Source organism: Jejubacter calystegiae, from assembly GCF_005671395.1.
Taxonomy (GTDB): Bacteria; Pseudomonadota; Gammaproteobacteria; order Enterobacterales; family Enterobacteriaceae; genus Jejubacter; species Jejubacter calystegiae.
Window position 1 is genome coordinate 625,358 of record NZ_CP040428.1, and the last position, 57,671, is coordinate 683,028.

49 protein-coding genes (2 of these 49 running past the window's edge) are annotated in these 57,671 nt (G+C 56.5%); 21 read left to right on the forward strand and 28 right to left on the reverse strand.

Going from position 1 to position 57,671, the window contains the following annotated elements; all coding sequences use genetic code 11:
* Both npr and yrbL read left to right on the forward strand, forming a co-directional pair.
* Nucleotides 1–129 carry the end of a PTS phosphocarrier protein NPr gene (gene npr, locus FEM41_RS02885; protein ID WP_138094269.1) on the forward strand. The gene continues 144 nt to the left of window position 1, outside the view, so only the last 129 of its 273 coding nucleotides appear in the window; the start codon falls outside the window, past its left edge; the stop codon is at nucleotides 127–129.
* Between the two features lie 216 nt (nucleotides 130–345).
* A complete protein-coding gene (gene yrbL / locus FEM41_RS02890; RefSeq protein WP_138094271.1) occupies nucleotides 346–990 on the forward strand; it encodes a PhoP regulatory network protein YrbL in 645 nt (214 codons plus the stop codon).
* A 14-nt stretch (nucleotides 991–1,004) separates the two neighbouring features.
* Here the strand turns inward: yrbL and mtgA are convergent, their stop codons facing one another.
* From mtgA to mnmL, 4 genes are all read right to left on the reverse strand, one after another.
* Complete coding sequence (gene mtgA, locus FEM41_RS02895) at nucleotides 1,005–1,730, reverse strand: monofunctional biosynthetic peptidoglycan transglycosylase (protein WP_138094273.1); 726 nt, start codon at nucleotides 1,728–1,730, stop codon at nucleotides 1,005–1,007.
* Entirely contained in the window at nucleotides 1,721–2,374 is a 654-nt protein-coding gene (elbB, locus tag FEM41_RS02900; protein WP_138094275.1) for an isoprenoid biosynthesis glyoxalase ElbB, read from the reverse strand. Before elbB ends, mtgA begins: the two co-directional genes overlap by 10 nt.
* A 230-nt stretch (nucleotides 2,375–2,604) precedes the next feature.
* Nucleotides 2,605–4,956 (reverse strand): aerobic respiration two-component sensor histidine kinase ArcB, encoded by a 2,352-nt coding sequence (arcB, locus tag FEM41_RS02905; RefSeq protein ID WP_138094277.1) that lies wholly within the window; start codon nucleotides 4,954–4,956, stop codon nucleotides 2,605–2,607.
* 77 nt (nucleotides 4,957–5,033) lie between these two features.
* On the reverse strand, nucleotides 5,034–5,960 hold the full coding sequence (gene mnmL, locus FEM41_RS02910) for a tRNA modification radical SAM protein MnmL/YtqA (protein ID WP_138094279.1): 927 nt from the start codon (nucleotides 5,958–5,960) through the stop codon (nucleotides 5,034–5,036).
* A 683-nt stretch (nucleotides 5,961–6,643) separates the two neighbouring features.
* Here mnmL and gltB point away from each other — a divergent pair.
* Both gltB and FEM41_RS02920 read left to right on the forward strand, forming a co-directional pair.
* Nucleotides 6,644–11,101 (forward strand): glutamate synthase large subunit, encoded by a 4,458-nt coding sequence (gene gltB / locus FEM41_RS02915; RefSeq protein WP_138094281.1) that lies wholly within the window; start codon nucleotides 6,644–6,646, stop codon nucleotides 11,099–11,101.
* A gap of 9 nt (nucleotides 11,102–11,110) precedes the next feature.
* Nucleotides 11,111–12,529, forward strand: a complete 1,419-nt coding sequence (locus FEM41_RS02920; protein ID WP_138094283.1) for a glutamate synthase small subunit — start codon at nucleotides 11,111–11,113, stop codon at nucleotides 12,527–12,529.
* Between the two features lie 51 nt (nucleotides 12,530–12,580).
* Here the strand turns inward: FEM41_RS02920 and FEM41_RS02925 are convergent, their stop codons facing one another.
* The 10 genes from FEM41_RS02925 to zapE all read right to left on the reverse strand — a co-directional run bounded on the left by FEM41_RS02925 (nucleotide 12,581) and on the right by zapE (nucleotide 22,840).
* Entirely contained in the window at nucleotides 12,581–13,996 is a 1,416-nt protein-coding gene (locus tag FEM41_RS02925; protein ID WP_138094285.1) for a sodium:solute symporter family protein, read from the reverse strand.
* A gap of 267 nt (nucleotides 13,997–14,263) precedes the next feature.
* Nucleotides 14,264–15,601 (reverse strand): aryl-sulfate sulfotransferase, encoded by a 1,338-nt coding sequence (locus tag FEM41_RS02930; RefSeq protein WP_241666565.1) that lies wholly within the window; start codon nucleotides 15,599–15,601, stop codon nucleotides 14,264–14,266.
* Between the two features lie 97 nt (nucleotides 15,602–15,698).
* Nucleotides 15,699–17,192: an MFS transporter gene (locus tag FEM41_RS02935; RefSeq protein WP_138094287.1), complete on the reverse strand. Its 1,494-nt coding sequence runs from the start codon at nucleotides 17,190–17,192 to the stop codon at nucleotides 15,699–15,701.
* Between the two features lie 75 nt (nucleotides 17,193–17,267).
* Entirely contained in the window at nucleotides 17,268–18,167 is a 900-nt protein-coding gene (gene nanA / locus FEM41_RS02940) for an N-acetylneuraminate lyase (protein ID WP_138094289.1), read from the reverse strand.
* A 146-nt stretch (nucleotides 18,168–18,313) separates the two neighbouring features.
* Complete coding sequence (locus tag FEM41_RS02945; protein ID WP_138094291.1) at nucleotides 18,314–19,063, reverse strand: transcriptional regulator NanR; 750 nt, start codon at nucleotides 19,061–19,063, stop codon at nucleotides 18,314–18,316.
* A gap of 93 nt (nucleotides 19,064–19,156) precedes the next feature.
* Entirely contained in the window at nucleotides 19,157–19,648 is a 492-nt protein-coding gene (gene sspB / locus FEM41_RS02950; RefSeq protein ID WP_138094293.1) for a ClpXP protease specificity-enhancing factor, read from the reverse strand.
* 5 nt (nucleotides 19,649–19,653) lie between these two features.
* The gene (gene sspA / locus FEM41_RS02955; protein ID WP_138094295.1) at nucleotides 19,654–20,292 is read right to left on the reverse strand and encodes a stringent starvation protein SspA; all 639 of its coding nucleotides are present in this window, start codon (nucleotides 20,290–20,292) and stop codon (nucleotides 19,654–19,656) included.
* 279 nt (nucleotides 20,293–20,571) lie between these two features.
* A complete protein-coding gene (gene rpsI, locus FEM41_RS02960; RefSeq protein WP_138094297.1) occupies nucleotides 20,572–20,964 on the reverse strand; it encodes a 30S ribosomal protein S9 in 393 nt (130 codons plus the stop codon).
* Nucleotides 20,965–20,979: 15 nt separating this feature from the next.
* Nucleotides 20,980–21,408, reverse strand: coding sequence for a 50S ribosomal protein L13 (gene rplM, locus FEM41_RS02965; RefSeq protein ID WP_138094300.1), 429 nt, complete (start codon nucleotides 21,406–21,408; stop codon nucleotides 20,980–20,982).
* A gap of 298 nt (nucleotides 21,409–21,706) precedes the next feature.
* Nucleotides 21,707–22,840 carry a cell division protein ZapE gene (gene zapE, locus FEM41_RS02970; RefSeq protein ID WP_138094302.1) on the reverse strand — a complete coding sequence of 378 codons (1,134 nt, stop codon included), beginning with the start codon at nucleotides 22,838–22,840 and terminating at the stop codon, nucleotides 21,707–21,709.
* 181 nt (nucleotides 22,841–23,021) lie between these two features.
* Between zapE and zapG the strand changes: the two genes are divergently transcribed.
* From zapG to degS, 3 genes are all read left to right on the forward strand, one after another.
* Nucleotides 23,022–23,417 carry a Z-ring associated protein ZapG gene (zapG, locus tag FEM41_RS02975; RefSeq protein WP_138094304.1) on the forward strand — a complete coding sequence of 132 codons (396 nt, stop codon included), beginning with the start codon at nucleotides 23,022–23,024 and terminating at the stop codon, nucleotides 23,415–23,417.
* Nucleotides 23,418–23,556: 139 nt separating this feature from the next.
* Nucleotides 23,557–24,921: a serine endoprotease DegQ gene (degQ, locus tag FEM41_RS02980; RefSeq protein ID WP_138094306.1), complete on the forward strand. Its 1,365-nt coding sequence runs from the start codon at nucleotides 23,557–23,559 to the stop codon at nucleotides 24,919–24,921.
* Nucleotides 24,922–25,008: 87 nt separating this feature from the next.
* Entirely contained in the window at nucleotides 25,009–26,067 is a 1,059-nt protein-coding gene (gene degS / locus FEM41_RS02985; RefSeq protein WP_138094308.1) for an outer membrane-stress sensor serine endopeptidase DegS, read from the forward strand.
* A gap of 66 nt (nucleotides 26,068–26,133) precedes the next feature.
* On the opposite strand, the gene mdh is transcribed toward degS, so the two are convergent.
* Complete coding sequence (gene mdh / locus FEM41_RS02990; protein WP_138094310.1) at nucleotides 26,134–27,072, reverse strand: malate dehydrogenase; 939 nt, start codon at nucleotides 27,070–27,072, stop codon at nucleotides 26,134–26,136.
* A 430-nt stretch (nucleotides 27,073–27,502) separates the two neighbouring features.
* On the opposite strand from mdh, the gene argR reads away from it, so the two are divergent.
* Both argR and yhcN read left to right on the forward strand, forming a co-directional pair.
* The gene (gene argR, locus FEM41_RS02995) at nucleotides 27,503–27,973 is read left to right on the forward strand and encodes a transcriptional regulator ArgR (RefSeq protein ID WP_138094312.1); all 471 of its coding nucleotides are present in this window, start codon (nucleotides 27,503–27,505) and stop codon (nucleotides 27,971–27,973) included.
* 350 nt (nucleotides 27,974–28,323) lie between these two features.
* Nucleotides 28,324–28,587 carry a peroxide/acid stress response protein YhcN gene (yhcN, locus tag FEM41_RS03000; protein WP_138094314.1) on the forward strand — a complete coding sequence of 88 codons (264 nt, stop codon included), beginning with the start codon at nucleotides 28,324–28,326 and terminating at the stop codon, nucleotides 28,585–28,587.
* A gap of 300 nt (nucleotides 28,588–28,887) precedes the next feature.
* On the opposite strand, the gene FEM41_RS03005 is transcribed toward yhcN, so the two are convergent.
* The 5 genes from FEM41_RS03005 to aaeX form a co-directional block, all read right to left on the reverse strand.
* Complete coding sequence (locus FEM41_RS03005) at nucleotides 28,888–29,169, reverse strand: barstar family protein (RefSeq protein WP_138094316.1); 282 nt, start codon at nucleotides 29,167–29,169, stop codon at nucleotides 28,888–28,890.
* A gap of 51 nt (nucleotides 29,170–29,220) precedes the next feature.
* Entirely contained in the window at nucleotides 29,221–30,678 is a 1,458-nt protein-coding gene (locus tag FEM41_RS03010; protein WP_138094318.1) for an NAD-dependent succinate-semialdehyde dehydrogenase, read from the reverse strand.
* Between the two features lie 89 nt (nucleotides 30,679–30,767).
* Nucleotides 30,768–32,735, reverse strand: coding sequence for a p-hydroxybenzoic acid efflux pump subunit AaeB (aaeB, locus tag FEM41_RS03015; protein ID WP_138094320.1), 1,968 nt, complete (start codon nucleotides 32,733–32,735; stop codon nucleotides 30,768–30,770).
* Between the two features lie 5 nt (nucleotides 32,736–32,740).
* The gene (gene aaeA, locus FEM41_RS03020; protein ID WP_138094322.1) at nucleotides 32,741–33,673 is read right to left on the reverse strand and encodes a p-hydroxybenzoic acid efflux pump subunit AaeA; all 933 of its coding nucleotides are present in this window, start codon (nucleotides 33,671–33,673) and stop codon (nucleotides 32,741–32,743) included.
* A gap of 7 nt (nucleotides 33,674–33,680) precedes the next feature.
* The gene (aaeX, locus tag FEM41_RS03025; RefSeq protein WP_138094324.1) at nucleotides 33,681–33,884 is read right to left on the reverse strand and encodes a p-hydroxybenzoic acid efflux pump operon protein AaeX; all 204 of its coding nucleotides are present in this window, start codon (nucleotides 33,882–33,884) and stop codon (nucleotides 33,681–33,683) included.
* Between the two features lie 179 nt (nucleotides 33,885–34,063).
* On the opposite strand from aaeX, the gene aaeR reads away from it, so the two are divergent.
* Nucleotides 34,064–35,002: an HTH-type transcriptional activator AaeR gene (aaeR, locus tag FEM41_RS03030; protein WP_138094325.1), complete on the forward strand. Its 939-nt coding sequence runs from the start codon at nucleotides 34,064–34,066 to the stop codon at nucleotides 35,000–35,002.
* A gap of 33 nt (nucleotides 35,003–35,035) precedes the next feature.
* On the opposite strand, the gene tldD is transcribed toward aaeR, so the two are convergent.
* From tldD to csrD, 8 genes are all read right to left on the reverse strand, one after another.
* A complete protein-coding gene (gene tldD, locus FEM41_RS03035) occupies nucleotides 35,036–36,481 on the reverse strand; it encodes a metalloprotease TldD (RefSeq protein ID WP_138094328.1) in 1,446 nt (481 codons plus the stop codon).
* A gap of 87 nt (nucleotides 36,482–36,568) precedes the next feature.
* The gene (gene yhdP, locus FEM41_RS03040; protein ID WP_138094330.1) at nucleotides 36,569–40,345 is read right to left on the reverse strand and encodes an AsmA2 domain-containing protein YhdP; all 3,777 of its coding nucleotides are present in this window, start codon (nucleotides 40,343–40,345) and stop codon (nucleotides 36,569–36,571) included.
* A 52-nt stretch (nucleotides 40,346–40,397) separates the two neighbouring features.
* Entirely contained in the window at nucleotides 40,398–41,867 is a 1,470-nt protein-coding gene (rng, locus tag FEM41_RS03045; protein WP_138094332.1) for a ribonuclease G, read from the reverse strand.
* On the reverse strand, nucleotides 41,857–42,450 hold the full coding sequence (locus FEM41_RS03050) for a Maf family protein (RefSeq protein WP_138094334.1): 594 nt from the start codon (nucleotides 42,448–42,450) through the stop codon (nucleotides 41,857–41,859). Before FEM41_RS03050 ends, rng begins: the two co-directional genes overlap by 11 nt.
* Before the next feature lie 9 nt (nucleotides 42,451–42,459).
* Nucleotides 42,460–42,948 carry a rod shape-determining protein MreD gene (gene mreD, locus FEM41_RS03055; protein WP_138094336.1) on the reverse strand — a complete coding sequence of 163 codons (489 nt, stop codon included), beginning with the start codon at nucleotides 42,946–42,948 and terminating at the stop codon, nucleotides 42,460–42,462.
* Nucleotides 42,948–44,039: a rod shape-determining protein MreC gene (gene mreC / locus FEM41_RS03060; protein WP_138094338.1), complete on the reverse strand. Its 1,092-nt coding sequence runs from the start codon at nucleotides 44,037–44,039 to the stop codon at nucleotides 42,948–42,950. The genes mreD and mreC overlap by 1 nt, the downstream gene beginning before the upstream one ends.
* Nucleotides 44,040–44,097: 58 nt before the next feature.
* Nucleotides 44,098–45,141, reverse strand: coding sequence for a rod shape-determining protein MreB (gene mreB, locus FEM41_RS03065; RefSeq protein ID WP_000913396.1), 1,044 nt, complete (start codon nucleotides 45,139–45,141; stop codon nucleotides 44,098–44,100).
* A 309-nt stretch (nucleotides 45,142–45,450) separates the two neighbouring features.
* A complete protein-coding gene (gene csrD / locus FEM41_RS03070; RefSeq protein ID WP_138094340.1) occupies nucleotides 45,451–47,391 on the reverse strand; it encodes an RNase E specificity factor CsrD in 1,941 nt (646 codons plus the stop codon).
* Between the two features lie 222 nt (nucleotides 47,392–47,613).
* On the opposite strand from csrD, the gene acuI reads away from it, so the two are divergent.
* The 11 genes from acuI to dusB all read left to right on the forward strand — a co-directional run.
* On the forward strand, nucleotides 47,614–48,588 hold the full coding sequence (gene acuI, locus FEM41_RS03075) for an acrylyl-CoA reductase (NADPH) (RefSeq protein WP_138094342.1): 975 nt from the start codon (nucleotides 47,614–47,616) through the stop codon (nucleotides 48,586–48,588).
* A gap of 80 nt (nucleotides 48,589–48,668) precedes the next feature.
* Entirely contained in the window at nucleotides 48,669–49,670 is a 1,002-nt protein-coding gene (gene msrP, locus FEM41_RS03080) for a protein-methionine-sulfoxide reductase catalytic subunit MsrP (protein WP_138094344.1), read from the forward strand.
* Nucleotides 49,671–50,270 (forward strand): protein-methionine-sulfoxide reductase heme-binding subunit MsrQ, encoded by a 600-nt coding sequence (msrQ, locus tag FEM41_RS03085; RefSeq protein ID WP_138094346.1) that lies wholly within the window; start codon nucleotides 49,671–49,673, stop codon nucleotides 50,268–50,270.
* A gap of 235 nt (nucleotides 50,271–50,505) precedes the next feature.
* The gene (gene aroQ, locus FEM41_RS03090) at nucleotides 50,506–50,958 is read left to right on the forward strand and encodes a type II 3-dehydroquinate dehydratase (protein WP_138094349.1); all 453 of its coding nucleotides are present in this window, start codon (nucleotides 50,506–50,508) and stop codon (nucleotides 50,956–50,958) included.
* Between the two features lie 22 nt (nucleotides 50,959–50,980).
* Nucleotides 50,981–51,448, forward strand: coding sequence for an acetyl-CoA carboxylase biotin carboxyl carrier protein (gene accB, locus FEM41_RS03095; protein WP_138094351.1), 468 nt, complete (start codon nucleotides 50,981–50,983; stop codon nucleotides 51,446–51,448).
* Between the two features lie 10 nt (nucleotides 51,449–51,458).
* The gene (gene accC / locus FEM41_RS03100) at nucleotides 51,459–52,802 is read left to right on the forward strand and encodes an acetyl-CoA carboxylase biotin carboxylase subunit (protein ID WP_138094353.1); all 1,344 of its coding nucleotides are present in this window, start codon (nucleotides 51,459–51,461) and stop codon (nucleotides 52,800–52,802) included.
* A 111-nt stretch (nucleotides 52,803–52,913) separates the two neighbouring features.
* Nucleotides 52,914–53,156, forward strand: a complete 243-nt coding sequence (locus FEM41_RS03105; protein WP_138094355.1) for a YhdT family protein — start codon at nucleotides 52,914–52,916, stop codon at nucleotides 53,154–53,156.
* Complete coding sequence (panF, locus tag FEM41_RS03110) at nucleotides 53,146–54,585, forward strand: sodium/pantothenate symporter (RefSeq protein WP_138094357.1); 1,440 nt, start codon at nucleotides 53,146–53,148, stop codon at nucleotides 54,583–54,585. The genes FEM41_RS03105 and panF overlap by 11 nt, the downstream gene beginning before the upstream one ends.
* 26 nt (nucleotides 54,586–54,611) lie before the next feature.
* Nucleotides 54,612–55,493 carry a 50S ribosomal protein L11 methyltransferase gene (gene prmA, locus FEM41_RS03115; protein ID WP_138094359.1) on the forward strand — a complete coding sequence of 294 codons (882 nt, stop codon included), beginning with the start codon at nucleotides 54,612–54,614 and terminating at the stop codon, nucleotides 55,491–55,493.
* A 147-nt stretch (nucleotides 55,494–55,640) separates the two neighbouring features.
* Entirely contained in the window at nucleotides 55,641–56,381 is a 741-nt protein-coding gene (locus FEM41_RS03120; protein WP_138094361.1) for a carbonic anhydrase, read from the forward strand.
* A 353-nt stretch (nucleotides 56,382–56,734) separates the two neighbouring features.
* Nucleotides 56,735–57,671, forward strand: partial view of a tRNA dihydrouridine synthase DusB gene (dusB, locus tag FEM41_RS03125; RefSeq protein WP_138094363.1) — the 5' portion only. The gene runs 29 nt beyond the window's last position; 937 of the gene's 966 nt are visible here — the first part of the coding sequence; its start codon is at nucleotides 56,735–56,737; the stop codon falls past the right edge of the window.

Consider the following 57,671-nt stretch of genomic DNA (forward strand, 5'->3'; position numbering starts at 1 on the left):
GTTATCGCCCTGTTGATGCTGGACTCCGCTCAGGGAGGCCACATCGAAATCGAAGCCAGCGGCCCCCAGGAGCAGGAGGCGTTAAGTGCCGTCATCGCGCTGTTTAACGCCGGCTTTGACGAAGAGTAACCCCTTCCCCGACTTTCACATCTCTTGCGAATAAACCTGATTCAGATCAAGCCAACCTGATGTTGGCTTTGCTGTTTGTGCCCCTGCTTCTATCATCAGATTAATCCTAACTTCGGCTTAAGGTTTTATTAAGAAAACCACTGCCGTTGAGTCTTTATTTAAGTTCAACGTTCATACTATCAACCGTGTTACTAAATTCGAAACGGGAAGGTTTCCATGGCTGACAGCGTAGTTCGACTCTCTGATGTAGCCCCTTTAGGGACGGGCCGTCATCGTAAATGCTATCTGCATCCTGGCAACTCTGACCGCTGCATCAAGATTGTCTACAACCAGGAGAACGGCGGCGATAAAGAGTTGCTGCGCGAGCTGGGATATTATGCTCATTTGGGGCGTCGTCTGAAAGACTGGTCAGGTCTGCCAGCCTATCACGGTACCATTGAAACCGATCTCGGCACCGGCTACATCTACGACATCATCAAAGATTACGACGGTCATACCTCTGTCTCTCTGGACGAATTTGCCCGCCAGTGCAGGGAGAACGGCGATCTGAGACTGCTGCGCCAGACGCTGCTCCAGTTGAAGCGCTGGCTCGCCGAGCACCGCATCGTCACCATGAACCTGAAGCCGCAGAACATTCTGTGCCGCCGCCTGAGCCCCACAGAGGTCATACCGGTGGTGGTGGATAATATCGGGGAAGCCTCCTTACTGCCGCTGGCAACATGGTCACGCTGGTTCTGCCACCGCAAACAGGAACGCCAGTGGCAGCGCTTTATGGCCCACCCGCTGTTTGAGGGGCTCGATCAGGCGCCACTGCCCCAGCGGGTTCCTCCCCGCTTTACGCCCAGCCACGGCGCAGGTTAATCATCTCCGGCTGCTTAATGCAGCCGGTGTTGTTTCAGGAATCCTTCCCCGCCTAACTGACGCATCTGTCGCATAATCCACTGCTGACGAGACAGAACATAGCCGGTTGGCGCATCAGCGCGATAGCGAATCGGATTCGGCAGAACCGCGGCCAGCAGCGCCGCCTCTGAAAACGTCAAACGGCTGGCGGGCTTGTTGAAAAAGTGACGCGAAGCCGCCTCAACGCCGAAAATTCCCGGGCCGAACTCCGCAATATTCAGGTAGACCGTCAAAATCCGACGCTTGGTCCAGGCCAGCTCAATCCCGGCCGTCAGGCCAGCCTCCAGCCCCTTACGCACCCAGCTACGACCATCCCACAGAAACAGGTTCTTGGCTGCCTGCTGCGAAAGGGTTGAAGCGCCGCGCGGCCGTCCCCCGCTCTCTTCCAGCGCCTTCTGAATCGATCCCACATCGAATCCCCAGTGTTCAGGGAATGTCTGATCTTCTGCCGCAATCACTGACAGCGCCATCCAGGGGGAGATTTCATCCATCCCCACCCAGTCGGAGTGAGCAACGTAGCTGAAATCGCCGGAAAACCAGGCGCTAAGCTGACGTTCCGCCATCACAGCGGAAAAGGGAACCGGAAGCACGCCAAACAGCGCAATACCGCCCGCCCAGAATGCAACCACCACCGCGATCGCCCCCAACAGCCAGCGTTTTAATCGGGCAAGCGGCCCGCCGCGTCGCTTCTTTACTGGCACAGGAGCAGAACCCTAGCGACCAGTTTCTCAATACCGTCTGCGGCCTCATCAATACGGCTGGCCAGCATATAAGCCGGTGTGGTCACCACCTTCTGTTCTTCATCGACCACAATATCTTCTACCGGACAGGGCACGTGCTCGCCCCCCATAGCCTCAATCGCTTCGGCGGTATCGGCATCGGTACCAATAGTCAGGCGCAGCGGCGCCGGAATAATTTTCGGTAACAGCGCCGGAGCGATGCAAATAAAACCCAGCGGTTTCCCGGCCTGGTGACAGTCGCGAGCAATACGTAGCAGTTCAGGATCGAGGGTACAATTGCTTCCTTCACTGGCAAAATTACTGAGATTTTTTGCGGCGCCGAAGCCACCAGGGACAATCAGCGCATCCAGATCCTGGGCCCGGGCTTCGTTCAAAGGGCGGATTTCGCCGCGAACGATGCGCGCCGCTTCAATCAGGACATTGCGGCTTTCCGCCATCGGCTCGCCGGTCAGATGATTGATAACGTCTGCTTGAGTTTTATCGGGGGCAAAACAAACCGCCTGTGCGCCCGCACGGGCTATCGCCAACAGCGTTATCACCGCCTCGTGGATCTCCGAGCCGTCATAAACGCCGCAGCCACAAAGAATTACGCCAATTTTTTTCATATCATTAGTCCTTTTTCTTAATCGGAAAATGGCAATAAAATTTTTTGATTAGGACGCTATACTTCACATATTTTACTGATTCAGGTAACAAAACCATTAAGATTTGCTATCTTATTGCCTGTGCAGCACTACTCTCCCGGCATCGCTATCCATGAATCAAACTAATAGCCAGCGGCGCCCCGTTTTCCCTGGTGTTGGCGCAGACTTCGCGCACCCCGGCCTGGCCGGGGTCATTTTTTTCTGGTCTCAGCTACCCAGAAGCGTAGAGCCTCAACGTCCTGGCGCCACTCCTGCTTAAGCTCTTCAACCCAGTCGCCGACGTTATCCCACCAGGCGGGGAGCTCCGGCGACTGGATCTGCTGGCCCAGTTGCTGCAGGTGGCGCAGCCCTACCGAACCGGCGGCGCCTTTAATTTTATGCCCCTCTTCGACAATCCCCTTCTGGTCGCGGGCCGTCAGGTTAGATTCCAGAACGCTCAGGTAACCGGGCATCATCTTTTCAAACATATCCAGCCCGTCCAGAATTACCTTCTCTCCCACCAGCTCCAGGTACTGCTCCAGCATCGGCAGGTCAAACAGAGTCTGATGCTTATCTTTATCACTCACGCCGCTTTGCGCCTCCTTCCCGTTTTCGCCCTGAGGTACGCAGCCATCCCAGAATTTCTTAATCATGGCGGTCAGCGCCGGTACCGCCAGCGGTTTGCTAAGTACATCGTCCATCCCGGCATCCTGATACTCTTTTTTATCCTTCAGCACGTTAGCCGTCAGCGCCACCAGAGGCGGTAGCTGGTCAGCACGATAGCGTCGATGCAGCTCTCTGGAGATATCCAGCCCGCTCATATCCGGCAGTTGAATATCCAGCAGTACCAGATCGAACTCATCGGGCTGGAACAGGGTCAACGCTTCGTTACCGGTCATGGCAACCTCAACGCTGTTGCCCATTTTTTCCAGTACCGAGCGGGCAACAATCACGTTCAGCTCAATATCCTCCACCAGCAGCACATGCAACGCGGGCAGCGGCATATCGTCCTGCTCCAGCGCGTCTTCCACCTCTTCCGCTACCTGAGGCGCCTGAATGGTCAGCACAAAGGTCGAGCCCTGGCCCGGCTGGCTGCTGACGGTAATATCGCCGCCCATGCTTTTCGCCAGCCGTCGCGAGACCGCCAGGCCGATACCGGTGCCGGTGGCGGGTTTTCCGCCCTGGCTGTCCTTCACCTGGTAGTACATGGCGAAGATTTTATCCTGCTCTTCCTGAGGAATACCGATACCGGAATCCTCAACTTCAAAGCGCAGCATATCGCCCTCGTCGTAGAGAATCCGTACCGTTACCCGTCCCTCACGGGTAAATTTCACCGCATTGCTGATAAGATTCCACAGGATCTGACGCAGACGAGTGCCATCGGTAATCACCTGATGAGGCAGCGGCAGCGTCGGCTCCATTACGAAGCGCAACCCCTTCTGCTGGGCCTGCAGCGCCGAAAGGTTCTCCAGCTCGCCCAGGAAGCTGGTGAAATCCACCGGCTGGTTATCAAGCTGTACCTTGCGACGCTCGATCTTATCCATATCGATAATATCGTTGAAGATATTGCCCAGCGTCACGGCAGAGACATGGATAGTCTTCAGGTATTTCTCCTGCTCCGGAGTCAGTTCGGTGTCCAGCAGTATGCGGCTTAAGCCGACAATGCCATTCAGCGGGGTACGCAATTCGTGGCTGATGGTGGAGATAAAGGTGGTCTTGTCACGGCTGGCGCGTTCCAGCGCTTCCTGATAGCGCTTACGCTCGGTGATATCGCGGCCAAACCCCATCAGGCCATGGCGCTTACCGACCCGATCGTAATAGGGCACCTTACGGATCTCGAAGCAGGCCTTGCGCCCGTCCGGGTAGTCCAGCCACTGCTCATAGGTCAGGGAGACATTGTGACGAAATACCTTCTCATCGGTTTCGATAACTTTGGCTGCGGCTTCGTCGTTGTACACCTCGTGAGGTTTCTGGCCGATAAGCTGCTTCTCGCTTTTGCCAGTCAGCAGCTCCATGGCCCGGTTGCAGCCGGAAAACTCTTTATCTTCATTGCGATAGAACACCAGATCCGGGGAGGCATCAAGGAAAGAACGCAGGAAAGAGGATTGCTGCTCAAGGCGAATCTGGGTCTCTTCGCGCTCCTTCATTTCGACCTTTAGCTTTTCCAGCATGGTATGACGTTCGGCTTCCGCCTTTTCGCGCTCGGCAATCTCCTGATTCAGCTGGGTGATATTGTCCTTAAGCTGGACGTTAAGCATCAGATCGCGCTCGCGCATCTCCTCCAGCTTTTCCACCAACCGACTGAGCCGCTGTCGCGACTCTTCCAGTTGCTCAACCACCACCGACAGGAAATAGACTGCCCAGGGGGTGATCAGCAGACCGAAAAAGATCGAACGGATAACGTCAATGCTCTCTACCTGGCCGCGCAGCAGCATGGTAACCGCCATTTGCACTACCATCGCCAGCACCACCAGCGCCAGGGCCAACAGCAGGGAGAAGCGGACCAGGCCCAGCTTCATCATCAGGTCGACATAATACTGCGCCAGTTTCCGGATTTGCTTCATCAGGGATTCCTTAGCTGCGTTTGAATCTCAATCATACCGGAAAAATAGCGCAATATTGACAGCAGGTTAACGTCCCGTTACTCCGGAGAGTGCCAGGGACGCCCCAGCGCCGATCCCTGTGGGCCGTGGGCCCGTAGCCAGCGATCGACCTCCAGCATGCCGGACCAGCGATTTTCACACCATAGCGGCGCCAGCAGCGTGGGGCGGCGAGCGCTGGCCGAAACCCGATGCCAGACAATCTCCGGTGGGGTATGGCGAATCATCTCCCCGGCGATGGCGCCATATTCTGTGAGTTCGGGAGGCGTTAATCGACCGGCCCGCCAGGCCTTCGCCATAATACTGCCTTCAACGATATGTAACGGATGCAGTTTAATCCCGTCGACGCCGGTCTCCGCCACCTTTTCGAGCGTTTGCAGACAGGCCTGTTGGCCCTCGCCGGGTAGCCCGACAATCAGATGGCAGCACACCTTCAGACCGCGCGCCCTGGCGCGTCGGGTCGTCTCCTGATAACAGGCAAAATCATGGCCGCGATTGATACGGTGCAAGGTTTTGTCGTGAGCGCTCTGTAGCCCCAGCTCCAACCAGACCTCATAGCCCTGTTCCCGGTAGTCGCTCAGCAAATCCAACACGCTTTCCGGCACGCAATCTGGTCGCGTGCCAACACACAGCCCCACCACCTCCGCCCGGGCGACCGCCTGCTGGTACATTTTTCTTAACACCTCCACTTCCGCAAAGGTGCTGGTGTAAGCCTGGAAATAGGCAAGCCAGCGCCGAGCCCGATCCAGCTTGCCAGACTGCGTGTCCAGTTGCTCGCGGATAGATAGGTACTGCTGACTCTCATCGGCAAACGAGGCGACATTACAAAACGTGCAGCCCCCGCGCCCCAGGGTGCCATCCCGGTTAGGACAGTTGAAGCCACCATGCAGCGCCAGCTTATGAACCTTTTCGCCGTAGCGGCGGCGAAGATCGCCGCCAAACATATTGACTAATTCCTGTAACTGCATAATCTGTCTGACCGGCCCGTGAAAAAGGGGGCCAGCCTGCCATTATCCTTACCCTCTGGCGATGACCTGGATCAAGCGTCTGTGGGGGGGATTTCTTCATATGCATATCCATTCACTATTACTGCAACTTTACCCGTAACCCAGCCAATAACTTATCCTTATATTTTTCCCTGTCTGGTTAAATTATTTATTCGGCTCCTAAAACAGTCATATAGATTGCATTTTCAATGGAAACTGGTGAAAAAATCTGGAATTAAGTCTGACGGCAGCATTCATCGATATTGATGGGCTGATAATTTAGTGAGAGGGATCACAGAAAGCCCAGCGCGGGTATTGGCCAGATTGTAGATTGAAATACAATAAAATCCTTTAAATACATAAACATAACAACAACCGACACGCTTTTTTGATAAATAAGTTTGCCATTTGACCTGTGTTCGCTTTCCCGATAAGTTGGAATTTCGCTGGAAGCTTTCTCGATGGGGGTCTCCCCATCATATTTATGCAGTAATTGAGATTCCCTCTTAAGCAAGTCCTCAACACTTGTGCCGCCGCTGCGAAGGTCTGAAGGAGGGCGAATTCGGGTCAGGCGTGAATCACGCGCAACTCGTCGCCACAGCCCCTTCTGCGCCCAAAAGCAAACGGTATCGGGAATCTCGCAGAGCCTGGGGAGGTTCACTGATATGTTGTACGATAAATCCTTAGAGAAGGATAACTGTGGTTTTGGCCTGATCGCCCACATAGAAGGCGAACCCAGCCACAAAGTAGTGCGTACCGCTATCCACGCACTGGCCCGCATGCAGCACCGCGGCGCCATTCTTGCCGATGGTAAAACCGGCGATGGCTGCGGCCTGCTGTTACAGAAACCCGACCGTTTTTTCCGCCTGGTGGCCGAAGAGCGGGGCTGGCGTCTTGCCAAAAATTACGCGGTTGGCATGATTTTCTTAAGCAAGGACGACGCCATCGCGCGCGCCTGCCGCGAGATCGTTGAAGAGGAGCTGCGCCAGGAAACCCTGTCTATCGTCGGCTGGCGCGACGTGCCAACCAACGACGATGTACTCGGTGAAATCGCCCTCTCCTCCCTGCCCCGCATTGAGCAAATTTTTGTTAACGCCCCGGCGGGCTGGCGCCCACGCGATATGGAGCGCCGTCTGTTCATCGCCCGCCGCCGCATTGAAAAACGCATTCAGGATCAGGATTTCTACGTCTGTAGCCTGTCCAATCTGGTGAACATCTATAAAGGTCTGTGTATGCCGGCGGATCTGCCGCGCTTCTACCTGGACCTGGCCGATCTGCGCCTGGAATCCTCCATCTGCCTGTTTCACCAGCGCTTCTCCACTAATACCGTGCCGCGCTGGCCGCTGGCTCAGCCTTTCCGCTATCTGGCGCACAACGGTGAAATCAATACTATTACCGGTAACCGCCAGTGGGCCCGGGCTCGCACCTATAAGTTTAAGACCCCGCTGATTCCCGATCTGCAGGATGCCGCGCCTTTCGTTAACGAAACCGGATCCGACTCCAGCTCGCTGGATAACATGCTGGAGCTGCTGTTAAGCGGCGGTATGGATATTGTCCGCGCCATGCGTCTGCTGGTACCGCCGGCCTGGCAGAACAACCCGGATATGGATCCCGAATTGCGCGCCTTCTTCGACTTTAACTCCATGCATATGGAGCCCTGGGACGGCCCGGCGGGTATCGTTCTGTCCGACGGTCGCTTCGCGGCCTGTAGTCTGGACCGCAACGGCCTGCGCCCGGCGCGCTACGTCATCACCAAAGATAAGCTAATCACCTGCGCCTCGGAAGTGGGGATCTGGGACTATCAGCCCGATGAAGTGGTGGAAAAAGGGCGCGTCGGCCCCGGCGAACTGATGGTGATCGACACCCGCAGCGGGCAGATCCTGCACTCGGCGCAAACCGATGATGAGCTTAAGGGACGTCACCCTTACAAAGCCTGGATGGACCAGTACGTTCAGCGCCTGGTGCCCTTCGAAGAGCTGTCTGACGACCAGGTCGGCGTGCGTGAAATGGACGACACTCTGCTGTCGAGCTATCAGAAGCAGTTTAACTACAGCGGCGAAGAGCTGGACTCGGTGATCCGCGTTCTGGGCGAAAATGGCCAGGAGGCGACCGGCTCCATGGGGGACGATACTCCCTTCGCCGTGCTCTCCAGCCAGCCGCGTATTATTTATGACTACTTCCGTCAGCAGTTCGCTCAGGTGACCAACCCGCCTATCGATCCTCTGCGCGAAGCCCATGTGATGTCACTGGCCACCAATATCGGTCGTGAGATGAACGTCTTCTGCGAAGCGGAAGGCCAGGCGCACCGCCTGAGCTTTAAGTCGCCGATCCTGCTGTGGTCTGACTTCCGTCAGCTCACCACCTTCGACGAAGAGTACTATCGCGCCGATACCCTGGATATCACTTACGATGCCAGCCAGACCTGCCTGGAAACCACTATTCAGGCGCTGTGTGACGAAGCCGAACGCATGGTGCATAACGGTACCGTGCTACTGGTGCTCTCTGACCGCAATATCGCCAAAGATCGTCTGCCGGTTCCGGCGCCGATGGCGGTGGGAGCCATTCAGCGTCGCCTGATCGAGAAAAACCTGCGCTGCGACGCCAACATCATCGTCGAGACGGCCAGCGCCCGCGATCCGCACCACTTCGCGGTATTGCTCGGCTTTGGCGCCACGGCTATCTACCCGTATCTGGCCTATGAAACCCTGGCCCGGATGGTAGACAGCGGCACCATCAGCAAGTCCTGGCGCGAAGTGATGCTTAACTACCGGAACGGCATCAATAAAGGTCTGTACAAGATCATGTCCAAGATGGGGATTTCCACCATCGCTTCCTACCGCTGCGCCCAGTTGTTCGAAGCCGTGGGGCTGCACCAGGATCTGTGCGATCTCTGTTTCCCCGGCGTGGTTACCCGCATCGGCGGTGCCAGCTTTAGCGACTTCCAGCAGGATCTGCTGAACCTGTCGAAGCGCGCCTGGCTGGCCCGTAAGCCGCTGAGCCAGGGCGGGCTGCTGAAATACGTACACGGCGGCGAATACCATGCCTATAACCCGGATGTGGTCCGTACCCTGCAACAAGCGGTACAGAGCGGCGACTACCGGGACTATCAGGCCTACGCGAAGCTGGTTAACGAACGTCCTGTCGCGGCGCTGCGCGATCTGCTGGCGCTGAACCCGCAGGGCGAAGCCATCTCAGTAGACGCGGTCGAGCCCGCCAGCGAGCTGTTTAAACGCTTCGACACCGCGGCGATGTCCATCGGCGCCCTCAGCCCGGAAGCCCACGAGTCACTGGCCGAAGCGATGAATAGCATCGGCGGCTTCTCTAACTCTGGCGAAGGCGGCGAAGATCCGGCGCGCTATGGCACCAACAAAGTATCACGCATCAAGCAGGTTGCTTCGGGACGCTTTGGCGTAACCCCGGCCTACCTGAGCAGCGCCGACGTGATTCAGATTAAAGTGGCCCAGGGCGCCAAGCCGGGCGAAGGCGGACAGTTGCCCGGCGATAAGGTTACCCCTTATATTGCCAAACTGCGCTATTCAGTCCCCGGCGTGACCCTGATTTCACCGCCGCCGCACCATGATATCTACTCCATCGAGGATCTGGCGCAGTTGATCTTTGACCTTAAGCAGGTCAATCCGCAGGCGATGATCTCGGTGAAGCTGGTCTCCGAACCTGGCGTAGGCACCATCGCCACCGGCGTGGCCAAAGCCTATGCTGACCTCATCACCATTGCCGGTTACGACGGCGGTACCGGCGCCAGCCCTCTGACCTCGGTAAAATATGCCGGTTGTCCGTGGGAGCTGGGACTGGTCGAAACGCAGCAGGCGCTGGTGGCCAACGGCCTGCGTCACAAGATCCGCCTTCAGGTCGATGGCGGTCTGAAAACCGGGCTCGACATCATTAAAGCCGCTATCCTGGGTGCGGAAAGTTTCGGCTTCGGTACCGGACCTATGGTGGCGCTGGGCTGTAAATATCTGCGTATCTGCCACCTGAATAACTGCGCGACCGGTGTAGCAACCCAGGACGAAAAGCTGCGTAAGAACCATTACCACGGCCTGCCGTTCAAGGTGACCAACTACTTTGACTTCATCGCCCGGGAAACCCGCGAGCTGATGGCGTGGCTTGGCGTGAAGCGTCTGGTGGATCTGATTGGCCGCACCGATCTGCTGAAAGAGCTGGATGGCTTCACTGCGAAACAGCAGAAGCTGGATCTCTCTAAGCTGCTGGAGACCGCCGAGCCCCAGGCAGGCAAAGCGCTCCACTGCACCGAGAACAACCCGTCGTTCGATAACGGCGAGCTGAACGCCCAGTTGCTGAAGCAGGCGCAGCCCTTTGTCGATGAGAAACAGAGTAAAACCTTCTGGTTCGACATTCGTAACACCGATCGTTCAGTAGGCGCCGCGCTCTCGGGCTATATCGCCAGCCAGCACGGCGACCAGGGTCTGGCAGGCGATCCGATCCGCGCCCACTTTAGCGGTACCGCAGGCCAGAGCTTCGGGGTCTGGAACGCGGGCGGCGTTGAGCTGTTCCTGACCGGGGATGCCAACGACTACGTCGGTAAAGGCATGGCTGGCGGACTGATCGCGGTACGTCCGCCGGTCGGCTCCTCGTTCCACAGCCATGAAGCCAGCATCATCGGTAATACTTGTCTGTACGGCGCCACCGGCGGACGGCTGTTTGCCGCTGGCCGCGCGGGTGAGCGTTTTGCAGTACGTAACTCCGGGGCGCTCACCGTGGTGGAAGGTATCGGCGATAACGGCTGTGAATACATGACCGGCGGCGTGGTCTGCATCCTCGGCAAAACCGGGGTCAACTTCGGCGCAGGCATGACCGGCGGCTTTGCCTATGTACTGGATGACGACGGTGAATTCCGTAAGCGCGTCAACCCGGAACTGGTGGAGGTGCTGCAGGTGGACGAACTGCCGATTCACGAAGAGCACCTGCGTGGGCTGATTACCGAGCACGTGCAGCACACCGGCTCGTCACGCGCAGAGGCGATCCTGGCCGGCTGGTCGGAATTTGCCTCGAAATTCGCGCTGGTGAAGCCGAAGTCCAGCGATGTTAAAGCATTATTGGGTCACCGTAGCCGAACCGCCGCCGAGTTGCGGGTACAGGCGCAGTAAGGGGTTGTTATGAGTCAGAACGTATACCAGTTTATCGATTTACAGCGCGTTGACCCGCCAAAGAAGCCGCTCAAGATCCGTAAGATCGAATTTGTTGAGATCTACGAGCCCTTTCTGGAAAATCAGGCCAGCGCCCAGGCGGACCGTTGCCTCGACTGCGGGAACCCCTATTGCGAATGGAAGTGTCCGGTCCATAACTACATCCCCAACTGGCTGAAGCTGGCCAACGAGGGGCGTATTGTGGAAGCGGCGGAGCTCTCGCACCAGACCAACACGCTGCCGGAAGTCTGTGGCCGCGTCTGCCCTCAGGACAGGCTTTGTGAAGGCGCCTGTACGCTGAATGACGAGTTCGGTGCCGTGACCATCGGCAATATCGAGCGTTATATCAACGATAAAGCCTTTGAGATGGGCTGGCGCCCGGACCTTACCGGCGTAAAGCAGACCGGCAAGCGAGTGGCGATTATCGGTGCCGGACCGGCCGGGCTGGCCTGTGCCGATGTCCTGACCCGCAACGGCGTGAAGGCGGTGGTCTTTGACCGCCATCCGGAAATCGGCGGTCTGCTGACCTTCGGCATTCCGGCCTTCAAGCTGGAAAAAGAGGTGATGACCCGCCGCCGCGAAATCTTCTCCGGTATGGGCATTGAGTTTAAGCTCAACACCGAAGTAGGCAAAGATGTAGAGCTGGACAGCCTGCTGGCCGACTATGACGCGGTCTTCCTCGGCGTGGGCACCTATCAGTCGATGCGCGGCGGTCTGGAAAATGAAGATGCGCCAGGCGTTTACGAGGCCCTGCCGTTCCTGATTGCCAACACCCGCCAGCTGATGGGCTTCTCTGAAGATCCGCAGCAGCCCTACACCAGCATGGAAGGCAAGCGCGTGGTGGTACTGGGCGGCGGCGATACGGCGATGGACTGCGTGCGTACCTCGGTGCGCCAGGGGGCGACCCACGTCACCTGCGCCTACCGTCGTGACGAAGAGAACATGCCAGGCTCGAAGCGCGAAGTGAAAAACGCCCGTGAAGAGGGGGTGGAGTTTCAGTTCAACCTTCAGCCGCTGGGCGTTGAGATCAACGACAATGGCCGGGTGTGTGGCGTGAAAATGGCACGTACCGAAATGGGCGAGCCCGATGATAAAGGGCGCCGTCGCGCCGAGATCGTTGCTGGTTCAGAGCACGTGCTTCCCGCCGATGCCGTAGTGATGGCCTTTGGTTTCCGTCCACACTCTATGCACTGGCTGGAGAAGCACAGCGTCGAGCTGGACGGCCAGGGCCGCGTCATTGCGCCGGAAGGCAGCGATAACGCATTCCAGACCAGCAATCCGAAAATCTTCGCTGGCGGCGATATCGTTCGCGGTTCCGATCTGGTGGTCACCGCTATTGCCGAAGGCCGTAAAGCGGCAGACGGCATTCTTAACTTCCTTGAAGTCTGATAGGAACAGAACAAGCCGCGGGTTACCGCGGCTTGTATATCCAACGCCGTATTACGGGTTATCCTCCGGCGGATAGGCCGAAGGCGCTGGCGCAACGCCCAGTTGTTTTTCCACCCAGGCGACCAGCAAAAAAGTCACCACGCTCACCAGGGCTCCGGCGACGATCGCCATCACATCCCACGGTTCGCCCGCCAACTGCCAACCCAGCCCTGCAAGACTGCCCAACAGAATTGACCAGAATCCGGCATGAGGCGTCGCCTTTTCCCACAGTAAACCAAATACCCAAGCCGCAAAGGGACCACTCGCCCGTAGCGTAAAGGCGAACATGAGCAGAGAAATAATTTCGCCGCTCCACAGCGAAAGCAGAATGGCGCAGCCACCAACAATCAGAACCACAATCCGACTCAGCGCCAGGTTATTCACCGGTCGCCCGGAAAACAAATATTTCTCATGCAGATCGTGGGTGTAGATGCTGGCGGCCCCAAGTAAATCACCGGAGGCGCTCGACAACGTAGCGGAGATTACCGCAGAAAGTAGCAAACCAGAAATCAGCGGTGGCAACAAAGAAACGGAGAGCGTCGCCAGGGCATTATTCGCTTCGATATCAGGGAAAACAGCCAACGCGATCAGGCCCAGCACGGCAGGAATAAAAGCGTACAGCGCCATAAACAGGCTACAGAGCAGAGAACCCACCACGGCGACTTTCTCATTACGGGCGGAATAATAGCGTTGTACCGCCTCCTGACCGGTGGAAAAGGTCATAAAATACATGAGGACCAGGCCAAAAATCGTCTTCCAGCCCAGCAGAGTAAAATCGAATTTTTCCTCGGGGACATGATTAACGACATACTGCCAGCCGCCATCCAGTGAGGAAAGAGCGACCGGTACCGCCACCGCAAACCCGAAAATAATCAGGAAAAACTGAACAAAATCGGTCAGCGTTACGCTCCACATTCCTCCCAGCCAGGTATAGAACACCACGATAACGCCTGAGCTAATCACCGCGTAGTGGGTATCGATCCCGGTCAGAACATGAACAATGGTAGCTGTAGCGGTAATTTGCGCCGCGGCCAGCGCCACCAAAGACAGCAGAGAAACCACACTGGTGATGAGATAGCTGGCCGAACCGTAGCGGCGACCAATAATTTCTGGCACCGTCGTCGCCATAGTCCGGCGCATAAAGGGGGCGATAAAAGAGACCAGAAAGATCCCCAATCCCGTAGCTACCACGTACCAGCCAGCGGACAGCCCCCAGGCGCCGTAAGCCTTAGCGGCGACGCCGACCGAACTGCCGCCGCCTATTTCCGTTGCCGCCAGCGTACCAGCCAGCATAATCGGCCCGAGTCGTCGACCAGCCAGATGATAATCCTGCGCATTGGTAATTCGGGTCCGGGCATAAAAACCAATGCCGACCATTACCAACATATAAACAATAATGATGATGTAGATAACGGCTTCTCGCTCCATCTGCGCCCTCCTGGAAAAAGTGGTGAGACAGCGCTAACAGGCAAAAAACATACCAGCCATATAAAAGGAGAGACTACCGACAAATACAGGGGGAAAGATCACTCATTGTGATAGACATATAACGAAACGATAAAGATTCACTGAATCGATGACACCCAGCGCGAAGAGGCAGAAATAATCAGGTTAAGGGGGACTGCGCCCCCTCTCATTATGGGAAATCGTAAGACGATGGCAGCAAACAGGTCGCGGATTTCCCCGCAGCCTGTTTCATTCCCTGACGCCTTCCTGATTTTCTGCACAGCCCGGCGCTGCCGGATGCCGCCGGCAATCCACTTTTACCGGCGTTTCCGAGCGTGGCGTCCCCGCTGGCGCCCAGCGATAATCTACCATCCGCGCCCGATACACGGAGTTGGTCACATAATTATCCTTCGGCATCTGCTTACCGAAGTACGGACTGACATATTCCCAGACAATCCTGCCGCGCGGCGTAACCTGGAAAAAGCGCCCGTTCTGGCCTTCGTTAATCAGGGTATTGCCGTTAGGCAGACGCTGGGCGTTACTGATAAAGGCGCTGTAGAAGCTCCATATCGCCCTGCCTGACTGCTGGGCCGAATATTCCCAGACGATCTGCCGGGTTTTCGGATTGACTTCGATCACCCGCGAGGCGGAGAAAACCCCCTGACGCGGCGGCGGAAAACCCGCCTGGCCCTGGTTATCGAAAATCAACAGATTACCGGCGCCGGGCAGCCCTTTGCCGATCATATGCACATCATGGGCTCCCACCATCTGATCCAGGGGGCGCGGCAGGGGATCGCCAAGCTTCAGCGGGGGATAATCCGGCCCGATACGCCACACGACCTGCTTCGTCTTCTTATCAATAATGACCGCGACATTGCCGTTGCGCGAATTGACCAGAATGTTGTCAGGCGCAAAGCGGCGATCGCCGGCATCAAACCAACGGTTTTCCCCCAGCGGCGCCGCAGTATTGAAATGCAGAAAGTCGGGATCGCGACTCTGTTTGATCAACGTTATCTGCAGCGGTGAAAAGCCCAGTTGATCCAGATGATCGCCCACCCACCAACGCCAGACCGTTTTGCCCTCTGGCGTCACCTCTTCGATATTGTTATCAATTACCGGATAGTCGAACCCCGGCAGCCGACGCTTTGCCGCCCCCATAATCAGGGTGTTGCCATTATCCAGCCGACGGATATCGTGATGCTGATGCAATGGCTTACGCTGGCTGCCGTGGCGCCAGACTTCCCTGCCATTCCAGTCCATCTCGCCTACTACCGCGTTCAGCATGCCGTTGCCCGGCGTCGCCGCTTTTTCCGGCTTATCCTGACGCTCAAGCTGAACCAGGAGATGTCCTTTAGCGCCGTCGATCGGCCATGGGGGGAAACTCTCGTTATTCCAGCGTTTGACCTCGTTGCCGTTCATATCAATCAGATGGGTTTTGCGATCGCCGCCGGGAAACAGAATATAGCCGTTCCATGCCCGCAACGGGTCGTAATAAGTCGTTCCGGTTGGGAAACTGCCCGGCCCGGCGCTGACCGCCGCGCTAAACAGCAGCGCGCAGGCGCATCCCATTAGCCACGATTTTGTCACGCCACCTCCCGCTTTGCGTTATGATCCTCCATGCTAATACAGTAAAACGGCACATGCTTTCCGGTGGCGTCATTTTCAGCGTTATCCAGGTATTCCCTCAGCGTCTGGCAGGAATATTCACGCGCTTACGCTGACGCTTTCCCGGCTGCGCTCCGCTCAGAGGCAGTCCATCAATAGCGTCATGGGTACGCAGGGCATCGGGGCGCAGCCAGCGCTGTACCCGGGAAGGCATATCCAGACCAATCAGCAGAATCACCACAAAGGTCAGACTAAACGAGAGCGAGCCCAGCGCGGTGCCCAGATCCAACTGCCGGGCGATGGTAGCGCCCAGCACTGGCGCCAGCGCACCACCCAGCGCCCCGACGTTATAGGTAAATCCCAGGCCTGCAGCACGCTGATCGGTATCGAAGTAGCCGCCGATAAGCTTAGGCAGGATCCCGGAGATCCCCTGCCCCAGCATCTGTTGAAAAAAGAGCAGTAGCCCCAGAACCCAGACGCTGGTTCCCCCCACCGCAAAGACCGGAATAATCAGAAGTTGCGATGCCAGCAGGCTATAGACATAGGCCCGCCGTGTACCCAGCCAGTCCCCCAGAAAGCCGCCAACGCAACAGCCGACCGCCGCGCCAAAGCCGCTAAAGAACAGGACCTGCGCAACAGTGCCCGGATCATAGGCCAGCTCGGTTTTAAGCCAGGTCGGCAACAGTGCCTGGATAGGCCAGGAGTAGAGAAAGGCAAACAGGACCACCACCATCAACATCACGCCGGTTGGCCAGCGTCGACCCGCGCTCTGTACCATAAAGCTGATAAAGATCGCAGCACATAACAGACCGAGCACCGCCACTATCGCCGCATTCTGTAACTCCCCGGCGAAACAGAACCAAAGAGCAACGCCCGCCGTCAGCGTCATCACCACATTGGCCAGCCGGTGCTCGCCGCGATACAGGATATCAACCATGGTGCGCACCGGGGCTTTGCCCGCATGCCGCTCTTTCCAGTCTTCCGCCTCCGGGATGTTCTTGCGCAGCCACAGGGCAAAGATAATGGGCAGAATGCCGATGAAGAACAACGCCCGCCATCCCCAGACCGGCACCACCAGGCTGTATACCAGCGCCGCCACCACCGCGCCGACCGAAAATCCGGAGATCAAAAAGCCGCTGGCTTTATTGCGTAAATGGCGGGGCCAGCTTTCAATCACATAAGTGGCGCTGGAACCATATTCCCCTGCCATCCCCATACCTATCACCAGACGGGCGATAAACAGGGTGGTATAGCCCGGCGCCAGACCACAGGCCAGAGTACCGACCGAAAACAGTACGATACTGGTGATCATCGCCAGCCGTCGCCCGTAGCGATCGCCCATGGCGCCAAGCAGCAAACCGCCAAACCAGCGGGAGATAAACGCGGCGGAGATCAGGCTGGCGGCCTGGACGGTCGTCAGGCCAAAATCCGCCTGAATCTCCGTTAATACCAGCGCAATCAGAACAAAATCGAATCCATCAAGCAGATACCCCAGCCAGGCGGCGGAAAAGGCGCGCCACTGCGTCCGGTTGAGATGGCGATACCACGGGATCGTTGGAGCGGTTGTACTCATCGGTGTCTCCCGCAACGGGCTCTGCCCGTTTGCTGACAATGATCGGATGCCGGTAGCTACCGGCAATACCGGGGCTTAGCGTGACCCGTTCTCTTCCTGCAGCTGTCGCGCCAGCGTTTTCAGGGCCGGCAGGAACCGCTCATCTACCGGGGAAAAAGGCTTGCGGCACAGCGGTACCGCCACCACATCCATATAGTGCAACAGGGTCTTCAGGCCGCGAAAGACGCCGGTCTGAATCAGCAGACCGATAACCTCGTTACACTGGCTTTGCAGGCGACGGGCCTGATCGACCTCACCCTGCGCCAGCGCACGGGCAATGGCTTTGTAGCGCCAGCCCATCACGTTGTAGGTACTGCCGATCCCACCGTTAGCCCCGGCCAACAGGCCGCTGGCGAAGATCTCGTCATAACCGTTATAAAGCACCAGTTCAGGATGAGCTCGGCGGATCTGCTCCATCTGATAGAGGTCGCCGGAAGTCTGCTTCAACGCCGCTACGCCCGGTAAGGTGACCAACTGGCTAATCTGATCCAGCGTGAGCTGAACGCCGCTGAGCGCCGGAATGTTATAGACCACCATTGGCAGCCCCCGGGCGGCATCGATAATGGCGCGATAGTGATCGCAGTGCTCCGCAAAGCTGAAGGGGTAGTAAAACGGCGTTACCGCCGATACGGCATCATAACCGTAGCGCTGCGCCGCCACGGCCAGTTGCTGACTCTCTGCGGTGCTGACGCAGCCGACGTGAGCGATCAGTTTGATCCTTCCCGCCGCCTCCTGGGCCACAGTTTCCAGTACCTCTTCCCGTTCGGCGATGCTCTGGACAAAGGCCTCGCCGGTAGAACCCCCCACATACAGGCCATCGATCCCCTGGCTGATATTAAAACGAACCAACTGGCGCAAGCTGGTGGTATCCAGCCGCTGTTCGCGATCAAACGGCGTAAGCAACGCGGACATAACCCCTTTAAGACTGGCTGACATAGAGACCTCATTCATGTTGGGAATGCAGAAACTATATACCTTTATACCTATTATACCAGACTAAAAAAGCGACACCCCGGTGGCTGAATGTTCAGTTTGGGAGCAACTTCACTAAAACGGACGACGTTCGCAGACCGGTAACGCGCTTAACGCAGACGCGCCCAGGTAGCAAAAACGCTGGTGAGATGCTTCTGCAAAGCGCGATCGGCCGCATCGGGGCTGCGATCGCAAATGGCGTTATAGATCCTGATATGTTGCTGATAGCTTTCACTATTGTGCTGATGCAGCTCTTCATCGGCCACCCCAGGGCGGGCGGCGATTAACCAGTCCAGTAGGGCAACATGGATAGCCATAAAGATGGGATTGCCGGGAATGCTGGCCAGCACCCGGTGAAACTCAATATCCGAGCGAATAAACCGGGCATTATCATCCAGCGACTGACTGTTGTGCTCCAGGGCTTTCCCCAGTTCAGCGATTTGATCATCGCTGGCATAACTGGCCGCGTAACGCACCAGGCTGGATTCGAAGAACAGGCGCAACTGCTCGAAGTGGGCGATCCCCCCCGGCTGGGACAGGAAATCCTGCGCCATGCCAGACAGCTCGCTGATAATGGTGTCCGCAGAGGGGCGAGAGACCCGGGCACGCTCGCCGTTGTTTATCTGCACCAGCCCCTTACGTCTGAGCGCCGCCAGTGCTTCACGTACTGAAGGACGCCCCACATCGAACATCGTCATCAGCTCACGCTCCGACGGCAGTGGATCTCCTTCAGAAAATTCACGGCGACGGATCATCTGCTCCAGCTCCTCCTCCACCATGTCTGAGAGCTTTTTACGCGTCAGCGGACGACGACGCAGGCTGCCCGCATCCTTGCCTGCCGGTTGATCGAATGAACTCATAAGCGCTGTTTATCCGGAAATATTGGTAGAAAAGGTATACCACAAAGGGGACAACAGATGATAAAGAAACAGGGCCATTTGGCCCTGTTTGATTTACTTCACAACCCGCAACGTCGGGCGGCCACCGCGCGGCGGCGGCGGATCGTCATCCGGGTTATCGTCATCAGCGTCCGGCCTGTCGCCGTCGATGACCGACATCAGGGTTTCACCTTCATCAGTGGCAGGCTGCTCGCCCGACACCTCGGCCCCCTCTTCATAAGCCGCTTCCGGCTCAAACATGGTTCCGGCGCCGTTTTCCCGGGCATAGACGGCCAGTACCGCATACATCGGCACGTTGACCTGACGCGGCACGCCACCAAAGCGCGCATTAAAACGCACTTCGTCATTGCCCAGCTCCAGATTTCCTACGGCACGCGGCGCGATGTTCAGGACAATCTGCCCATCGCGCGCGTACTCCATTGGCACATTCACGCCCGGCAGTGTGACATCCACCACCAGGTGCGGCGTTAGCTGGTTGTCCAGCAGCCAGTCGTAGAAAGCCCGCAGCAGATAAGGGCGACGCGGGGATAACTGCGTAATGTCCATTAGCCTTAGCTCCGGCTCAGACGGATTTCACGTTCGGCTTCAGTCAGGGAAGCCAGGAATGAATCACGTTCGAAGACGCGAGTCATATAGCCCTTCAGCTCTTTTGAACCTGCACCGCTCATCTCAATGCCCAGAACCGGCAAACGCCACAGCAGCGGCGCCAGGTAGCAGTCTACCAGGCTGAACTCATCGCTCAGGAAGTAAGGCTTCTGAGTGAATACCGGCGCGATAGCCAGCAGCTCTTCACGCAGTTGCTTACGCGCCGCATCGGCCTCCTGAGCGGAGCCTTTCTCGATGATATTCATCAGCGAGTACCAGTCTTTTTCGATCCGCTGCATATAAAGGCGGCTCTCACCGCGCGCCACCGGATAAACCGGCATCAGCGGCGGGTGCGGGAAGCGCTCATCCAGGTACTCCATGATGATACGGGACTCCCACAACGTCAGTTCCCGGTCGACCAGAGTCGGTACGCTCTGGCTGGGATTGAGGTCGATCAGGTCCTGAGGCAGGTTATCCATCTCAACGTTCTCAATCTCAAAGCTGACGCCTTTTTCAGCCAAAACAATACGTACCTGATGGCTATAGATATCAACAGGACCAGAAAACAGCGTCATTACCGAACGTTTGTTGGCAGCGACAGCCATGAAAACCTCCAGGTATATTCAGAAAAATACTGCTGCCAGCCGCAATCAAGACCGGCGTGATTAGAATCGCCTTCGCTGCCGGTTGCTTTTGTTGACGCTCATTGCGCAAAACATCAGCAGTTACCAGCATTTGGGCAGAAAATTGGATGATAGTTTACCAGATTTTACGCGTAGTGTGGTGAAGGGATTTGGGGTTTTCACCCAAAAGCCCCCGCCGCCAGGTCTCGGACATAAAAAAACCCCGCCAGAGCGGGGTTTTTCGCCAATTGCAGTCTGCAATTAACGCTTGGAGAACTGCGGACGACGACGTGCTTTACGCAGACCGACTTTCTTACGTTCAACCTGACGAGCGTCACGAGTGACGAAGCCAGCTTTACGCAGTTCGGAGCGCAGAGACTCATCGTACTCCATCAGAGCGCGAGTGATACCGTGACGGATAGCACCTGCCTGACCGGAGATACCACCACCTTTAACAGTGATGTACAGATCCAGTTTTTCAACCATGTCGACCAGTTCCAGCGGCTGGCGAACTACCATGCGAGCAGTTTCGCGACCGAAGTACTGTTCCAGCGTACGCTGGTTGATAACGATTTTACCGTTGCCCGGTTTGATGAACACGCGAGCGGCGGAGCTTTTGCGGCGACCAGTGCCGTAGTATTGAGTTTCAGCCATTGCCTGTAATCCCGATTAAATGTCCAGAACTTGCGGTTGCTGCGCCGCGTGGTTGTGCTCGTTGCCAGCGTAAACTTTGAGTTTACGATACATGGCACGGCCCAGCGGCCCTTTCGGCAGCATACCTTTAACCGCGATTTCAATCACACGCTCAGGACGGCGGGCAATCATCTCTTCAAAGGTCGCTTCTTTGATACCACCGATGTGGCCGGTGTGATGGTAGTACATCTTGTCAGTACGCTTGTGGCCAGTGACGGCAACTTTTTCTGCGTTCAGAACGATGATGTAGTCACCGGTATCAACGTGCGGAGTGTATTCCGCTTTGTGCTTACCGCGCAGGCGGCGAGCCAGCTCAGTAGCCAGACGGCCCAGGGTTTTACCGGTCGCGTCAACAACATACCAGTCGCGTTTTACGGTTTCTGGTTTAGCTGTAAAAGTTTTCATTAAAAGCTTACCCAAATTAAGTTACACGTTGGTGAACACCCAAACGTTTCAAAATCAGTTGAGGTTCACACGACATTGTCCAGTAAACCTACCCCCTCGGATAGTTTCCACCGGCACTCTAAAGTTTCGGGAAAAAAACTTTGTTGTAACGTGGGGTCGCAAGATTATAGAGAAGTCACAGGTAAAGATCGACCCCTTTTTGGGATTTGGATGAGGGCAGCGGCGGGCTACGGGTAACGTCCTGCGGCCTGCTTCCCTCACCCCGGCCCTCTCCCACGGGGAGAGGGCCGGGGTGACTTCAGGGCATATGCTCGCGCTTCAGGTACTCTTCGCTCTGCATCTCCTGCAGGCGCGACAGGCAGCGCTGGAACTCAAATTTCAGTTTCTCTCCCTGATAGATTTCCAGCAATGGCGCGACTGCGCAGACCACCAGCTTCACATGACGCTCGTAGAACTCATCCACCAGGGCGATAAAACGCCGGGCCTCGCTCTCCATCTGCCGGGTCATCACCGGTACGTCGTAGAGCAGTACCGTATGGTAGAGACGTGAAAGCGCAATGTAATCGTGCTGACTGCGGGCGTCGACGCACAGCCGTTCAAAGCTGGCCGCCACGGTCTGATCCACGCTGCCCAATACCGGCAGCGCCCGGTGATTAACCTCCAGGGTTTCCGGCGTCTGCTCACGACTGCCCGACAGCGCCTGCCATAGCTGCGCCATCTGCCCGTGCGTCTGCTCATTAAGGGGAGACAGCCACAAATGCGCCTGAGTCAGAGTCCGCAGACGGTAGTCGATACCGGCATCCACGTTCATCACGTCACACCAGGTTTTAATCGCCTCGATGGCAGGCAGGAAGCGGGCGCGCTGCAGACCGTTGCGATACAGATCGTCCGGCGGAATATTCGATGTGGCCACCAGAGTGATGCCGCGGCGAAACAGCGCCTCCATCAGACCGCCCAACAGCATAGCGTCAGTAATATCGGAGACAAAAAATTCATCGAAGCAGATCACATCCGCCTGGGCCTTAAACCCGTCAGCCACGATCTCCAACGGGTCGCTGTGCCCCTGCAGGGTGGTCAGCTCTTCATGAACCCGCAGCATAAAGCGATGGAAGTGAAGGCGCAGCTTACGTTCCCCAGGCAGACTCTGAAAAAAGAGGTCCATCAGCCAGGTTTTACCGCGCCCGACGCCCCCCCACATATAAAGGCCGCGAACCGGCTCAACATCGGCGGTGGTCGCCTGCCGCTTGCCAAGCAGTTTGCCGAAGCGGGCACGTAGCCCTCCGCCGCTGTCGGAAGACGGTGCAGGCCGTTCGCCCAGCTCCTGCCAGATGGTGGTTAATCGGGAGACGGCTTCCTGCTGAACGTCGTCCGGTTGATGAGAGCCCTGCTTCAGGGCCTGCTGATAGCGCGATGTTGGGGAAAGGCTTTGCATGGTGATATTGTCGTTTTATAAAAAATACTCAACCGCACGGGTTGACGAAAAAATTGCCGTTCTACCATAAGCGATGCACGCTCAGGATTCCACTTCTGGCAGATTAACGGTTATAGTGGAACAAGTTTGACCGGCCTGTGCCGTCAGAACCCTACGGAAAACAAGACAACGGGAGTCGTTCATGACTTGGGAATATGCGCTCATTGGGTTAGTCGTCGGTATCATTATCGGCGCCGTCGCGATGCGTTTTGGCAGCCGTAAGCTCCGCCAGCAGCAGGCCCTGCAGTACGAACTGGAACAAAAAAAAGCAGAGCTGGACACCTGGCGTGAAGAGCTGGTCGGCCACTTTGCTCATAGCGCCGAGCTACTGGACAATATGGCCCACGATTATCGCCAGCTCTATCAGCATATGGCCAAAAGCTCCAGCAACCTGCTGCCGGAGATGTCCGCTGAAAGCAACCCCTTTCGCAATCGTCTGAGCGAATCGGAAGCCAGCAACGATCAGGCGCCGGTACAGATGCCGCGCGACTATTCGGAAGGGGCGTCAGGCCTGTTACGTGGGCGTAAGCATCAGTAATTTCTTATAATAATGGGTCGCATCAGCGGCCCGTTTTTTTACCCCCGCCGCATTTATCGGGCATTGTGACCCGCCCCGGAATTCACTACTATCGGTGGGGATTGACTGCCCATTTCTCTTTCTGGTTGCGAGAGCATCAATGAAGAACAAAACTTTACTGTTCAGTGCATTAGCATTAAGCGTCGGACTGACGCTTTCAACCTCTCTGCCGGTAAGCGCGGCATTACCCGCACAAGTTTCCGGCCAGCCGCTGCCCAGCCTTGCGCCTATGCTGGATAAAGTCCTGCCCGCCGTGGTGAGCATTAAGGTGGAAGGCAGCGCGCGGCAAAACCCACAAATTCCCGAAGAGCTGCGGCGCTTCTTCGGCAATATTCCGGATCAGCCCGCCCAGCCGTTCGAAGGCCTGGGCTCCGGCGTCATCATTGACGCCACCAAAGGCTATGTGCTGACCAACAACCACGTCATTAATCAGGCCCAGAAGATTAGCGTGCAGTTGAACGATGGCCGTGAATTTGAGGCTAAGCTTATCGGCAGTGATAAGCAGAGCGATATCGCGCTGGTTCAGATCCAGAAGGCCAGCAAGCTGACGGCGATTAAAATCGCCGACTCCGATAAGCTGCGGGTTGGCGACTTCGCAGTGGCGGTCGGCAACCCCTTCGGACTGGGACAGACGGCCACCTCCGGCATTATTTCGGCGCTGGGCCGTAGCGGCCTGAGCATAGAAGGCCTGGAGAACTTTATCCAGACCGATGCCTCCATTAACCGCGGCAACTCCGGTGGCGCGCTGCTCAACCTGAACGGCGAACTGATTGGGATTAACACCGCCATCCTGGCCCCTGGCGGCGGCAATGTAGGAATCGGTTTCGCCATTCCTTCCAATATGGCGAAGATTCTTTCCGACCAGCTGATTCAGACCGGTGAAGTCCGCCGTGGTCTGCTGGGCATTCGGGGAACCGAAATGAGCGCCGATATTGCCAAAGCCTTTAACCTCGATACCCAACGTGGTGCCTTCGTCAGCGAAGTTATGCCAGGCTCTGGCTCTGCCAAAGCGGGGATTAAAGCCGGGGATGTGATCACCGCGCTCAACGGCAATCGGCTCAACAGTTTCGCCGAATTGCGCGCCAGAATCGCCACCAGCGAGCCAGGCAGCAAGGTGAAGCTGGGCCTGCTGCGCAACGGCAAGCCGATGACGGTAGAAGTGACCCTCGATAAGAGTACGTCCGCTTCCGCCAGCGCTGAACTGATCGCTCCCGCCCTGCGCGGTGCGGCACTGAGCGACGGTCATCTGAAAGATGGCGTGACCCAGGGGATCGTTATCGACAACCTGGAAAAGGGCAGCCCTGCGGCTCAGGCCGGTCTGCATAAAGGGGATGTGATTATCGGCGTTAACCGTGAACGGGTACGCACCATCGCGCAGATGCGCAAGATTATGGAAAGCAAACCCGCCATTGTCGCGCTGAACGTCGTACGCGGCTCCGACAACATCTACCTGCTGTTACGGTAATGCGCCTTCACGCGGGTATTCCTCATAGGATGCCCGCGGAACTCGTGCTATGCTGCGAGCGTTTTCATCTTTGGTTAATCAATATCCATGTTTCTGAAACTGTTACGCCCGCTGATCGTTGGCCTGGTTGTCGCAGGTCTGTTGCTGACGTTTATCCCTTCACTGCGCCAGATTAATTCGTCGTCTTCGCAGCAAGTGGATAGCTCAGATAAAACGCCTTTAAGCTACAATGCTGCGGTGCGCCGCGCCGCGCCGGCCGTAGTGAACGTTTACAGTCGTACTGCCCCCAATCACCAGATGAAAATTCGCTCTCTGGGGGCTGGCGTGATCATGGATAATCGCGGCTACATTATTACCAATAAGCACGTGATTAACGGTGCGGACCAGATTATCGTCGCCCTGCAGGACGGGCGTTTCTTCGAAGCCCTGCTGGTAGGTTCCGATCCCCTGACCGACCTGGCGGTCCTGAAGATTAACGCCAGCTCGCTACCAACCATTCCCATGAATCTGAAGCGTACGCCGCATATCGGCGATGTGGTGATGGCGATAGGCAACCCCTATAACCTGGGCCAGACCATTACGCTGGGAATTATCAGCGCTACCGGGCGCGTAGGTCTGAGCCCCAGCGGACATCAGAATTTCCTGCAGACCGATGCGTCGATTAACCACGGCAACTCCGGCGGCGCGCTGGTGAATTCGCTGGGCGAGCTGGTCGGTATTAATACCCTCTCCTTTGATAAGAGCAGCGATGGCGAAACGCCGGAAGGACTGGGCTTTGCCATTCCGGTACAGCTGGCCACCAAAATCATGGATAAGCTGATTCGCGATGGTCGGGTGATCCGCGGCTATATCGGCATTACCGGTATGGATGCGCCGAAGATTCATGGCCAGGGTCAGGGAAGCCCGGATCCGCTGCAGGGCATCATCGTGAAAGCGGTAGAGCCGGACGGCCCGGCTGCCCGGGCAGGTATTCAGCCTAATGATGTACTGCTCTCGGTAGGAAGCAAGCCAGCAGTCTCGGCCGTGGAGACCATGGACCAGGTAGCGGAGATTCGTCCCGGTTCGGTTATTCCGGTGGAAATCCTGCGTGACAACCGCAAGCTGACGGTTCAGGTGTCAATTCAGGAATACCCCAACGCCGAATAACCTTGCCGTTAAGGCACAAAAAACCGGAATCGATGATTCCGGTTTTTTTGCTTCACTATATCGGAGTTACTTGCCGACAAACTCTTCGCCCAGGGCGATGTCCTGCTTCAGAGTATCCAGCATGCCTTCCAGCGCCTGCTGCTCAAAGCTGCTCAAGGTGCCGATGGGCTTATACTCAACGATCCCCTCTTTACCCAACAGCAGCGGTTGAGAGAAGAAGCGAGCATGCTGGCCATCGCCTTCCACATAGGCGCACTCTACCACGCCCTGCTCACCGTTCATCGCCCGTACCAGCGACAGCCCGAAACGTGCCGCTGCCTGCCCCATCGAGAGCGTGGCCGAACCGCCACCGGCTTTGGCTTCCACCACTTCGGTGCCGGCATTCTGGATGCGTTTGGTCAGACTGGCGGCTTCCTGATCGCTGAAGCTCACGCCAGAAATCTGGGAAAGAAGCGGCAGAATAGTTACGCCAGAGTGGCCGCCAATCACCGGTACCTCGATCTCCGATGATGGCTTACCTTTCAGCGCCGCCACAAAAGTGTTGGCGCGGATAATATCCAGCGTGGTCACCCCAAACAGCTTTCTTTTATCGTAAACGCCCGCTTTTTTAAGCACCTCAGCCGCAATCGCCACTGTGGTGTTTACCGGGTTAGTAATAATGCCGATGCAGGCTTTCGGGCAGGCTTTCGCCACCTGCTCAATCAAATTTCTGACGATCCCGGCATTAACATTAAACAGGTCAGAACGATCCATTCCCGGCTTACGGGCAACGCCTGCGGAAATGAGCACGACGTCGGCACCATTCAATGCCGGCGTGGCATCTTCACCAGAATATCCTTTAACGGTCACTTCACCCGGGATATGACTAAGATCCACCGCAACCCCTGGGGTAACGGGTGCAATATCGTAAAGCGAGAGTTCTGAACCTGACGGGAGCTGGGTTTTTAACAGAAGTGCAAGCGCCTGACCAATGCCGCCAGCCGCGCCGAGGACTGCAACTTTCATCCTAAAACTCCTTATTATGGTTGGCAAAATTATGCCGTAACTTCAGCTGTCACAGACCATAATCCAGGGAGCAGGTAATTACAAATATCCCGGAAATAAAATGCGATGCTACGCAACAACTTAGCTGGGAAAATGCCATACTTGCCCCCCGGATAAATTAGGGTACAGGCCATGTCACAACCAAACATCGACATCTAGCTCAGTAACATTACACCCATTTTCCTTTATTAAACAACATCATTTTAACAACATTAAATTAACTTTATTTTAATTTATAAACGCCGTCACATTATGCTGAAAATAAGCTTTATTGATGTAAAGCGTCGATTCCATAACATTATTTCACCCGACGCCCTGGCAAAGATTTGCATAAAAATTCATTAAAATGCATAATTGACGCTATCCCCGTCTCTGTTATGGATCTATCAATATGAGAACGCCCGCCAGACAAGAAGAATTAGTCAGAGCCTTTAAGGCGCTATTAAAAGAAGAGAAATTCAGCTCCCAGGGTGAAATCGTCCTGGCGTTACAGGATCAGGGCTTCGAGAATATTAATCAGTCGAAAGTGTCGCGCATGCTGACAAAATTCGGCGCGGTACGTACCCGCAATGCAAAAATGGAGATGGTCTATTGCCTTCCGGCTGAGCTGGGCGTACCAACCACCTCCAGCCCGCTGAAAAACCTGGTGCTGGATATCGACTATAACGATGCAGTCGTGGTGATTCATACCAGCCCTGGCGCTGCGCAACTGATTGCCCGCCTGCTCGATTCACTGGGTAAATCAGAGGGGATCCTCGGCACCATCGCCGGCGATGATACTATCTTTACCACCCCGTCGCGCAACTTTTCCGTCCGTCAACTCTACGAAGCCATTCTGGTGCTTTTCGATCAGGAGCTGTAAACCGCCTGCCTCCACCGCCTGACCGCGGTGGCCCCCTTTTATTGTCACAATCCCGCTATTTTTTACCGTTCGTGCTTTCAGCTCAGCGGCGACCCGTTAACACGCCATCAAAAGGCACAAAAAATCCATTTCCTGCATCTATATGATTTTCTTATAAAAAAAATAAAATAAAGTGATAAGAATGACGTTTTTATAACTAAATAGACTTAAAACTAGTTTTATTAACATAAAATTTCATTGTTTATAGTTAATCAGGTATTAATTTCATGCGTTATTAGTGTATACTTGATTTTGTGATGAGGGTCACGAAACAAAGGACCCAAACAGAAGAATTCGACGAGGTAAACCTTATGAACATCAAAACTACCGTAGCAACTGTAAGTCTCCTTTCCATGCTGTCATTTGGCGCTTTCGCTGCCAGCTCGATCAACAGCGAACAGGCAGAAGGCCGCCAGCCGATGGGGACCATCTCCGTCAGCCAGATCGGCAGCTCACCGATGGATATGAATAGCGAGCTGAGCAAAAAAGCAGATAAAGAAGGGGCTTCCGCATATCGCATCATCGAGGCCCGCTCCGGCTCCAGCTGGCACGCCACCGCAGAACTCTACAAATAAACCCTCGTCGTCTTGTCCGACGACTTGCCCCCCAACACTCGGGGGGCTTTTTTTTGGTTCATCGCGGATTAGCGTGGAGTATTCGAAAGCGGAAGCTAAAAACCGGCAGAATATGATGATGCGGTGGCTGTTCCGTTCACTTTTCGTGACTGCTGCTCTGTTGATTCACCGGTTCCGGAACTGGCATAGGCAAAATCACCTTAAGGTGAACGGAACCTTCTCCACCATTGCATATTCATCAAGACAAATGGGCTAACCACCATAACTCCAGTTTCACGCTAATCCGCGATGAACCTTTTTTTATGCGCCATCCTGGAACTGATTAAAACGCAATCGCCCTTCCAGCTCTTCTTCCGCTTCATCAAACAGCAAAATCAACGCCCCATAGCGCCTGCGTTCCCGCTCACCCAGGTGCGTAAACACAATCTCCAGCGGCAAAGGAAGCTCACTCCCCGTCACCACATCCCAGAGCTTATCCAGATTACTGACCCGGCCGTTCTGTAGCCCAAACGCCCGGTTGAATTGATAGAAGAAGTCGGCCTGATTGGTTATTTCACTGAAATTAAATGAATAGCGTTTCATTGGTTTGCTACCGCTGTTAACAACGGGGCGGCGGCCACCGCCCCTTATCGATTACGACAAACCGCCCAGATGCAGCGTTTTCACTTCCAGGAACTCTTCCAGGCCCAGCACCGAGCCTTCACGCCCCAGACCCGACTCTTTCACGCCGCCAAACGGACCGAGCTCGGTAGAAACCGCGCACTCGTTAATCCCCACCATACCGCTTTCAAGCGCCGCAGAAACGCGGAATACCCGCTGGAGGTCACGGGTATAGAAGTAGGCGGCAAGACCGTATGGCGTGTTGTTGGCGCGCTGGAGCACCTCCTCTTCAGTGCTGAAGCGAAAGCAGGCGGCGACCGGTCCAAAGGTCTCCTCCTGCGCCAGCAGCATCTCGTCGCAGGCATCCGCCAGTACCGTGGGCTGCCAGAAGTTGCCACTCAGCGCATGGGCGGCACCGCCGGTCAGGATCCGGGCGCCTTTGCCGCGAGCATCTTCCACATGTTCACGCACTTTATCTACGGCAGCGGGCTCAATAAGCGGCCCCACATTAACGCCCTCTTCCAGACCATCTCCCACTTTCAGGCGACGGACCGCCTCGGCCAACTGGCTGACGAAGCGCTCGTAAACCCCCTCCTGGATGAAGAAACGGTTAACGCTGACGCAGACCTGTCCAGCATTGCGGAATTTGTTGGCGATAGCGCCTTCTACGGCTGCATCAATATCTGCATCATCAAAAACGATGTAAGGCGCGTTGCCGCCCAGCTCCAGCGAGATCTTTTTCACCGTCTCCGCCGCATTACGCATCAGGGTTTTCCCCACGGCAGTAGAGCCGGTAAAGGAGATTTTACGCACGTCGTGACTTGCCATAATGGCATCGCTGATCTCCGGCGTGTTACCCGCCACGGCGTTGAGCACACCATCCGGAATGCCCGCTTTTTGGGCCAGCGCCAGTAAGGCGAACGCACACAGCGGGGTGTTATTCGCGGGCTTAATCACGCCGGTACAGCCAGCAGCCAGCGCCGGACCCAGCTTGCGGGTCAGCATCGCCATAGGGAAATTCCAGGGGGTAATAGCCGCCACCACGCCTACCGGTTCACGGGTCGCCAGAATCCGCGAGCCGGGCTTCACAGACGGGATAATTTCACCGTTAGCCCGCTTAGCCTGTTCGGCAAACCATTGAATAAAGCTGGCAGCGTATTCGACCTCGCCAGCCGCTTCCTTCAGCGGTTTTCCCTGTTCGACGGTCATCAGGCGTGCCAGCCACGCTTTATGCTCCAGAATCAACTGATACCAGCGGTAGAGAAGTTCGCTGCGCGCTTTTGCGGGTTGCGCTCGCCAGGCGGGAAAAGCACGGGCCGCCGCCGCGATGGCCGCCTGGGTTTCAGCCTTCCCAGCCCGGGCCACCCTGGCAATAGTCTCGCCGCTGGCGGGATTAAGCACCTCGAAGGTCTCTTCAAGGCTACGCCATTCGCCATTTACCAGGTAGCCGGTTCGGAACAGTTCATGATCCTGCAATTTCTGGTCGCTCATACTCTCTCCTGATATCTCAGTTTCCGTTCGCGGGCATTAAGTATAGAAAAGCCGACGCACAGGCGTCGGCTATTCCCCCGCAGAGAGCATTAATTATCCGTCAGCGCATTCTGATATTTACGCAGGATGCCGACCAGACGCCCCACCGGTTCAGTGACCTGAGGCGGCGCTTCCCAGACCCGCAGTTTCTCCTGATAGATATCCAACTCATCCAGCAACTGACTAAAGTGACGGCGCCGCTTGCCATCGCTGGAGGCCGAAATAACCCGATCCGCCGTACGCCTTAACTGGCGGTGGAAGTTAGAGAGATCTTCGTTGATCGGAATGGGGGCATCACGCAGACGCTGGTGCGCAATAATCAGCGTCAGCGCCAGGCGGAATTTGGCGATATCCCCCGGGAATTTGTTGAGCAGCAGAAACAGTTGCTGGTAAAGCGCCGGAAGATGATTCTCTTTACGACGCGCCCTGTTGGTGGTCATTGAGGAAACCGCCGCCGACACAAACTGGTTCAGCAGCATACGCCCGGTGCGCGCTTTCGAGTTATCGCGGATCACCAGGATGACCACCATCGCCAGAATAACCCCCACCAACTGGCCCAGCGAGCTGTCCAGGAAGGTGTTGAACTCGAAGGTCATCGGGTTATCCAGCACGATAGTGTTAATGGTCCCTGCCAGTAGCGCTATAGAGCCCAGACGCCGTTTTTGCACCTCAATACCGATGAAGAAACCCAACAGCGCCAGACTAATGCAGAGCAGCAGCATGCTTTGCTGCGTCGAAGGGAGCACCACCAGGAAGTAGAAACAACCCACCGGCAGCGCCGCCACCATGCCGTAAACGAAGTCGAGCGCCATCATACGCGGGTCAGGCATACGCATTGCCAGCGCAGTCACCACCGCAATCATCACCATCGCCGAACTGCCGGAAGTCCAGCCGGTCCACAGCCAGAACAGCGCCCCCACCATGCAGGACACCGTGGTACGCCAGAAGTTGACCATCGCATGATGGCGCTCCGCCGATTCGGGCTTCACAACCGGCTCACCGTTGAGTATCTCTTCTTCTACCGCGCTGATGCGGGTATTACTGATAACGCCGCGCTTAAGCAGCAGATAGCGGGTAGCCGCTCCCACCCAGCTGTAGAGCGTGACCGGGGTATCCACCTCGCCGGTCCAGGAGAAGATCCGCCGAATACGTTTCAGGTTGCGGTGCACGTCCGCCACGGTCTCCACCGGTTCGGCAAACAGTTCCCGGTACTCCAGGGGGAAGGCCTCAGGACGGGTATTCTGGATCAGAAAGGTTTCACAGGCCTGCGTGATCATCGTCAGCGACAGGGTGTTGATCGCGTACAGGCGACGATTGGCCCGCGACCAGCGCGATGATTCAATCTTCAGGTTACTGCGCATTCCCTGCAGCATGGTGGTGCGTCGTACCAGGCCGCTCCATGCCTTGTCCACCTCATCGCGATCGCCATGCGCCAGGCAGAGCTGCATCAGCCGGTATTGATCCACCAGCAGGCCATCAAGTTCTCTGTCGATCTCGCGCTTGATCGAGCGAGGAGAAAACAGCAGATCGGCCACGATGGCGCAGACGATCCCCAGCACAATTTCACTACAGCGTTCGACGGCAAACTGCGGCGCCAGGAGCGGCTCATGTTCAATCGTAATAACAATGATCAGCGCGGTATAGCCGGACAGCCCCCAGGCATAGGAGTTTTCAACCTTCACCAGCGAGGAGATCCAGGTACAGAACCCGGTCCACAGACAGGCCACCATAATCATCACTACCGGCGCGCGAATCAGTCCGATAATAATCACCAGCGAGGCGATACAGCCGATAAAGGTACCGACAATACGCAGCATACCGCGGTAGCGAATGGCACCGGAATAGGGTTCGCCACCAGCGGCAAAGGCGGGCCCCGCCGTCACAATGGCTGCCGTCAGTACTGCCCAGCGCGGCGTTTCCAGCTGGAAGTGAAATCCCACGAACAGCGCCAGCACCAGCGCCGTTGCCAGTTTAATGGCGAAGCGCAGATGCACTGGCGCAATGCTATACCATCCCATAACGGTTAACCGAACTCACGCAGCCGGTGTAGCAGCTTCATAAAGGGCGACATCTCATCGGTATTGCGATCTTTTTCGCCCGTCACCACTACCGTTGCCGTGGTTCCGGCAGGCCAGGTGTTTCCGGTCTGTTTATCCAGATGGATACGCACTGGCACGCGCTGAGCCAGACGAACCCACTCAAGGTTAGAGTCGATCGTCGCCATCCCTTTAGTGTCGCTAGTGCTGCTGGCATTGGTCACCCCGGCCGCGACGCTATCCACAGTGCCCTTCAGTACATGGTTGCTGCCCAGCGGCGTGATCTCGACCCGATAACCCGGGCGTACACCTTCCAGTTTGGTCTCTTCCATATAGGCCTGAACGTAGAAAGAGTCCTTCTTCACCAGCGCCACGGCGGTGGAACCGGTGGTAATATATTCACCGGCGTAGACATTCAGGTTGGTGATCCAGCCATCGGAGGGCGCACGAATCACGGTGCGATCCAGGTCTATCTTCGCCAGATCGCGAGCCGCTTCCGCCTTGGCCAGCTCGTGCAGCGTCGTTTGCAGGCTGTTGTTGTACTGATCGATATCTTCCTGAGACGTTGCCAGAACCCCCAGCTTGTTACGGCGGGCGGCCTCGGTACGTTTCTCTTTAACCAGTGCCTTATAATAGGAGACGTTCGCCTCTGCCTCGTCCAGCGCCTTGGTATAGCGCGGCTGGTCAATCACAAAGATAACCTGCCCCTTATTCACCAGTTGGTTATCGTGCACCTTTACATCTGTCACCAGGCCGCTGACATCAGGGGCAAGGGCCACCACATCGGCAGAGAAGCGGGCGTCACGGGTCCAGGGCGACTCGGTATAGAAGCTCCAGATACGAAAGATAGCGATGAAAGCCAGAACGACCAGCACCAGCGTAATGGCCGTACGGGCGATATTTCTTGTTAGTGTTTTCACATCAACCTCAGACAAACAGGCGCGAAATCAGCCAGAACAGGCAGCAATATAGCGCGGTGTTAAACAGCGCAGGGTGCCAGACAAAGTCATAGATCCCGGTTGGAACAAGCAGGCGCCTCACCAGCCAGAACAGGGCCAGTGATAACAGCAACTCAAAAAATATCGGTGGGAAGGACAAACCAAACACCACGATAACCGGAAATAAACTCATGTTAATCCTGGAGACAAAAGCAGATAAATTATTATGTACCACAAACTGCGACAGATTTAATGGCCTGGATGGCCGGGCGAGAGCGCAGCGCAGGTTTTGTTAATAATAATATATTAACGTAACTGTTATGCTGTTATCTATAATCCGTGATCTAAATCACTTTTAAGCCAGAGTGAATAATGGAAAGACTAAAGAGCATGGCGGTTTTTGCCAAGGTGGTGGAGCAGGGCTCTTTCACCTCCGCCGCCAGGCAGCTACAGATGAGCGTTTCCGCCATCAGCCAGACCGTATCTCGCCTGGAAAATGAACTCCAGGTAAAGCTGTTAAACCGCAGTACCCGTAGCATTGGACTGACCGAAGCCGGAAAAATCTACTACCAGGGCTGCCGTAAGATGCTGTACGAATCCCAGGAGGTACACGAACAACTTTACGCCTTTAACAACACGCCTATCGGTACCTTGCGTATCGGCAGTTCTTCAACCATGGCACAAAATGTCCTGGCGGCGATGACCGCAGAAATGTTGCGGGAGTACCCGGGGCTGACGGTCAACCTGGTGACCGGCATCCCGGCACCGGATTTGATTGCCGACGGTCTGGATCTGGTGATTCGGGTCGGCGCTCTACAGGACTCCAGTCTGTTTTCCCGCAGATTGGGCAGCATGCCGATGGTGGTGTGCGCCGCCAAAAGCTATCTGGCCAGAACCGGCATACCGGAAAAACCCGCCGATCTCACCAACCACGCCTGGCTGAGCTACAGCGTCCGACCGGATAACGAATTTGAACTGGTGGCGCCGGAAGGGCTCACCATCAGACTACATCCCGAGGGACGCTTTGTGACCAACGATCCCATGACGTTAACGCGCTGGCTGAGCGCCGGTGCCGGTATTGCCTATGTGCCGCTGATGTGGGTGATCGACAGGGTCGACAGCGGTGAACTGGAGATTCTGTTTCCCCGTTACCAGTCCGATCCCCGGCCGGTGTACGCGCTCTATACCGAAAAAGATAAGCTGCCGCTCAAAGTGGAGGTATGTATTAACTATCTGACGGAGTACTTTGTGAAGGTGGCCCAGCTCTACCAGGCGATGCGCGGTCGCAATGGCCATCAGGAGGCGCACTAAGCCCGGCGCTGATCGGCGCCAGGCTCAGCAAGATCAGGCGGTGCCACCCACGGTCAGGCTGTCCACCTTCAGGGTGGGCTGACCTACGCCAACCGGCACGCTCTGCCCTTCCTTACCGCACACTCCGACACCGCTATCCAGCGCCAGGTCATTACCGACCATCGAGATCTGCTGCATGGCTTCAATACCGGAGCCAATCAGGGTCGCCCCTTTCACCGGCGTCGTGATGCGGCCTTTTTCGATCAGGTAAGCCTCGGAGGTCGAGAAAACGAACTTCCCGGAGGTAATATCCACCTGACCGCCGCCGAAATTCGGCGCGTAGATACCGTAGTCCACCGACTCGATAATCTCCTGAGGCGTGGAGCGACCGGCCAGCATATAGGTATTGGTCATACGCGGCATCGGCAGGTGGGCATAGGATTCGCGGCGACCGTTGCCGGTCGGCTTCACGCCCATCAGGCGGGCGTTCAGCTTATCCTGCATATAGCCCTTCAGAACGCCGTTTTCGATCAGCACGTTATACTGTCCGGGAACCCCTTCGTCGTCGATCGCCAGCGAACCACGGCGATCGGCCATAGTGCCATCATCCACTACGGTGCACAGCTCAGAGGCGACCAGTTCACCCATACGCCCACTGAATACCGAGGTTTCGCGACGGTTAAAGTCCCCTTCCAGACCGTGCCCCACCGCTTCGTGCAGCAGGACGCCCGGCCAGCCGGCCCCCAGCACCACCGGCAGGGTCCCTGCCGGCGCCGCCACGGCAGAAAGATTCACCAGCGCCATCCGCACCGCCTCTTTGGCCCAGGCTTCGGCCCGAATTTCACCGTCGGTTTCCGCCAGGAACCACTCATAGCCGAAGCGACCGCCGCCGCCGCTGGCACCACGCTCGCGCTTACCGTCCTGCTCTACCTGCACGCTAACGGAAAGACGCACCAGCGGGCGTACATCCGCCGCCAGCGTTCCGTCGGTGGCCGCGACCAGAATCAGTTCATAGACCCCACTCAGGCTGGCGGTCACCTCCTGAACGCGGCTGTCGGCAGCCCGGGCGGTATTATCAACCCGGCGCAAAATATCCAGCTTCTCTTCCCGGGTCAGGCTGGTCAGCGGATCGACCGAGGTATAGAGCGGAGAATGGACAACCTCGCCAAGGGTATGGGCGCGCCCTTCCCCCTGCTCGCGTACGATGCTGCGAGCCGCCTGGGCGCTCTGCTCCAGGGCCAGCAGGCTAATCTGATCGGCATAGGCAAATCCGGTTTTCTCGCCGCTGATGGCGCGCACGCCAACGCCCTGATCGATATTGTAAGAGCCGTCTTTAATAATGCGGTCTTCAAGTACCCAGGATTCGTGATAACTGGACTGAAAGTAAAGATCGCCGTAGTCGAGACGGCGCTCGGAGAGCTGGCCGAGAATGGAAAACAGATCCTGATGATTCAGGCCATGCGCAGACAGCAATTGCTCACTTACCAGCTTCAGACTCATCGTTTTTGCTACTCATTCAGTTGTTGCCCCGTCACAGGGCTCAGGGTTTATCAGGTGAGCTTGAGGCAATTCCCGGCTCGCGTCAAATCATTGGGCCGGGCTGGTCCGCGGCTGGCGCAGCACCTCATTAATTTGCGGCTGCGCTACCGGCCCGGAGATCCGGTAGCGCAGCACCGAGATCTTGTTCCACAGCGGACTCAGCACCTGGCTGGCGGCAAACACCGCAGCGCCGACGATGGGGTTAACCGCAAAGGCGGCAGCCACGCCGACAGTGGCGGAAATCTCAGGCGCCACCACCGCTTCCATATCCAGGCGGCGACGTACCAGGTCGACCGAACCTTTCATGGCGATATCCGCTTCCAGACCATCCACCAGCGTATCGTCAGTATGCAGAATGCCGTCTTTAATCCAGGCGGTGCTGCGAATGGAGTCAAAATAGAAACCATCGCCAAAGGTATCACTGAAGTCGAAGCGCAGCTTGCGCAGCAGTGCGTCGAAGCTCAACAGACGTAGTAATTGCCCCGCGTGACCAGTCCCCAGATCGGCGATCTGCCCCTTGCCCAGCCGGGCATGAATAATCCCGTTCAGCGTCGCTTCATCGGGCTGCCAGGGCGCCTTACGCCAGTGCAAATCGTAATCCAGATCAAACGAAGAGCCCTGAACCGGGGTCTTTACACCGAAGAAGCCGGCGGCGGCATCCAACTGCTTGCCTTTCAGCTTGCCCTTCAGGGAGGTCCGCGGCGCGGCGGGGTTATTCACCCACTCACCGTTGGCGGTCAGGCTGGCGAAGCCGGTATCGACCAGACCCTTGTTCAGCTTCAGGGTATTGCCGCGAATCGCGACATCAGCGTCAATACGGCCGTACTTCTGTCCCCACAGCCAGCATTCAGCACAGCGCAGGTTAAGATCCGGCCAGCCGTTAAAATCGATAGCGGATACCGTTTCCGGTATGCCACTGGCCCCCGACTGCCCGCTCTGCATCTGCCCCGGGTTATAGTAGAGGTACTTAATCGCTGCTTCCCAGGGCGCATTATCATGCATCGTCAGGGTTCCGTTGATTTCACGCCCGCTGACGTTAATCCGGGTACCGCCGGAGACCGGCGCTGAAGTCAGGCTCAGGTTGTTCCAGCGCTGGCCCCCCATCATCAATGCTGGTGTGCGCAGGGTCACCGCCTGAGGCCACTGCATTTTACTGCTGACCTCCTGCGCCGCCCCCTGACGGAACAGCGCCAGCCACTCGGCGCCGTCCAGCGCGGGCAGGTTCAGCTCCGCGCCGGGCTGAGCCGGTAGCGGCGGCAGAGTTTTACTGTCGGAGACCCACACGGCACGATCGAGTTCCAGCTTCTTATTCAGCAACCAGCGGCTATTGAAATGGCCGTTGCGACCCAGGCTACCGGTCAGGTCAAAGTGACGCAGATCGCCTTTAGCACTGACTGCTACAGGCAGCGCTTCACCAGCAGGCTTATCCATTGGCGCAGGTAAGCGACTGCTCACTCCTTTCAGATCGCCGTTTAAATCCACCTTGTAACTGGCATCGCCACGGTACGGCAGCTGAATATCCACTTTACCGTGCCAGGGGAAGGTGCCGGACAGCGCGCTATTCACCTGCGGCGGCAGTACGCCCGTCTCCGCAGGCCGCCAGTTCCCCTGCATATTGACGCCCACCTGGTAGCTGTTTTCGCCCTGATGGGTGGAGAAATCCAGATTCAGGGGCTGATTAAACCAGCGCGCGTTCAGCGGACCACTATTCAGGTTGCCGTTCTCGAAGCTGAAGCTGCCGCTCAATCCTTCCAGCGTGCTGTCGATGGGCTTCACAAACAGGGCGTTATTGTTCAGGCGCACGTCGCCTTTGGCTGTGACCATCTCGCCATCCAACGGGATATCGAGATGTAAGCGTGCATTCACATCGCCGCTAAGCTGGAGTTCGTCAAGAGTCGCCCCCAGGGAATCATGCAGCGGCGTCTCTTTAAAATAAGGCCCCACGGCGCTACCGGGGCCGTTGATATCCGCATCGATCAGCAGTTTTTCGCGGGCATAGTCGGGAATGGCCGCTTTCAGGTTAGTCGCCGTCACCCCGCCAAGCGCCACCTTCGGGGTCTTCATCCACAGCCCGTCGTTAAGGAAGTCGAGCTCGATATCGAGATTTTCCAGAGCTGGCCAGCCCGGCTGGAAGGCGAAAGTGGCGTTACGCAACGGCACCAGCACCTCAAACTGCCCCTCGTTATGTTCATAGGGGAACAGATGGGGATTACCGCCATAGACCAGGGTGGCATTATCAACCTGACCGCCCTGAATCGCACCGCTCAGGTAGTCGACCAGATGTTTGCCCATCAGGTTTTCCGGGAAGTAGCGCCAGGCCTGCCCGCCATCGGGGGTGCGAATTCCGGCGACAATCCCCAGCCAGGGATCGTCGCCTTTGGGTTGACTGTAGCGGAAGTCGCCATTCGCCCACAGGGAGTTGGCCTGCACATCAATGCCGCTCCCCCGCAGGCTGAAGCCCTGTTCATCATGACGCCAGTCCATGGTCGCGCTGCCGCGGCTCACCTCCAGCGGCGCCCGAAACACGCCTTCATAAGGCATAATCGCGTCATGCAGCCCAACGATAAGCCGACCATTTTCCAGGCTGCCGGTAACGCTGCCTTCCACGTTCTGCGCCCCGGGAATCAGCTTCCACTGTTTCCAGGACAGATCGCGCCAGCGTCCCTGTAAACGGGTCTTTTCCATATGCTGGACGGGGATATCCAGCGCCAGTTTTTCAAACATGCCCTGCGGCTGCATCTGGCGCCAGATGTCGCTGGCCTGCGGGGTAAATTTATCAGCGATTGACAACAGCGGTCTGACAGAAGCCAGTGCCAGGTTGTCCGCCCGGATCCGTACCTCTTCATCGCGCTGCGCGGTTTTCGGCAGCCAGGCCAGCGCCAGTTCGCCTTTCGGCCAGTGTCGATCGTCAATCGCGATGCGGGTATCAGGGATCGCCAACTGCCAGCCGCCATCCACCTGACTGATATGGGCAGTCAGATTGTCCACTGTCAGACGATGAGTGCCGCTCTCTCCCGGCCAGGAGGCCCCCCCCTGCTTCAGTCGGACATCGCCGCCGCTGACCTCGCCGCCATCAAGACGCATCCAGCCCTCCAGGCTAAAGCGCGCATCGGTCAGCGCCACTTTCTGATTCATCCAACGGCTGAGCCACGGCTTCACATCGACATTGTCCGCCTGCAGCCAAACGGTCCCGTTATCCAGCAGCCCCTCTTCATCACGCAGATCCATACGCACCTGCACAATGCCGTGCTGATTGTTAAAGCTCGACAGACTTATCTGGCCTTCCGCACGGTGGCGGTTACGGGTGTTAAGCCAGGTCAGTTGGGGGATAGCCAGTTCAGCGCGCTCGCCGGAAGGGGTCAGAAAACTGACGCTACTGTCGCGCAGATCGAAATGATCGAACTGGTTCAGGAACAGATCGTTCAGGTTATCGGTTTTAACATTATCGCCGTCCCCCCGGCTTAACGGGGTATTGGTGCGAATATGCAGTTGCCAGAAGGTGAGATTGCGGAACTGCCAGCGCAGTCGCAGCAGGCTCTGCCAGACATCTAATGCCAGAGTAACCCGCCGAACCTCCAGGTGACCGCCGTCTTTAAGGCCGACTTTGATATCCCGTGCTTCCAGGGTCGGGCCAAAGTTTTGCCAGCTGGCATTGAGCTGCGAGGCGGAAACGGGCACGCCGCTCACCGCCTCGATTTTCGCCAACAGCGCCGGACGCCAGCTGTCCAGATACGGCAGCGCCAGGCGCAGACCGCTGACCAGCAGCGCGATGATTACAATCAGCGTGGCAGCCGTGAGCATCAAAATGCCCGGCAGTCTCCTCACCCTTCACTCCTTGTCTGCCGCCGCAGCGGAACTCTGTTGCAAATGCGTAGCGCTACATCATGACCACGTCGAACTGCTCCTGGTTATAGAGCGGTTCAACTTTCACGATAACCTGCTTACCGACAAAGATTTCCACCTCCGCCAGCGCATGAGACTCTTCGCTCTTTAGCGTTTCCGCCACCGCAGACGAGGCATAGACCAGGAAACGGTCGGTATCATAGGCATGATAGACGCGCACGATTTCACGCATGATCTCATAGCACACGGTCTCAACGCTTTTCACCGTTCCACGGCCATGGCAGGTCGGGCATTCGTGGCACAGCACGTGTTCCAGGCTTTCACGGGTACGCTTGCGGGTCATCTCTACCAGCCCCAGCGGTGAGAAGCCGTTAATGCTGGTTTTTACCCGATCCTTACTCAGCGCCTGTTCCAGCGAATGTAGCACCCGGCGCCGGTGATCATCGCTACTCATATCGATAAAGTCGATGATGATAATGCCGCCCAGGTTGCGTAGCCGAAGCTGGCGGGCAATGGCCTGAGTCGCTTCGATATTGGTGTTAAAGATGGTGTCGTCCAGATTGCGATGACCGACAAAGGCGCCGGTATTAATATCGACGGTGGTCATCGCTTCGGTTTGATCAATGATCAGGTAGCCGCCTGATTTCAGCTCCACCTTACGATCCAGCGCTCGCTGGATCTCATTTTCCACATCGAAGAGATCGAAGATCGGCTGGCGACCGCTATAGTGTTCCAGCTTATCGGTCATCTCGGGGATATATTCGGCAGTGAACTCCATCAGCAGTTCCCAGGTGATGCGGGAGTCTACGCGGATCCTGTCCAGCGCGGCATCCGCAAAGTCCCGTAGCACGCGCTGGGCCAGCGCCAGTTCGCCGTAGAGCTTACAGCGGGTATGGTTACGCTTTTTGCGCTCCATTACCTTATTCCACACCCGCTTCAGGTAGGCGGCATCAGAGGCCAGCTCCTTGTCACTGACTCCTTCCGCTGCGGTGCGAATAATAAAGCCCCCCTGCTCGTCACAGTAGTCGCTGACGATCTGCTTCAGGCGTTCGCGTTCTTCTTCGCTTTCAATGCGCTGCGACACCCCCACGTGGGATGCTCCCGGCATAAACACCAGATAGCGGGAAGGCAGGGTAATATCGGTAGTCAGGCGCGCGCCCTTGGTGCCCAGCGGATCCTTGACCACCTGGACCATCAGATCCTGGCCCTGACGCACCAGTTCGGAGATATCACGTACCGTAAAATTTTTTTGTTCATCCCCCGCCACGCATTCGGTGTGGGGCATGATGTCGGAAGCGTGAAGGAACGCAGCCTTCTCAAGACCAATATCTACAAACGCCGCCTGCATACCTGGAAGTACCCGGCTGACGCGACCTTTGTAGATATTCCCTACGATTCCGCGCCGCGCTTCACGCTCTATATGAATTTCCTGAAGAATACCGCCATCAATATAGGCCACCCGCGTCTCCGACGGAGTGACATTTACCAGTAATTCAGCCGTCATGTTGTCCTCGTTCATCACGCAGGGCGTGAAAATTGCTCAGCAACTCCCGTGTTTCCACCAGCGGCAGACCAACGACGGCATAATAACTGCCGTTTATTTTTCTGACGAAACGGCCCCCCGCCCCCTGGATACCGTATCCACCTGCTTTATCCATGGGCTCGCCGCTTGCCACGTAGTCGGCGATATCCTGCCCGGAAAGTGAACAGAAGGTCACATCAGTCACCACCAGACAGTCCAGCATAGCCTGGGAATCCGCCAGCGCAACGGCGGTCATTACCTGGTGGGTCTGACCGGAAAGCTGGCGCAACATCTCGCTGGCATGCTCTGCATCGCGCGGTTTCTCCAGCACTTCGCCGTTTAAGATAACTATGGTATCTGCGCCGAGCACCGGCAAATTTTGCGTAGCCGCAGCAACGCCGGCGCGCGCTTTATCGCGCGCCAGACGCAGAACATATTGCCTCGCCTCTTCGCCAGGACGGCGCACCTCTTCCACCTGGGTAACGATGCGTTCAAAGCTGACGCCCAGTTGGGTCAGCAGCTCACGGCGCCGGGGCGACCCCGAGGCGAGATAGAGTTCTGTCATAGGTAACCTTTACTGAACGGAAAACTGCTGGCGAACCTTACGCATCAGCAGAAAAATCCACGGCCAGAGTATCCCGTTGACCAGGCTGCTCCAGAACACTTCCGGTCGAAACGAGACATTGATCACTAAAAATTCTGCCCAAAAGACAATGACATCCACTGCCAGCGACATCACTATCACCACCAGCGCCTGTTGCCAAAGCGCCAGGTTACGCAGTAGTTGAAACTTAAGCGCCACCAGATAGGCGACAATACTGAGCGCCAGTGCCCGTACCCCCAGCGTAGAGCCGCTGATCAGGTCAAGAATAGCCCCCAGTACAAAGCCAAGCCCCACGTTCACCCGGTGGGGCAGCGCCAGAATCCAGTATATAAGGATTAACAGCACCCAGTTGGGGCGGAAGACGATAATCTCATCCGGCCACGGCATCACCTGCAGCAGCAGCGCTATCAGAAAAGATAGCGCAATAACCCAGCGTCCCTGGCTACGGTATCCGGCCACTAGCGGCCTCCCGAAGCCGGGGCGACCGGCGTTGCAGGCTGAGTCGGCACAGAAGGCGCGGGCTGGGTCGCAGGCACGCCGTTAGCGCCTCCCGGCGGCGGAACCGGCATCGGACGTTGACCGGGCACCGCGGGTTGGATGCCGGTGGCCGGTGCCGGAAGCGGTGCCGGTGGACCCATCGGCGATGGCAGTACCTGCGGCATCATCTGCATCAGGCGCTCATTCGCCACCCGATGCACATCTTCCGGCGACAGCGGCGAAACACCGTTACGATCGGCGCCCCACAGCAGCAACAGGTAACGCAGACGCTGCAGACCCGCGGTCGGACGAGCCTGAATCACGGTATAAGCGCGCTGGGTATCCACCTTCACCGAAGAGACCACCCCGACAGGGTACCCTTCCGGGAAGCGCCCACCCAGGCCGGAAGTCACCAGCACATCCCCAACCCGGATATCGGTGTTGGCGGGCAGATGCTCCAGTTGCAGATCGTCGGTGCAGCCATTACCGGCAGCGATAACGCGGATGTCGTTACGCAGCACCTGGATCGGCAGCGCGTGGGTCGCGTCGCAAATCAACAATACCCGGCTGGTCATCTTAGCAACTGCTACCACCTGGCCGACCACGCCTTTATCGCTGATCACAGGCTGACCTTCGTAGACGCCATTCATGGTGCCTTTATCGATCACTACCTGATCGCTGTACGGATCGTTTACCGTAGAGATCACCTGCGTCACCATCTTCTGCTCATCCTGACGCAATGGCGATCCTAACAGCTCACGCAGACGGGCGTTTTCCTGACGATACTGCCCCATCAACAGCAGTTCGCTGTTTTTTGACAGAAGCTCCTGACGCAGTGCCCGGTTTTCCATTTCCAGACGTTCACGGGAGGTCAAAGACTGAGAAACGCTGTCGAGAAGCGCGCGGGGACCATTAGAAATAAAATAGAAAGGGCTGACGGCCGTGTCCATATACGTTCGGATCTGACTGAACGTACCAAGCCGACTGTCAGCGATAATCACACCGAGCGCCACCACTACCGCCAGGATAAGGCGAATCTGGAGTGACGGGCCACGGCTAAAAATTGGCTTCATAGGCTATGCGTATTCCCGAAATCAGAAGGGGGCCGAAGCCCCCTTCTCTTGCGACGGCTTATTCTTCGCTGAACAAGTCGCCGCCGTGCATGTCGATCATCTCCAGCGCTTTGCCGCCGCCACGGGCGACACAGGTCAGCGGATCTTCAGCAACGACGACAGGAATACCCGTCTCTTCCATCAGCAAACGGTCGAGGTTACGCAGCAGCGCACCACCGCCAGTGAGCACCATACCGCGCTCAGAGATATCGGAAGCCAGCTCCGGCGGACACTGCTCCAGCGCCACCATCACCGCGCTGACGATGCCGGTCAACGGCTCCTGCAGCGCTTCAAGGATTTCATTGGAGTTCAACGTAAAGCCACGCGGAACCCCTTCGGCCAGGTTACGGCCGCGGACTTCGATCTCACGCACTTCATCGCCCGGATAGGCGGAGCCGATTTCGTGCTTGATACGCTCAGCCGTGGCTTCGCCGATAAGAGACCCATAGTTGCGGCGCACGTAGTTGATAATCGCTTCATCGAAACGGTCACCGCCAATACGCACGGAAGAGGAGTAAACCACGCCATTCAGAGAGATAACGGCCACTTCAGTGGTACCGCCACCGATATCCACCACCATTGAGCCGGTAGCTTCAGAAACCGGCAGACCGGCACCAATAGCAGCCGCCATCGGCTCTTCGATCAGGAAAACTTCACGGGCACCTGCGCCCTGAGCGGATTCACGAATCGCACGACGCTCAACCTGAGTAGCGCCAACCGGAACGCACACCAGCACACGCGGGCTGGGGCGCATAAAGCTGTTGCTGTGCACCTGCTTAATAAAGTGCTGCAGCATTTTTTCGGTAACGAAAAAGTCGGCGATAACACCATCCTTCATAGGACGAATGGCGGCGATGTTGCCTGGTGTACGGCCAAGCATCTGTTTAGCGTCGTGCCCCACAGCGGCAACGCTCTTGGGGGAACCGGCACGATCCTGGCGAATGGCAACCACCGAAGGTTCATTCAGTACGATGCCTTGTCCTTTAACATAAATAAGGGTATTCGCGGTACCCAGATCAATGGACAGGTCATTGGAAAACATGCCACGAAATTTTTTCAACATACTAAGGGATAATCCTGAAAGCTGGGGCGGAAAACAAAATCCGCTTACTTTACCAACCACTCGAAGCAGCGACAAGGCGCAAAAAACGTTCTGCCTCGGTGAAAAATAGTACAGCTCGTTTCACTCGTAACAGATTGACACATTTCCCCGTTCTGACCCGGGTGATGTTGATTATTTATTCAATTTTCTGTTACAGCAAAGCGAAATAAACTGGTGTTATTACACTGCGACGTTCCAGTCGGCAGACCCCATGGCCCCCTTATGGATGCAGCGCGCAATATTCTACGTGAAAACCGGCTAAACGACAGGCTAAACCGGATATCTACGTGAATATTTTTTCACATTGCTGTCAAGAGGCTCTGAACCGACAAAGAATTCACCCTGTGCGCCACTCACCCCTTTCTCGATCAGCGTCTGCCATTCTCCACGGGTTCGCGTACCGGTAGCAAAAACCATGGTACGCGTTCCCTTGCAGGCTTCCACCAGGCTCTCAACAAACAACTGATTTTCAGTACGCTTGTCAATATTCCTGACCAGCCCAGGATACAGTTTGAGAATTTCCGCGTCCAAATCCTGGAGATAAGTCGTACTTACCACGGTCAATCCCGCCTGCGTAATGGCCACCCGAGCCCCCAGTACTTTAATCAGCCTGACGATCGGCTGTAAACGGCTGATGTATTGACAAACATCTGCCTCAGCAAGTTCAAAAAGAATTCGATTTCTTATCGATTTTTCACACTGCATCAAAGTATCGCGCAGCCAGCGTTGAAATGGACGGCGCAGCAGCGACTCCACGGTGACCGGAAAAGCCAGGGTCTCTTCCGGCCAGAAACGCAATAGCGGAATCATGCGGGAGATCATCTGGCGGTCATACTGCTCCGCTAAACCAAGTTGCTGAACCACCGGCATATACTCCGCCGACGTCACCTCAGTCTCGCCGTCGAAGATGCGCCCGGCCATTTCCCGGTGATGCACTTCACCGCTACGCAGCACTGAAGGTTTCTGATACAGACGCGGCCCGCCGCGACGCAGGGCATCTTCCAGCATAGTACGCCACTTCACATTGCCGCGGCCTTTTTCCGGCAGCTTGTCATCATAGACCGCCCAACTGTTGCTGCCCTGGAGCACGGCATTGCGTACCGCCGCTTCGGCATGCTCCATCACCTGTTCCACGCTCTGACCGCCGCGCCAGGCGCAGATACCAATATGCACCATATCCAGGGGATCCAGCATACGGGTGGGCGGCATCGCATCCACCGATTTCAGCAACTGGCTGGCAATGCCGTCCGCTTCTTTCAGGGTGCTGTGCGGGAGCAGAACAGCAAAATCGTTGTGGAAATAGCGCGCCAGCAACGCGCCGGGGTAACGCATCACAAAAGTCGACAGCAGATTGATCAGGTTATAAAGGTAGTCATCGACGGAGTGACGCTCCCAGGTTTCGCGCAAAATTTCGAAATCCGGCACGCGGATCATCATCACCATGCCGTGGGTACCTACCTGTTCATTATCTTCCAGCAACATGGCGAGCTGATTTTCAAAAAACAGGCGATTGCTCAGACCCGTCTGCGCATCCTGAGCCGCATAGGAGCGGATCAGCGTATCCACACGGCTGCGCTGCTCCCCGGCGTTGTGCAGTTCGCTCAGCAGAACATCCATCGCGCTACTGGTCCGCGGCGGCCACTCATGCAGCGAACCACGCACTACTTTTCCCCGTTCGCCGTTCAGAATTCGGGTGGAGCGACTTTCCAGTAGCTCCAGGCCGGAAAACTGGCGTTTCACCCAACGGGCGCCAAATACCAGCACGATAACCATAAAGGCAATCGCCAGCGAGAGCGGCGTCGTGGTCAGCAGCGAATGGAAGTAATCATCGACGGGATCGCGCCAGGTCAGATGCAGCACCAGGCTGGGGTGCTTCACCAGCCGTACCGAGTGGTGGCGCAGGCGCACATGCTGCCCGGCGGGTTGATAGCTGGGCGGAAGTTCATGATCCAGCACCTGAAGGCTGCCCGAACTCAGCGTCAGGCGGACAATCTCCAGCGGAACCATCATATCGTTAAGGCGATCGTCCAGCTGCTCAGGCGGGCGCACCAGCAGTTCGTTATCCACCAGCGCTACAATTCGGTTCAGACGGTGCTCGCCCCGCTCATGAATCGAATGGTAAAAACTCCACGAACACCCCAACAGGGTGACCAGAATAGCCAGCCCCGTCAGCAGGGTCATAAAGGTGGAAAATTTCGTCGTTAAGCGCATCCCTGTGTTAACTCCGTCGGATGTACAGAAGCAGCCTGTGGCTTCGCAATGCGGCTTCCGGCTCTATTATATAAGTAAGTACTAACTATCTTGTGTGAGACTGCCATTTTATCAGACATGCGGCAGCTTACCTCACCTTTTTATTGCGATAAATCGCCTTCTCTACGGCGTCATGCGAGTATAGTCGCTGGTGCTTATTTTTAAATGACCCGGAGGATTTCGATGCAGGCTCTTATCCTTAATCAACGCGACGGCCAGACCCATGCCGCTGTTGAATCGCTCGACCCGGCGTCCCTGCCCGAAGGCGACGTAACCGTAGAGGTGGATTACTCCAGCCTTAACTATAAAGATGCGCTGGCGATTACCGGCAAAGGGAAAATTGTGCGTCAGTTCCCCATGGTGCCCGGCATCGACTTTGCCGGTCGGGTACAGCACAGTAAGGATCCCCGCTTCCATGTTGGACAGTCCGTTCTCCTCACCGGCTGGGGCGTAGGCGAAGGCCACTGGGGCGGTCTTGCCGGCGCAGCCCGGGTGAAAGGCGATTGGTTGGTTCCCATGCCTGAAGGGCTGGACAGCCGTAAGGCGATGATTATCGGCACCGCAGGCTTCACCGCAATGCTGTGCGTTATGGCACTGCTCGACGCCGGAATCACGCCAGATCACGGTGAAATTCTGGTTACCGGCGCCAGCGGCGGCGTGGGCAGTACCGCCGTGGCCCTGCTTCATCAGCTTGGCTATCAGGTTGTGGCGGTCTCCGGCCGCGAAACCACGCACGACTATCTGCGCAGCCTTGGCGCTCAGCGTATCCTGGCGCGCGCGGAATTCGGCTCCGGGCGTCCGCTGGAAAAACAGCTGTGGGCTGGCGCTATCGACACCGTCGGCGGAGAAGTACTGGCGAAGGTGCTTTCTCAGATCCATTACGGCGGTTGCGTGGCCGCCTGCGGCCTGGCAGGAGGATTCACCCTGCCCACCACCGTAATGCCGTTTATTCTGCGCAATGTGCGACTGCAGGGCGTTGACTCAGTGATGACCCCGCCCGCTCGCCGCTACGAAGCCTGGCAGCGCCTGGCCCGGGATCTTCCTTCTTCCTTTTATGCACAGAGTGCCACGGAGATCGGTCTGGCTCAGGCCGTAGAGTATGCCGAACGCATCATCAATAACCAGGCCCGGGGACGCACCCTGGTGAAGGTCGGTTAATCTTCAATTTTTCGTGACATATTCGCATTCGCAATCCGCCTCCGTCATGCTGATGAAAAGGCATGACGGAGGATACATGAATGAAAACCAAAAAGTTGACGGAGGCCGATGTCACGGCAGAGTCTGTCTTTATGTTACAGCGCCGCCAGATTCTGAAGATGTTAGGAATTGGCGCTACCGCGCTCACGCTTACGCCTCCAGCACAGGCCAGCCTGCTCGACTGGTTTAAAGGCAACGATCGTCCCCCCGCTCCCGCAGGCAAAGCGCTGGACTTCAGCAAACCGCCGCAGTGGCAAAGCGACCTGCCGCTAACCCCGGAAAACAAAGTCACCGGCTACAACAACTTTTATGAATTTGGTCTCGATAAAGCTGACCCGGCCGCCAACGCAGGTGCGATGGCGACCGATCCCTGGACGCTTACCATCGACGGTGAAGTGGCCAAACCGCTCACTCTGGATCACGATGCGCTGGCCTCCCGTTTCCCGCTTGCCGAGCGTATCTACCGCATGCGCTGCGTGGAAGCCTGGTCAATGGTCATCCCCTGGATCGGCTTCCCACTGCATAAGCTCCTGGCCCTGGTGGAGCCCACCAGCCATGCAAAATATGTCGCCTTTCAGACCCTCTATGCGCCGGAGCAGATGCCAGGACAGAAGGACCGCTTTATCGGCGGTGGGCTGAAATATCCCTACGTGGAAGGATTACGTCTGGATGAGGCTATGCATCCGCTGACGCTGATGAGCGTAGGCGTTTATGGTAAAGCGTTACCGCCGCAGAACGGCGCGCCGATTAGATTAATCGTTCCCTGGAAGTACGGGTTCAAAGGGATTAAATCCATCGTCCGCATCCGCCTGACCCGTGAACGACCGCCCACCACATGGAATCTGTCGGCCCCGAATGAATATGGCTTTTACGCCAACGTGAATCCGCACGTGGATCATCCGCGCTGGTCCCAGGCCACCGAGCGCGTCATTGGCGCCGGCGGCATTCTCAAGGTCGAACGTCAGCCGACATTGCTGTTCAATGGCTACGCCGACCAGGTCGCCTCGCTATATCGTGGGCTTAACCTTAAGGAGAATTTCTAAGTGCGTATGACAGCGGGCCAAATCACCTGGCTGAAAGTTTTTTTGCATGCGGCAGCGTTAGCTCCATTGCTATGGCTGTTCTGGGCTGGATTTCAGGGCAACCTCAGCGCCGATCCGGCCCGGGATATTCAACACTTTACCGGGCGGACAGCTCTGAAATTATTGTTGGCGACCTTGCTCATCGCCCCGCTGGCGCGCTACGCTAAGCAGCCGCTACTGATGCGCACCCGCCGCTTACTGGGTCTGTGGTGCTTTGCGTGGGCCTCGTTCCATCTGGTCAGCTATGCGCTGCTGGAGCTGGGTATTAACAATCTGGTGTTACTGGGGCAGGAAGTTATCCGTCGTCCGTATCTGACGTTGGGCCTGATCGGCTGGCTAATACTGTTGGCGCTGGCGATAACCTCCACCCGTTCAGCGCAGCGTAAACTGGGTCCCCGTTGGCAAAAACTGCATAACTTCGTCTATCTGGTCGCTATCCTCGCGCCCGTCCACTATCTATGGTCCGTGAAGACGTTGTCACCCCAACCGGTTATCTACGCCCTGTTGGCATTGCTGCTTTTAGCCACCCGATATCGCAAATTCCGCCAGTGGTGGCGCTAGCTCACCATTTCTGTGTCCTTCCCCGCAGAATGCTTTATCAACCGCGATTCTTTGGCGATTGCGGTTGATAATCTTCCCTGATACGACCAGTATTTAGCTGCTAAATGCCACGAAATCATTATAATGTGCCCCCACGATTGCTTCTGATGGCTTTTTAAACACATTCAGGGGTGACAACCACGCATCGAAGGTATATTTTGTAATATCACCGAAAATTGCAGGAGATGGCAGCACAATGGCGGACAAGTTTCAGGTTTTGCTTCTCAACGGGCCTAACCTCAATATGCTCGGCACGCGCGAACCGGAGAAATACGGTAGCCAGACGCTGGCCGAGATTGTTAGCCAGCTGCGCACTCAGGCAGAAGCGCTGAACGTCACGCTGGATCACCTGCAGTCTAACGCTGAGCATGAACTTATCGACCGTATTCATCAGGCTAAAGGTCAGGTTGACTATATCCTGATTAATCCGGCCGCATTCACGCACACCAGCGTGGCATTGCGTGACGCTTTGCTGGCGGTGAGCATCCCATTTATTGAGATTCACCTGAGCAACGTGCATGCGCGCGAGCCGTTCCGTCACCACTCGTATCTTTCCGATATCGCCGCTGGCGTTATCTGCGGGCTGGGCGCGGATGGCTACACCTATGCACTCCAGACGGCGGTTAACCGTCTGTCATACACAAACTAAACAAAGAGTACGGAACCCACTCATGGATATTCGTAAGATTAAAAAACTGATTGAGCTGGTTGAAGAATCAGGCATCGCTGAGCTGGAAATTTCTGAAGGCGAAGAGTCTGTACGTATCAGCCGCGCCGTCGCCAACCAGCCCGCACCGGTTATGCAGCAATGGGCCGTTCCTCAGCAGCCGCAGCCGGCACTGTCCAACGCGGTGGCTCCGGCAGCAACACCGGCAATGGAAGCCCCTGCCAGCCCGGAAGTCAGTGGTCACATCGTACGTTCCCCGATGGTCGGGACGTTCTATCGCACCCCGAGTCCGGATGCGAAGGCCTTTGTGGAAGTGGGACAGAAAGTCAATGTAGGCGACACTCTGTGCATCGTTGAAGCAATGAAAATGATGAACCAGATCGAAGCTGATAAAGCTGGCGTGGTGAAAGCCGTTCTGGTGGAAAGTGGCCAACCGGTAGAATTTGACGAGCCGCTGGTCGTCATCGAATAACGAGGCGAACATGCTGGATAAAATTGTTATCGCCAACCGTGGTGAAATCGCCCTGCGAATCCTGCGTGCCTGCAAAGAGCTGGGCATCAAGACCGTCGCCGTGCACTCCACCGCGGATCGCGATCTGAAACACGTACTGCTAGCGGACGAGACTGTCTGTATCGGTCCGGCGCCGTCAGTAAAGAGCTACCTGAATATCCCGGCTATTATCTCCGCGGCAGAAATCACCGGTGCGGTAGCTGTCCACCCGGGATACGGCTTCCTGTCTGAGAACGCTAACTTCGCCGAACAGGTTGAACAGTCCGGCTTTATCTTCATTGGCCCTAAAGCGGAAACCATCCGTCTGATGGGAGACAAAGTCTCCGCCATCAACGCCATGAAGAAAGCGGGCGTTCCTTGCGTTCCGGGTTCCGACGGTCCGCTGGACGATGATATGGACCGTAACCGCGCCATTGCTAAACGCATTGGCTACCCGGTTATCATCAAAGCCTCCGGCGGCGGCGGCGGTCGCGGTATGCGCGTGGTGCGCAGCGACGCCGAACTGGCGCAGTCCATCACCATGACCCGAGCTGAAGCGAAAGCGGCATTCAGCAACGACATGGTCTACATGGAAAAATACCTGGAAAATCCGCGCCATATCGAAATTCAGGTACTGGCTGACGGCCAGGGCGGCGCCATCTATCTGGCAGAGCGCGACTGCTCCATGCAGCGTCGTCACCAGAAAGTGGTGGAAGAAGCGCCGGCGCCGGGCATCACTCCGGAACTGCGTCGCTATATTGGCGAACGCTGCACCAAGGCCTGTGTTGATATCGGCTACCGCGGCGCGGGTACCTTCGAGTTCCTGTTTGAAAACGGCGAGTTCTACTTCATTGAGATGAACACCCGTATTCAGGTAGAGCACCCGGTAACGGAAATGATTACCGGCGTTGACCTGATCAAAGAGCAGCTGCGTATTGCTGCCGGTCAGCCTCTCTCCATCAAACAGGAAGAGGTCATGGTACGCGGCCACGCAGTCGAATGCCGTATCAACGCCGAAGATCCCAACACCTTCCTGCCGAGCCCGGGTAAAATCACCCGTTTCCACGCGCCAGGCGGTTTTGGGGTACGCTGGGAGTCACATATCTACGCTGGCTATACAGTGCCGCCGTACTATGACTCCATGATCGGTAAGCTTATTTGCTACGGTGAAAACCGTGATGTGGCGATTGCGCGTATGCGTAACGCGCTGCAGGAGCTGATTATCGACGGTATCAAAACCAACGTCGAGCTGCAGATGCGCATCATGAATGACGAAAACTTCCAGCACGGTGGAACTAACATCCACTACCTGGAGAAAAAACTGGGTCTCCAGTAAGTTATCTTCCTCGTCACGCAAGGGCCGGTTTTTACCGGCCCTTCTTTTTTCGCCCCGCAGGGAGGGGATAAGGTACAATCGCCGCTTTATCTGACAACCCGGGGAACAAAGATGGATAACCGTTTTGTTCAGGCTCACAAAGAGGCCCGTTGGGCACTGTGGCTGACCCTGCTCTATCTGGTCGCCTGGACCCTGGCCGCATGGCTACCCGACTCTACGCCCGGCCTGACCGGCCTACCGCACTGGTTCGAAATGGCCTGCCTGCTGGTACCGCTGATCTTTTTCGCCCTCTGCTGGCTTATGGTACGGGGAATCTTCCGCGATATCCCACTGGAGGATGACCATGCAGACTGAAGTTATCCTGCCGCTGATCGCCTATCTGCTGGTGGTATTCAGCATTTCGCTGTGGGCCATACGCCGCCGCCGACAGGGCAATTTCCTGAATGAGTACTTCCTGGGTGGACGCTCCATGGGCGGCTTCGTGCTGGCTATGACCCTGACGGCCACCTACATTAGCGCCAGTTCCTTTATCGGTGGCCCTGGAGCGGCCTATAAGTACGGTCTGGGCTGGGTATTGCTGTCAATGATTCAACTGCCCGCTATCTGGCTGTCGCTGGGCATACTCGGCAAGAAGTTCGCCATCCTGGCCCGACGCTATAACGCCGTGACCCTCAACGATATGCTCTATGCCCGCTACCAGAGTCGACTGCTGGTCTGGCTGGCCAGCCTGAGCCTGCTGGTCGCCTTTATCGGTGCCATGACGGTACAGTTTATCGGCGGCGCGCGGCTGTTGGAGACGGCAGCGGGGATCCCTTACGAAAGCGGCCTGCTAATTTTTGGGATCAGCATCGCGCTCTATACCGCTTTCGGCGGCTTCCGTGCCAGCGTGCTGAACGACGCCATGCAGGGGCTGGTGATGCTGATTGGCACCCTGCTGCTGCTGGTCGGGATTATTCACGCCGCAGGCGGTCTGCCCGCCGCGGTGAGCAAGCTCCAGCATATCGATCCTCAACTGGTGACGCCGCAGGGGGCAGATAATATTCTGACGCCTTCGTTTCTGGCCTCGTTCTGGGTGCTGGTCTGCTTCGGGGTTATCGGTCTGCCCCATACCGCCGTGCGCTGTATCTCCTACAAAGACAGTAAGGCGGTGCACCGCGGTATGATTATTGGCACCCTGATGGTGGGTATCCTGATGCTGGGTATGCATCTGGCCGGCGCACTGGGGCGTGCGGTGATCCCCGATCTGGCCATTCCGGATCAGGTGATACCGACGTTGATGGTTGCCGTACTGCCGCCGGTAGCCGCCGGGATCTTTCTGGCCGCGCCTATGGCGGCCATTATGTCGACGATCAACGCTCAGTTGCTTCAGTCATCGGCGACGATCGTCAAGGATCTCTGGCTCAGCATGCGCCCGGAACAGGCCACCAACGAGCGACGACTTAAGCGTATGTCCACTGCGATTACCCTGATCCTCAGCGCCCTGCTGCTGCTGGCCGCCTGGCATCCCCCCCAGATGATCATCTGGCTTAATCTGCTGGCCTTCGGCGGCCTGGAGGCGGTTTTTCTGTGGCCACTGGTGCTCGGACTTTACTGGGAGCGCGCCAACGCCGCAGGAGCCCTTAGCGCTATGATTAGCGGTGGCGTACTTTACGCCCTCCTGGCTACGCTGAAGGTAGAAGTACTGGGCTTCCATCCCATTGTTCCCTCCCTGCTGGTCAGCCTTCTGTGCTTTCTGGTCGGGAACCGGTTTGGCCGCGCCAGTGTCCCGGCCACCGTTTATTAACCTGCTTATCAAGAAAGAGTTTTGCCATGCCATGGATTCAACTGAAAATTAATACCACCGGCTCATACGCGGAAGAGCTGGGAGACGCCCTGATGGAAAGCGGAGCGGTATCCGTCACCTTTCAGGACACCCATGACACGCCAGTGTTCGAACCGCTGCCAGGCGAAACCCGACTGTGGGGCGATACCGACGTTATCGGTCTGTTCGACGCCGAATGTGATATGAAGGCCGCCGTGGCGCAGCTGGAACAGCATCCTTTGCTGGGCGCGGGCTTCCACCATAAAATCGAACAGCTCGAAGATAAAGACTGGGAACGCGAATGGATGGAGAACTTCCACCCCATGCGTTTTGGCGAGCGCCTGTGGATCTGCCCAAGCTGGCGTGACGTTCCCGATGAAAACGCCGTTAACGTCATGCTCGACCCGGGTCTGGCTTTTGGTACTGGTACTCATCCTACAACGTCTCTGTGTCTGACTTGGCTGGATGGCCTGGATCTGACCGGTAAAACCGTGATTGATTTCGGCTGTGGCTCCGGCATTCTCGCCATCGCGGCACTAAAACTGGGCGCCGCGCGCGCTATCGGCATCGATATCGACCCTCAGGCCATTCAGGCCAGCCGCGATAACGCTGAACGTAACGGCGTGGCCGGGCGTCTGGAACTCTACCTGCCTCATCAGCAGCCGGACGGGCTACAGGCCGACGTCGTGGTCGCTAACATCCTTGCTGGCCCTCTGCGCGAGCTGGCGCCTTTGATTAGCGTTCTGCCAATCCAGGGTGGGCTGCTGGGGCTCTCCGGCGTGCTGGCGAGCCAGGCGGAAGGCGTTTGTGAAGCCTATCGTGAACGCTTCACGCTTGATCCGGTGGCTAAAAAAGAGGAATGGTGCCGTATTACCGGCACCAGGAAATGATGCGTTCTCAAACGAAGCGTAAACAAGGTCCTTTTTTCATTCAAATTTAGTCGCTTTATTCATCTGAAAATCCCTATTATTAACGCGTGATGGTTACTCCCTGCAGTGACTATCACGCTGACAATAATATTCAAGGGATGAATAACTATGGCAAAGAAGCTTAATGGCATCATGCTGGCGATGTTGCTGTTGCCTGTTGCAGCCACCGCCTCCCACTGGGGATACGAGGGTAATGAATCGCCAGAACATTGGGGCGAGCTGGATAGTAACTGGACAGAGTGCCAGAAAGGCCAGAATCAGGCTCCGGTAGATATCCGCGAAACCTACAACGTCCATCTAAAACCACTCAGAACACAGTATACGACCAGTCCTGATACACTGTTGAACAACGGCCATACCATCCAGGCAAGTTACAATGACAGCAATACGGCGAATACTCTCTTTCTCGACAACGACTCTTTTACGCTTAAACAGTTCCACTTCCATGCACCCAGCGAAAATATGATCCATGGGAAACACTACCCTATGGAGCTCCATTTAGTACACCAGAACAGTGACGGTGAAATCGCCGTTGTGGCGGTCATGTTTGTCCCGGGTACCGCCAGTACCGAACTGGCAAAATTATGGAAGGTCATGCCCGACCATGCGGACAAGAGCTCATCGCTGTTGGCAAGGATTGATGTAAACAAACTGCTGCCAGGCGATAAAACATACTGGCGCTTTAGTGGCTCGCTAACAACCCCGCCCTGTAGCGAAGGGGTCAGGTGGATAGTCATGAAACACCCCCTTCAGGCATCCGCTGAACAGCTGGCGCAGTTTAAATCTGTGATACATCACTCGAACAATCGCCCTGTACAAAAGTTGCACGGCCGTACGATTCTGGAGTAACTATGACTATCGGGTAGGGCGACACCCTACCCCCTTTCATAGCGGCTATCCGAAAGTTAGCGCTATTCCAGTACTAATAACCACCAAATTCCCTCTCCAGGCAGCATAATGTTCCATAGAGATGGCACAGTGTCGGCATAATTTAAAAGCAGTAACGAAAAAATTAAACGTGCCACAAAACGCTCATGATAATATAACAAATTGATTAATAAGCATTATTTTAAAAAATTTGTTCGGAGATAGCGGTTTCATTGATCTACAACATCTGATTGTTCAAAGTTTGGCCTTTCATCTCGTGCAAAAAATGCGTAATATACGCCGCCTTGCAGGCATATATGGTCATTTCTTAACTCATGCGCATCGGACAATACCAGCTCAGAAATCGACTGATCGCAGCCCCAATGGCCGGGATTACTGACCGACCGTTTCGGACGCTGTGTCACGAGATGGGAGCCGGACTGACCGTTTCAGAGATGATGTCATCGAACCCGGAAGTTTGGGCCAGTGATAAGTCTCGCCTGCGAATGGTGCATGTGGATGAACCGGGGATTCGTACGGTTCAGATTGCCGGTAGCGAACCGGAAGATATGGCCGAGGCCGCACGGATTAACGTGAAAAACGGCGCCCAGATTATTGATATCAATATGGGGTGCCCGGCCAAGAAAGTGAATCGAAAACTGGCAGGTTCCGCCCTGCTGCAGTACCCGGAGCTGGTGAAAAGGATTCTCAGCGCTGTGGTAAATGCGGTAGACGTGCCTGTTACGTTGAAGATCCGCACCGGTTGGGATCCTGAACATCGCAACTGTGCGGAAATAGCCCAACTGGCCGAAAGCTGTGGTATTCAGGCATTGACCATCCATGGTCGTACCCGTGCCTGCCTGTTCAAAGGCGAGGCGGAATACGACAGCATTCGGACGGTTAAACAGTTGGTTTCCATTCCGGTTATCGCGAATGGTGACCTGACTACCCCGCAAAAAGCCAGAGCCGTGCTCGAATATACCGGAGCAGATGCTCTGATGATTGGACGTGCGGCTCAGGGAAGACCCTGGATCTTTCGGGAAATCCAGCATTATCTGGACACGGGTGAGTTGCTGCCCCCGCTGCCACTGGCAGAGGTTAAGCGCTTACTTTGCGCGCACGTTAGGGAACTTCATGCCTTCTATGGTGAGGTAAAGGGGTACCGAATTGCGCGTAAGCACGTCTCATGGTATCTCCAGGAGCACGCGCCCAGTGACCAGTTTCGGCGCACATTCAACGCCATTGAGGATGCCAGCGAACAGCTGGAGGCGT

What these genes read in the sequence shown, in the direction of transcription:
- yrbL (WP_138094271.1), top strand. Translation starts at nt 346, where the DNA reads ATGGCTGACAGCGTAGTTCGACTCTCTGATGTAGCCCCTTTAGGGACG.
- elbB (WP_138094275.1), bottom strand. Translation starts at nt 2,374, where the DNA reads ATGAAAAAAATTGGCGTAATTCTTTGTGGCTGCGGCGTTTATGACGGC.
- arcB (WP_138094277.1), bottom strand. Translation starts at nt 4,956, where the DNA reads ATGAAGCAAATCCGGAAACTGGCGCAGTATTATGTCGACCTGATGATG.
- mnmL (WP_138094279.1), bottom strand. Translation starts at nt 5,960, where the DNA reads ATGCAGTTACAGGAATTAGTCAATATGTTTGGCGGCGATCTTCGCCGC.
- gltB (WP_138094281.1), top strand. Translation starts at nt 6,644, where the DNA reads ATGTTGTACGATAAATCCTTAGAGAAGGATAACTGTGGTTTTGGCCTG.
- FEM41_RS02920 (WP_138094283.1), top strand. Translation starts at nt 11,111, where the DNA reads ATGAGTCAGAACGTATACCAGTTTATCGATTTACAGCGCGTTGACCCG.
- FEM41_RS02925 (WP_138094285.1), bottom strand. Translation starts at nt 13,996, where the DNA reads ATGGAGCGAGAAGCCGTTATCTACATCATCATTATTGTTTATATGTTG.
- FEM41_RS02935 (WP_138094287.1), bottom strand. Translation starts at nt 17,192, where the DNA reads ATGAGTACAACCGCTCCAACGATCCCGTGGTATCGCCATCTCAACCGG.
- nanA (WP_138094289.1), bottom strand. Translation starts at nt 18,167, where the DNA reads ATGTCAGCCAGTCTTAAAGGGGTTATGTCCGCGTTGCTTACGCCGTTT.
- FEM41_RS02945 (WP_138094291.1), bottom strand. Translation starts at nt 19,063, where the DNA reads ATGAGTTCATTCGATCAACCGGCAGGCAAGGATGCGGGCAGCCTGCGT.
- sspB (WP_138094293.1), bottom strand. Translation starts at nt 19,648, where the DNA reads ATGGACATTACGCAGTTATCCCCGCGTCGCCCTTATCTGCTGCGGGCT.
- sspA (WP_138094295.1), bottom strand. Translation starts at nt 20,292, where the DNA reads ATGGCTGTCGCTGCCAACAAACGTTCGGTAATGACGCTGTTTTCTGGT.
- rpsI (WP_138094297.1), bottom strand. Translation starts at nt 20,964, where the DNA reads ATGGCTGAAACTCAATACTACGGCACTGGTCGCCGCAAAAGCTCCGCC.
- rplM (WP_138094300.1), bottom strand. Translation starts at nt 21,408, where the DNA reads ATGAAAACTTTTACAGCTAAACCAGAAACCGTAAAACGCGACTGGTAT.
- zapE (WP_138094302.1), bottom strand. Translation starts at nt 22,840, where the DNA reads ATGCAAAGCCTTTCCCCAACATCGCGCTATCAGCAGGCCCTGAAGCAG.
- zapG (WP_138094304.1), top strand. Translation starts at nt 23,022, where the DNA reads ATGACTTGGGAATATGCGCTCATTGGGTTAGTCGTCGGTATCATTATC.
- degQ (WP_138094306.1), top strand. Translation starts at nt 23,557, where the DNA reads ATGAAGAACAAAACTTTACTGTTCAGTGCATTAGCATTAAGCGTCGGA.
- degS (WP_138094308.1), top strand. Translation starts at nt 25,009, where the DNA reads ATGTTTCTGAAACTGTTACGCCCGCTGATCGTTGGCCTGGTTGTCGCA.
- mdh (WP_138094310.1), bottom strand. Translation starts at nt 27,072, where the DNA reads ATGAAAGTTGCAGTCCTCGGCGCGGCTGGCGGCATTGGTCAGGCGCTT.
- argR (WP_138094312.1), top strand. Translation starts at nt 27,503, where the DNA reads ATGAGAACGCCCGCCAGACAAGAAGAATTAGTCAGAGCCTTTAAGGCG.
- yhcN (WP_138094314.1), top strand. Translation starts at nt 28,324, where the DNA reads ATGAACATCAAAACTACCGTAGCAACTGTAAGTCTCCTTTCCATGCTG.
- FEM41_RS03005 (WP_138094316.1), bottom strand. Translation starts at nt 29,169, where the DNA reads ATGAAACGCTATTCATTTAATTTCAGTGAAATAACCAATCAGGCCGAC.
- FEM41_RS03010 (WP_138094318.1), bottom strand. Translation starts at nt 30,678, where the DNA reads ATGAGCGACCAGAAATTGCAGGATCATGAACTGTTCCGAACCGGCTAC.
- aaeB (WP_138094320.1), bottom strand. Translation starts at nt 32,735, where the DNA reads ATGGGATGGTATAGCATTGCGCCAGTGCATCTGCGCTTCGCCATTAAA.
- aaeX (WP_138094324.1), bottom strand. Translation starts at nt 33,884, where the DNA reads ATGAGTTTATTTCCGGTTATCGTGGTGTTTGGTTTGTCCTTCCCACCG.
- aaeR (WP_138094325.1), top strand. Translation starts at nt 34,064, where the DNA reads ATGGAAAGACTAAAGAGCATGGCGGTTTTTGCCAAGGTGGTGGAGCAG.
- tldD (WP_138094328.1), bottom strand. Translation starts at nt 36,481, where the DNA reads ATGAGTCTGAAGCTGGTAAGTGAGCAATTGCTGTCTGCGCATGGCCTG.
- rng (WP_138094332.1), bottom strand. Translation starts at nt 41,867, where the DNA reads ATGACGGCTGAATTACTGGTAAATGTCACTCCGTCGGAGACGCGGGTG.
- FEM41_RS03050 (WP_138094334.1), bottom strand. Translation starts at nt 42,450, where the DNA reads ATGACAGAACTCTATCTCGCCTCGGGGTCGCCCCGGCGCCGTGAGCTG.
- mreC (WP_138094338.1), bottom strand. Translation starts at nt 44,039, where the DNA reads ATGAAGCCAATTTTTAGCCGTGGCCCGTCACTCCAGATTCGCCTTATC.
- mreB (WP_000913396.1), bottom strand. Translation starts at nt 45,141, where the DNA reads ATGTTGAAAAAATTTCGTGGCATGTTTTCCAATGACCTGTCCATTGAT.
- csrD (WP_138094340.1), bottom strand. Translation starts at nt 47,391, where the DNA reads ATGCGCTTAACGACGAAATTTTCCACCTTTATGACCCTGCTGACGGGG.
- acuI (WP_138094342.1), top strand. Translation starts at nt 47,614, where the DNA reads ATGCAGGCTCTTATCCTTAATCAACGCGACGGCCAGACCCATGCCGCT.
- msrP (WP_138094344.1), top strand. Translation starts at nt 48,669, where the DNA reads ATGAAAACCAAAAAGTTGACGGAGGCCGATGTCACGGCAGAGTCTGTC.
- aroQ (WP_138094349.1), top strand. Translation starts at nt 50,506, where the DNA reads ATGGCGGACAAGTTTCAGGTTTTGCTTCTCAACGGGCCTAACCTCAAT.
- accB (WP_138094351.1), top strand. Translation starts at nt 50,981, where the DNA reads ATGGATATTCGTAAGATTAAAAAACTGATTGAGCTGGTTGAAGAATCA.
- accC (WP_138094353.1), top strand. Translation starts at nt 51,459, where the DNA reads ATGCTGGATAAAATTGTTATCGCCAACCGTGGTGAAATCGCCCTGCGA.
- FEM41_RS03105 (WP_138094355.1), top strand. Translation starts at nt 52,914, where the DNA reads ATGGATAACCGTTTTGTTCAGGCTCACAAAGAGGCCCGTTGGGCACTG.
- panF (WP_138094357.1), top strand. Translation starts at nt 53,146, where the DNA reads ATGCAGACTGAAGTTATCCTGCCGCTGATCGCCTATCTGCTGGTGGTA.
- prmA (WP_138094359.1), top strand. Translation starts at nt 54,612, where the DNA reads ATGCCATGGATTCAACTGAAAATTAATACCACCGGCTCATACGCGGAA.
- FEM41_RS03120 (WP_138094361.1), top strand. Translation starts at nt 55,641, where the DNA reads ATGGCAAAGAAGCTTAATGGCATCATGCTGGCGATGTTGCTGTTGCCT.